This window comes from Nonomuraea sp. NPDC051941 (genome assembly GCF_044593615.1).
Genome location: NZ_JBIUCF010000027.1, coordinates 1 through 57,671, shown reverse-complemented (window position 1 = coordinate 57,671; position 57,671 = coordinate 1). Strand labels below are relative to the sequence as shown.

Here is a 57,671-nt window from a genome sequence, read left to right as displayed (position 1 = left end):
TCGACCGCCTTACCCAATTTGCAGAGTCGAATGGTAGGGAAATATACGAGGACGACACGTGGATCAGCGTTCACGACCCTCACCACGACATTCCGTTGCAGGGCTGGAAAATCCACATTTCCGCACGTCCCGGCACCCTCAACGGCACCCTTGACCGCGCGTTGCCGATCCTGGCCGGCACCGGCTGCGCCTTCAAGGTCGCCCGCTCCACCCACAGGCTCATGGAGCTCAACTCCGGCGACGTCGACCCGGGAGCCGTGGGCAAGGCCATGACGGTCTACCCGGAGCAGGACGCGGTGGTCGAACTGGGCCACGCCCTCGCCGACACCCTGTCCGGGCTGTCGGCCCCGCGCATCGTCAGCGATCGGCGGGTCCGCCCCGACGCTCCGGTGTACTACAGGTATGCCCCGTTCGCCCCGCAGTACCGCGTGGACGAGAACGGCGACTTCGAGCTGATCGTGATCGGGCCGGACGGCGAGCAACTGCCGGGCGCGGCCGGCCCCGAGTTCACCTGCCCGCCCTGGGCCACCGACCCGTTCCGTCCCACGGAGCCTGCCGGGGCCGGCCCGTCGGAGCCTGACGAACGGCCGTCGCCGGGAACGCTGGGAACGCTGGGAACACTGCCGCCCGCGCAGACAATTGGGCAGACAACCGGGCAGGCCGCCGACGGCGGCGGCGGGCGGCTCATCGGCGGCCGGTACCGCGTGACGTCCGGCGTCGTGCGTGGCCCGCGCGGAAACGTCTACCGCGCCACCGACGCCGCCGGGCGGCGGGTCGTGGTCAAGGAGGCCCGCGCGTACGTCGGGGAGAACGTCGAGGGCTGGGACCTGCGGATGTACCTCCGCAACGAGCTGCGCGTCCTGCAGGCGCTCACGGGCGTGGCAGGCGTTCCGGAGCCGATCGACCACTTCCGGCACGGCGAGGACGAGTTCCTCGTCATGACCGACGCGGGCAGCCGCGACCTCAACCGATTCGTCGCGGAGAACGGCCTGTTCACCGAGGAGCCCGCCACCGGCGAGCGCGACCTCGGCACACTCGCCGTCCGGCTGCTGGAGGTGATCGACGCGGTGCACGCGCACGGCGTCGTCATTCGCGACCTGTCGCCCAAGAACGTCGTGCTCGGCGAGGACGGCCGCTGCACCCTGATCGATTTCGGCAACAGCAGGTACGACGGGCTGCAGCTGCCCGGCTGGAGCCGCGGCTACAGCGTTCCCGACCAGCACACCGACCGTGCCTCCGTGCCCGCCGACGACTACTTCTCGCTGGGCGCCACCCTGTTCTTCGCGGCCACCGGGATGAACCCGATCATGATCGGCCCGGACCCGGTCCGCAACGTCGAGCGCACGCTCATGTGCCTGGCGGGGATGTTCCCGGACGTCACGACGGGCGTCCTCGGCCTGCTGCCCGGCCTGCTGAGCCTCGACCCCGCCGACCGCACCGCCGCCGCCGCCGAGCTCAGACCCGCCCACGGACCGGCTCCTGCCGACCGGCCGCGCCCCGTACCGGCCGTGACCGGCCTCGGCGACGGGCAGCCCGCCACCGAACAGCCGCAGGCGGGACGGTGGAAGCTGCCCTCCCCGCCCAGGCTCACCGGGGAACTGCTGTCCAAGGCGCTCGACCACACCGTGCGCGAGTGCGCGGCCTTCGCCGAGCAGCTGATGGCCGCGCCCGAGGACGCCCGCCGGGAGAGCCCGCCGGTGACCAACGTCTACGGCGGCAGTGCCGGAGTCGGCATGGAACTGCTGCACCACCCGGAGGCCAAGGCCGTGGCCGCCGACCTGGCCCGGTGGACGGCCCGCGTGATGCCGCCCGCCAAGCTCCCGCCCTCGCTGTACTTCGGCCGTACCGGCACCGCGCTGTTCCTGACCGCGGCCCGTCTGAGCGCCGCGCCGGATCTGGCGGCGCCGGCCCCCGTCACCATCGACGGCCCGCAGCGGGCCGACCAGGCACACGGCGTGGCAGGCATCGGCTCGGGCCATCTGGCCCTGGCCGCCATCGACCCCGGCGATGCCCGGCATCTGCGGATCGCCGCCGAGTGCGCCCGGCTGCTGATCGCCGGTGAGGTCACGCGGTCGCAGGACGCCGTGGCACCCGCCCAGCCCGGCTCCGGCGTGTCGGTCGACACGGCGTACGCCCACGGAGACGCGGGCTGCGCGGACTTCCTGCTCTCCTACCACGCGGCCACCGGCGACCGAGCGGCGGGCGAGGCGGCCCGGGAGCGGCTGGCGGCGCTGGCCGTCCAGGCCGAGGCGCTGATCGGCGAATTGCACGGCCCGGATGCCCGAGCCATGGGGGCCTCCTGGTGCCAGGGCATGTCGGGCATCACCGGCACGCTGGCCCGCGCGGCCCGCGCGTACGGCGAGGACCGCTACCTGGAGCTGGCCGAGCGGGGCGCGCGGGCGTGCCTGGTCGTCGCCCCGCAAGCCTGGGTGGTCTCTCAGTGCTGCGGCCTGGCCGGCATCGGCGAAGCGCTGATCGACCTGGCGATGGTCACGGGCGATGACGACTACTGGCGCCACGCCGAGGACATCGCCGAGCAGATGCTGGTACGGGCCGGCGGCGAGCCGGCGCAGCCGGTCTTCCCCGGCAACGACCTCGACAAGGCGGCCTACACCTGGAGCACCGGCACCGCGGGCGTCCTGTCGTTCCTGCGCCGCCTCGACCGCCGCTCGGGAACGCGGCTGTGGACGGCCGACTGGCAGCTGCCCGAATCGGACCGGGCAGCGCAGAACGGGAGAGAGAACTAGAGGACCGCGCCGGCCCCGCCAGATCAGCATTGCCGCGCTGGGGGCAGAGCGAGTGCCGCGGATCCCTCGAGGTAGGCGGAGTGGCGGCGACCGGCTTTCAGGAGTGCCCGATGATTCGATGTGGCCGGTACGGGGCCTCCAGGCGGGCCGCCTCCTCTTCGCTCAGGGACACCTCCACCGCCGCGATGGCATCGTCCAGATGACCCACCTTGCTCGCCCCGACGATCGGCGCGCTCACACCAGGTCTCCCGAGCAGCCATGCGAGCGCAAGCTGCGCCGGAGGCAGTCCTCGTTCGTCGGCGACCGCGCGCAACACGTCGACGACGTCGAAGTCCGCGTCCTCGTACATGCTGTCGGCCAGCGGGTCGCTGCCGGATCGGACCGTGCGCCGCCGGCCGTCGCGGTGGCGGCTCCCGGTGAGCAGTCCGCGTGCCAGCGGGCTCCATGGGATGGCGCCCACTCCCTGGTCCAGGCAGAGCGGGAGCATCTCTCGCTCCTCCTCCCGGTACACGAGGTTGTAGTGGTTCTGCATCGACGCGAATTTGGTCCAGCCGGCCGCCTGAGCGGTGTGCTGCGCCTTGGCGAACTGCCAGGCGTACATGCTGGAGGCGCCGATGTAACGCGCCTTGCCGGCCCGCACCACGTCGTGCAGGGCCTCCATGGTCTCCTCGATCGGCGTCTCGTCGTCCCAGCGGTGGATCTGGTACAGATCGACGTAGTCGGTTCCGAGCCTGGTCAGCGAGGCGTCGATGGCGGACAGCACGTGCTTGCGGGACAGCCCTCGGTCGTTCGGGCCCGGCCCTGTCGGGAAGTAGACCTTCGTGGCGAGAACGTAGTCGTCGCGGCGGGCGAAGAGCTTGCCGAGCAGCCGCCCGGTGATCTCCTCGCTCACGCCGTCGGAGTACATGTCGGCGGTGTCGAAGAACGTCACACCGGCCTCGACCGCGCGCCGCACGATCGGCTCGGCCGCGTCCTCGCGCAGCATCCACTCCCGAGAACCCGGATCGCCGTACGTCATCATGCCCAGGCAGATCCGGGAGACCTGCAGTCCTGACGAGCCCAGCTTCACGTATTGCATGTCGTCTTACCTTCCTGTGAGAGCGCGGTCTTCACCGGAGGCCGAAAGTTCCCGACGGAGCGGCGAACACGCAGGCGACCAGCATGGCGGCCGGCCGGCCCGTCGATGCCGGGCGGCATGACCCCTATCGTCGGCCAGCCCGTAATTTAGGAGAATGGCGAATCGAAAGATCAGACCCGAGCGGGCATACGAATCCAAGGGGATCGACGCCCTCGACCTTCGTATCCTCGCCGAGCTGCAGGTCGACGCCAGAGTGAGCTTCGCCGAGCTGGGCCGCCGGGTCGCCCTGTCGGCCCCCGCGGTGGCCGACAGGGTGCAGCGGCTGGAGGAGACCGGAGTGATCACCGGCTATCACGCCGAGGTCGACCCGCGGGCCCTGGGCTTTCCGGTCACCGTGATGGTTCGCATCCGCCCGGCGCTCCGGGAACTGCACCGCATCTCCAAGATCGCCCAGGAAGTTCCCCAGATCGTCGAGTGTTACCGGATGACGGGCGACGACTGCTTCTACTTCACGATGCACCTGCGGGCGGTCGACGAGCTCGAACCGATCCTCGACCTGTTCACCCCGTACGGTCACACGACCACGTCTCTCATCCACACCGCGCCCGTACCACGCCGCCCCCTGCCCCTGGAGTGATGCTCGGGCTCCCGAATCCAGTGGAGCGTTGATCGGCGACCGTCCTCACGGAAACGGTGACGAAACAGCTCCTGCTCTATTACTGGCCCCCATGACGTACCGAACTTCACTGGCGGCGCTGGCCCTGGCGCTGGCTGGGTTGGTGGCGCATCCTTCCGCGGCGAGCGCCACCTCGAACCCCGTGTCTTCCGTGCAGTGGAAATCCTGTCCGGCCTACTCCGATGAGGTGATCCGCGGCCTGGGCGTGGCGGAGGACAAGGTCGCGGCCTTCCGCTCCTTGATGAAGCGCCTGGAGTGCGGGACGGTCAGCGTCCCGCTGAACCACCGTGACCCCGGCGGGCGAAAGATCGACATCGCGGTGACCCGGCTGGCCGCCACGGACGAGGCCCACCGGCTCGGCGCCGTCGCCGTCCTGCCGGGCGGGCCGGGCAACAGCGGATACCTGGACCCGGTACTGCGGGCCGCGCTCAGGAACGAGGAGATGGCCGGGCTCAACGAGCGGTACGACATCATCGGCTTCGACCCGCGCGGCGTCGGGTACAGCACCAAGGTCGCCTGCCCCCTCTCACCGCAGGGCCCGCAGGAGCCCGGCGCGCTGACCAAGGAGACGGCCAGGAAGATCTACGACGCCCAGGTCGCCTCCAACGAGAAGTGCGGACGCTCCGACCCCGCCTTCCTCGGACAGCTCACCACCGAGAACGTGGCCAAGGACCTGGATCTGGTACGGACCGCGCTGGGCGAGCGCAGCCTCAACCTGCTCGGCTTCTCCTGGGGCACCTACCTGGGCATGGTGTACCGCAGCCTGTATCCCGGGCACACCGGCCGGGCCTTCCTGGACAGCGTGGCGCCGCCGTGGACCCGTATCGACGAGCACGCCAAGGGCGCCGCGGAGGCGGCCGAGCGTAACTTCGGGCGCATGGCCGCCTGGCTGGCCCGCCGCGACGGGACCTACGGTCTCGGTGCCACCGCTCGGCAGGTGCGCGAGGAGGTGGCGAAGCTGGTCCGCGCGTACGACAAGAGCCCCAAGACCTACACCGACCTGCAGCGGCCCGTCGACGGTTCGGCCGTCGCCGACCTGGCCAGGCGCAACTCGACCGAGTGGGTACGCGCGGGCAAGGCGCTGGCCGAGCTGCGGACGGCGACGGGCGCCACCGCCCCGGCCACCGTCAAGGAGCTGCTCGGCGCGCCGATGATGGGGCCGTCCGTTCCCGGCGCGCCCGAAACGCTGAACATGACCATGAACTTGGCCGTCGCGTGCAACGAGGACAGCAGCCGGGCCGGTTTCGACACCGCCTGGCGTGAGTACCAGCAGCTCGTGAAGCGCCATCCGGCGACCGGCCGGGCCTGGGGAGTGCCTGCCATGTGTCCCGGCTGGCCGCTGCCGGTGCAGCAGGCCACGTTGAAGCGGGGCAGCGGGTCGCTGGTGCTGGCGGGGCACCTGCACGAGTTCATGTCCGCCTACGACTGGACGCTGCAGACGCAGCGCGCCATCGGCGGCACCGTCTACACGGTCGCCGACGACGTGCACGTGTCAACCACGCGGGTGCCCAAGTGCGCCGCCGACGTGGTGCGGTACTTCGAGACGGGCCGGATCGGCAGAGGTTGCGAGGGCAGCCCGATCCCGAGCTGACCACCGCTCCCCCGGCCCGGCCGCAGCCGGTTTGCGGGGTGATCGGGCCGCTGCGCCTGCCGCCCTGCTCAGGGGGTCTCGCAGCGCTGGTGCTGACCCGAGCCTACGGTTTGCGGCCGGGCAGCAAACGCAGCGTGCAGGCGCGCTCGAATCGGGCGTCGATCGACGTCCACCGTTCGACCGCCTCTGCCAGCGCGTCGCGGTCGCCGTGCAGGATCCCGCGGGTACGGGCCAAGCAGGCGGCCGCCCAGTCGTTCTGTTCGGCGTACGGCATGGCGGCGGCGAGCCGTTCGGCCGCCGCCGGCAAGCCGGCGACGACCGCCAGCTCGGCTCCGGCGGAGCGCGCGTAGGCCTCGTACCAGCGCACGGCGAAGGGGGCGAACGCGCGCTCGACCAGTGCGGCGGCCTGATGGTAGGCGCGGGTGTGGACGGCGACCCTGGCGTCGACGAAGGCGGCGAAGGGGGCCAGGACCGGCGAGGAGGCCGCGTCCTCCATCCTGGCCATCTCCAGCGCGCGCGAGCGCCAGAGGTCGAACTCGCCGGTGCCTGCCAGCCCGTGGGCGAGCGCCGCGGCGGAGATCGCGGTCGACATCCAGGCGCTGCGCGGGCTGCCTGCCTGATGCCAGGCCTCCCACATGGCGGGCGCCTGCTGGAAGACCTCCGGGAAACGACCGCTCAGGGCGAGCGGTCGGATGGTCTTGGGGATGGACAGGTAAGGGTGTTCGCCGATGGGGTCCTCGCGCTGCGCGCGGTCGGCGACGGCGAGCGCGGCCGGCAGGTCGCCGACGCACAGCTCCGCCCGCGCGGCGGAGTGGAAGGTGTCGACGATCTCGGCCGCGGCGGACGGCTCGTGTGCCGGCAGGTGCTCGATGAGCGTGAGCCGCTCCCGGCAGATCCGCTGGACGGCGCGCATCCGGCCGGCCCGCGCGTACGCGCGCGTGAGCACGTCCAGCGCGCTCAGGAGGACGATGACGTCGCCGCACTCACGGGCGGCCTCGACGGCGGAACGGGCGAATTCGAGGCCGTCCTGGTCCCAGGCCCGCGCGATCGCCACCAGCGCCGCGGTGCGCGAATCGGCAGCGGCGGTGCCGACGGTCGCCTTGTCGATCAGCGCCGGCAGGTGTTCGGACATCGGGTCGCGGTCGTGCGCGCCTCTGTAGCGGTGGGTGACCACGAGGGCGGAGGAGAGCGTGGCGGCGCGCAGCCCGGCGGCTTCAGCCTGGTCGGTCTGGTCGGCGGGTTCAACCTGGTCGGCGGCGCGCATCAGCAGGCGGAAGGCCAGTGGACCGTCGGCGATCGAGACGGCCGTGGCGGCCGCGCTCAGGAGGTCCTGGTGACCGTCCGCGGCGTCGCGGGCCCGGTCGGCGGCGGCCAGGTAGTGGCCGATCGCCTCCCGATGGAAGCGCCGGGCGAACGTCAGATGCGCCAGCGACCTGGCCAGGCCATGAGCCTGCCGGTCCGGTACGGCGGGCGTGTCGGCAAGCGTGGCCCGCAGATCGTCGGTCACCAGGTCGAACTGCGGTGCCCAGTTGCCGTCGAGCCGTGATTCCAGCGTCGAGGCCGTGCCCGCGGCCCAGCGCAGACGGAGCTGGAGCGTCTCCTCGGTCTCGCCACTGTCCGCGAGCCGGTCGGCGGCGAAGGCTCTGATGGTCTCCAGCAGCCGCCACCGGCCACCGCCCACCACCCCGAGCAGGCTCTTGTCGGCCAGCCGGCCGATGACGTCGGCCGTCGCGCTGGGCGGCGTGTCCGGCATGAGCGCCGTGGCCGCCGCCAGGTCGAACCCGCCCGCGAACACCGCCAGGCGGCGCAGCAGCGCGCGTTCCTCCTCTTCCAGCAGGTCGTAGCTCCAGCCGATGACCGCGCGCAACGAGCGGTGCCGGGGCGGCCTGCCGCGCGCGCCCGACAGCAGCCGAAGCCGGTCCTGCAGCCCCACCCGCAGGGCGTCGATGCCCAGTACGGCGACCCGCGAGGCGGCCAGCTCGATCGCCAGCGGCAGCCCGTCGAGCCGGGCGCACACCTCGGCGATGACCGCGGGCTCCGCGGCGAACCCTGGATCGATCGCGCGTGCCCGGTCCAGGAACAGCGTCTCGGCCTCCCCCGCCAGCGGCGGCACCGTGATGACCCGCTCGCCGGGCAGGCCCGGCCGCTCCCTGCTCGCGATCAGTATCCCCGCCTGGGGGCAGTCCGAGCGCAGTCTCTCCACCAGGTCGCCGACCTCGTCCAGCAGGTGCTCGCAGTTGTCGAGGACCAGCAGCGACCGTCCCAGCGCGAGCCGTTCGGCGACCACGCTTTCCAGCGGCTGGGGAGGGCGCTCGGCCAGGCCCAGCGCGTCAGCCACGGTCCGCAGGACGAACCCCTCGCCGACCGGGGTCAGATCGATGAACGCCCCGCCGGCGGGGAACGACGCCGAGGCCGCCTGCGCCAGCACGGCGGCCAGCCGGGTCTTGCCGACACCGCCGGGCCCCACCAGGCAGACCGGCGCGGCGTCTGTCAACGCCGCCAGCGCCCCCTGCCGCTCCTGCCGGCGTCCGATAAAGGACGTGTGGCTGACCGGGATCCCCTCAACGTGCCCCGGCCTGGCCGAAGGGGACGGCTGATGCCCGCTCAGGGCCACCAGGGCCGCCCTGTTGGCCACGCCGTACTTGCGCAGCAGCGAGGAGACGTGACTTTCCACGGTACGGACCGAGATCTGCAGCCGGTGCGCGATCCGCGCGTTCGTCAGGTGCTCGGCCAAGCCCGCCAGCACCTCGGCCTCGCGGGGCGAGACCTCCCGCGGCTCGCCAGGGACCATACGGCCCATTGTGGCGTAGGTGCTTCTCAGCGGCGAATCAGTGTCGACTCCGTAGTAGTCGGGTGATCTTCACGGATGTCCTGGTACGGCCTGTCGGGTCAGAGTTGCCGGCAACAGCGGGAAGCCCCAGGAAACAGAGGGATGTCGATGAGGAAGATCGTTGCGGAGTTCGAGGACGACGGCGACCGGCTGACCTGCACGCTCCTGGCCTCGCACAGCTACCGGACCGGCACCGTCTCGGCCACGTACGCGGTGGCCGGATGACCCGCAGGCCCACATTTCGGCCGCCGGGCAGGCGGTCGGGCGCGATCCTGGACGGCATGGGCGCGTGAGCAGCAGCACCAGCACGACCGCGCGGCGCCCGGGAATCCCAGGGCGGCCGTGCCGCTGCCAGGTGGGTTTCCGGCGATGGCGGGCGGTATGCGAGTCAGATCGCGGATGTCGCGAGCGTTTTGATCGTGAAGTCGATGGCCGTGGCGAGCCGTTGGGGGTCATGTCCGGCGCGTTCGCGTACTCGCAGTCCGAGCACCGTCGTGAACAGCACCTCCACCGCGGCGTCGACGTCCAATGCGGCGGGCAGGTCGCCGTCGCGGATGCCGCGGCGCAGCAGCGACGCCAGGGTTTTCCGGGTGACGTCGAACGCGGCCTCGGTCCTTTGCCGGACCTCGGCGTCGGTGGTGCCGAGTTCGGCAGCCGTGTTGACCACGAAGCAACCGAGTCCGGCCTCGTGGCTGATCATCCAGATCAGCCACTCCCGCAGGACCTCGAGGCTGGGACCGGGGGCGGTGAGCTGCTCTTCGGCTTGGGTGGACTCGGTCGCCCGATAGTGGTCCAGCGTCCGCAAGAACAGCGTGTGCTTGTCGTCGAAGGTCCGATACAGGCTGCTCTGCTTGAGGCCGAGCTCGGAGCCCAGGTCGCGGACCGACGTGGCATGGTAGCCACGACGCCAGAACAGGCGGGTCGCCTTGGCGACCACGTCCTGCTCGTCGAACTCCCTCGGCCGTGCCATGGCCGCCACTCTACCAACGTTGTGGAGCGATCGCTCCCGTATTAGGGTGTGTCGTCGCATGGGAGCGATCGCTCCCAAATGAGAGAGGAGAGATACGACGTGACGGCAACGCACCCCACGACGACCGGGCGGGACCCGTCGGCGAGGAATCATTGGATCGCGGTGTCCGCCGTGGCTTTCGGCACATTTCTCCTGGTGACGGCCGAGCAGCTCCCCATCGGGCTGCTCACCCCCGTCGGATCGGCGCTGTCGGTGTCCGAGGGCGCGGCAGGGTTGATGGTCACCGTCCCCAGCATCGTCGCCGCCGTCGCGGCGCCGGTCGTGCCGGTGCTCGTCGGCAGGCTGGATCGCAGGCTCCTGCTCGTCGCCTTGATGGGGCTCATGACGCTCGCCAACCTGGCCTCCGCCCTGGCCCCGGACTATCCGCTCCTGATCGCCGCCCGCGTGCTGGTCGGGGTGGCGATCGGCGGGTTCTGGGCCATCGCCGGCGGTCTGGCCGTACGGCTCGTCGCGGCCTCGCACGTACCGCGGGCCACTGCGATCATCTTCGGTGGCGTCGGGGCCGCGAACGTGTTCGGCGTCCCCATCGGCACGATGATCGGCGGGCTGGCGAGCTGGCGGATCGCGTTCGGCGCGCTGAGCGCCCTCGCGCTCGCCGTGCTGGTCGCGTTGCTGGCCGTGCTGCCACCGTTGACCGCCGCTCAGCCCGTCGGCCTGCGGCGGCTGGCCGGTCAGTTCCGCAACCAGGGCGTCCGGGTCGGCATCCTGGCGACGTTCCTGATCGTGACCGGCCATTTTTCGGCCTACACGTTCATCGGTCCCGTGCTGCGGGACCTGTCCGGCATTGACGAGCAGCTCGTCGGGCCGCTGCTGTTCGGATTCGGCGTGGCGGGCATCGTGGGGAACTTCGTCGCGGGCGCCGTCGTGGCGAAACGGCTCCATCGCACGGTCCTCGTCATCGCCGTCACCCTGGGGGTGACCATGCTGCTCTTCCCCGTGGCAGGGCTCACCGGTGCGGGCGGGGTGACGCTGCTCGTCGTCTGGGGCCTGGTGTACGGCGGGGTCTCCACGAGCCTCCAGACGTGGATGATCAAGGTCGCGCCGCAGGCGGTCGAGGAGGCCTCCGCGCTGTGGGTGGCGGTGTTCAACCTCTCGATCGGTCTCGGCGCGCTGGCCGGCGGCGCGATCGTCGACGCCCTGCCGCTCCAGGGCATCCTGTGGCTGGCCGGCGTTCTCGTCCTGGTGGCCGGGCTGGCGGTGTGGGGCGCACGCCGGAACGAGAGCCTTGGGTGACCCGCGAAACGACGACGCCCGGTCGGCGACGATCAGCGTCGTCAGCCGGCCGGGCGCCTGGAGGAAGTGTTACTGCGGGGCGTCGAAGGTCCACTCGGCGCGGGCACCCGGGCCCACGGCGAGGGTCGAACGTCCGATCCGCTCCTCGTGCCGGGTCTCCACGGCGCGGTTGAGCGACATGGAGACCCGCTTCAGGCCCGCCTGCTCACGCGCGACGGAGTCGAGCTGGATGGTGGTGCCACCGCCGGTCGCGATGGCGCCGCCCCCGACGGTCGCGACGTCGAACCCGCCGGCTCGCAGCACCGGCAGCGCGATGGCCAGGTCCCGCGCGGTGACACCGATGCAGATGTAGGTGATGTCCCGCATCAGGCGGTCCTGGTAGGTGTCGGGCAGGTAGCGCTCCCGGCTGACGTCACCGGGGTAGCTCTCCGGCTCGGTCTGGCTGCGCGGGTCGGCGAAGTACTCGGGGAAGTACTCCATCGCCCACGGGTCGAAGGCTTCGTACTGGGCGGAGGTGGTGCGGATGGTGTCGAACCACGGGATCGGGACGCCATCGCCGAAGTCACGCGTCTGGCGGTATTCGGCCGGGTCGGAGACGCCCTGGGCCTTCAGCTGCGCGGTCACCTTGGCCAGGTCGCCGGCGCGCTCGGTCGAGACGGCCAGCCCGGCGGAGCCGAAGAGAGCGTCCTGGCCGGGCAGGTCGCCCTCGCTGAACAGCTCCATGTAGGTCTCGCGGCCCTTGAGGTAGCGGCCCTTCCAGGTCAGGCCGCCACCGGTCGTGGTCCGGACCTCGAAGTTGGCGAACTCGCGCAGGTAGGCGGAGTTCTCGACGGCGTCCGCCGTCTCGCGGTCCACCACGCTGTAGGCGTGGTTGTAGAACAGCAACTGCCCCTGGGATGACACGTGGGCTTCCTCGGCCTGGGCCGTCCCCACGCCCCCGGCGATCGCGACGGTGCAGGTCGCGGCCAGAGCAGTGATCATCCGTAATGTCCGGCGAATCAGCATGGAAGTGATCTTAAGGCGGAGATGATCACCTTCACTATCGTTTTGACAAGACCCGAACCGGATTTGTGGCGATCTTATAGTGGCTGTGTAGTGAGCCGTCCCGTCGTCCGCGCACCTGCGCGCGCGGGCCGCCCGCGCAGGTGCGCGCCGCCGATCCGTACCCGGCGTTTTCAGAACTCGATGAAGCCGTACAGCGCGAGATGGTTCGACTTCGTGCTGCTCACCGTGTGGTCGATGCTCGACGACCGCACGGTGCCCTTGACGAAGAGGTAGTCGATCTTCCTGGAACCGGAGGTCGTCTTCGCTCCGTAGCCGGTCATGCCGAAGCCGCCGAGGGTCGTGGCGGCGATGTTCGTACGATTCGCGTCGATCCCGATCACGCGGATCGTCGACGCGTTCATGAGGCTCGTGGCGTCCGCGCCGACGTGGATGCCGGAGTTCGCGATGCCCGTGTCGCCCGCGCCCGCGCAGGCGTTCGCGCCGTTCTGCTCCGGGAGGTGCATGGTCGCGGCGAAGACCGTCGTCCCGGTTTCCTTGATCGTGAACCTCGCCGCGATGGCGCTCGTGCGCTTCCATTTGTACTGGTTGGTGGTGCCGTCGTCGCTGTCCGGCGGCTTGTACAGCGTGCAACCGGCCCCGCCGGCGTACGAGGTCCCGGGCTTCAACCAGCCCGCGCTCCAGTACTTCGAGATGTCGCCCGCCGCGAGGCCCAGCGTTCGGGTGTTGTAGATGATCGCGTTGGTCTGCCGCTTCTTCAGGTCGCCGAGCGACTGCTGGCTGCACTTGTGCGTGCTGCCCCACTCCTCGGGGTTGTCCCAGGCCACGATCGCCTTGTACGTGCCCGCCGGATATCCGAACATGCCCCCGAGCTGGTCGGCGTAGGCCGTGGCCTGCCCGGTGCCGCGCACCTGCTGCACGATCAGGAGATCGGGGGCCTGTACGCCGGAGGTGCCCGTCTTGCCGTCGTCGTCGACCAGCATCGAGGCGAGGTGGTCCGGGCCCGAGACCCGCGTGCACGTGCCGTCGGCGTTGTTCCTCACCAGGTTCTCGATGTTGTTGTTGTAGACCCGTAAGACCCGATCCTCGGCGGCGGTGGGCGCCGCGTGCGCCGGTGCGATCGACGTCGTGGTGAGCGCGACGGCCGCCGCGAGTGCTAACGCGCCAGGCGCTCGATAATGGGATGACATTGTGGCAGATTAGCGATCATTCCGGGCGCTGCCCAGGTCGGCGAGCCCTCAGGCCGACGCCGTTCACAGGTCGGCGAAGAACACCCGCTCACGTGCCTGCTCCACCGCGACCAGCAGCGCGCCGCGCACCACGGGCCTGTCCAGGATCGCGCTCGCCTCCACCCGCGGCCTGGCCAGGCACATGCGCGCCACCGCCTGCTGGACGCGGCCGGCGAGTTCATCGCCTCCGGCGGAACCGACGTGGCTGCCCAGCACGACGAGTTCGGGATCGAGAACGGCACAGATGGACGCGACCCCCAACGCGATCCGCCGGGCCAGCTCATCGAGGAAGCCCGCCCCCGCCGCACTCCCCACCGCCCCCGCCACGCTGCGCTCGGCGTCCTCGGCCGCGATCCCGTGCCTCTCGGCGAGTTCCTGCACCGCCCGCCAGCCCACCAGGGACTGGAACGCGGCCCCCACCTCATGGCGGCTGCGGTCGAAGCCGCCGTCGCTCACGGCCGCCCCGGGGACGGGCATCCAGCCGAGCTCACCGGCCGCGCCCACGGTCCCCCGAAAGAGCTGATCGCCCACCATGACGGCCGAGCCAGGCCCACGTCCGATCCAGACCAGGACGAAGTTGCGTACGTCACTCGCGGCCCCCAGCGCCCGCTCCGCCATCGCGGCGAGATTGACGTCGTTGTCGATCGTGACGGGCAGCCGCAGCCTCCGGTGGAGGACTTCGCGCACGTCCCCGCACCACGCGGGCATGTCGTAGCAGAAGTGAACAAGGCTCGTACCAGGATCGATGACGGCGGGCAGACCGATCACGCACGCCCGCACCTGCGCCGGGTCGATCCGCGCGGTCCGGGTGAGGCGTTCCACGATCGCGTGCATCGCCTCGGCCGGATCCACGGCGGCCTCGGTCGGGACCGTCGTCTCGGCCAGCACCCGCCCCGTGATGTCGGCGAGCACGGCGGTCGTCGTGTCCAGGTAGACCTCGACCCCGATCACATGGCCACACGAGGGGTTGAGCCCGTAGAGGACGGCGTTGGGCCCGCGTCCGCCCTCCTGCACACCGGCCCTGACGACCACGCCGCGCTCCTCCAGGCGGGACAGGACGTGGTTGGCCGTCACCTTCGACAGCCCGGTCCTCTCGCTCACCTGCGCCCGGGTCAGCGCTCCCGACGAGCCGAGCAGCTCCAGCGCGGCTCGATCATTCAGCTCACGTAACAGACGCGGACGCCCGGGCTTTGCGTTCATGCGCTCCATACTGGCCGTTGTCGGTGGCGTCGGGCAGGATCGGCACACCGGATCACGGCGCGAAGGAGATCAAGGTGCCCATCACCGGCCACCCTTTCCTCAAGGGCATGTATGACGACGCCTACTACCCTCGCCGGCTCGTCGACAAGGGCAGGAACATCTTGCTGCGCCTGTGCGAGCGGATCGAGGCCGAGCGGCCGTCGGACCTCGCGGCGCTGTACGTCCTCACGCAGGCGGCGACGGACGAGTTCAACGAGCTGGCGGTCGAGTTCCTGGAGGCCGGCAGCCAGATGGAGACGGTGGCGCGCGAGGTGATCGCCGAGGACTTCTGGTTCGTGGCGACGGCCTCCGGGTTCGCGGACGCGGACATGGAGGAGCTGATCGCGACCCGCGACTGGTGACGTGACCGACGCGGCGGAGGGGGTTCAGGGGCTGTCCACATTGGCGCCGTACGGAGGTGATGAGTCCGCGCCAAGTCGTCGCCAAGGGAGGTCTAAGTCCGGGGGCGCACCCTGGTGGCATCCCCCGATCGAAGGAGCACCCCATGGCCCCCAACATGCTCGGATTCCGCATCACGCACCGCGCCATGCGCGGCGACGCGCGCCGCCTGGCCACGTTGATGAGCGGGCTCGCCGCCGGTGAGGAGCGGGCGGATCCGGCCCGGCTCGACGCCATCGCCACGTTCGCCACCAAGCTGTGCGCCGGCATCCACCATCACCACCAGGCCGAGGACAACGTGCTCTGGCCCGTCATCGTGCGCTCGGCCGGCGCCGAGGTGGACCTGAGCGACCTGAGCGACGACCACGCCGAGCTCGACCCGCTGCTGGAGGAGATCACCGCCGCCGCTGCCCGGCTCGGCACGGACCGGGCGGCGGCGGGCCGGATGGCCAAGGCCCTGACGACGCTCGCCGACCTCCTCGACGAGCACATCGAGGAGGAGGAGCGGCTGCTCTTCCCCGTCATCGCGAAATACGTGTCGGAGGCGGACTGGAAGTCGGTCGAGGACGAGGTGCGCAAAGGCGGGGACATCGGCTTCGACCTGCCGCGGATCGGCCAGTACGCGCGGCCGGAGGAGCTGGCCGAGCTGCGCAAACTGGCGGGGCCGGTGCTCGCGCTCCTGCTCAGGCTGCTCAACCGCGGTCACCGGCGCCGCCAGGCGCTGATCTTCGGCTACGGCAGGTGACCCCGCCTCTCACGGGCCTCCCGGGCCCAGTGGGGCGAGCCGACCAGTTCCGCGACCTCCTCCGCCCGCGCGTAGTGCGCGTCCGGATCCTGGCCCATCAGGCGCGCCAGGTCTCCGAGCAGCAGCGCGACGGGGCCTAGAGTGACGGACCCGCTGTGCATCCCGGCCAGCTCCCCGTCCCACCGCCGCAGGTTGTGGTAGCAGCGGACGGCCACCTCGACGTCCCCCAGCGCGACGGCGGTCTGCGCGCGCAGCCCCTCCCACAGCAGCCAGTAGTAGTCGAGCGACTGGGACGCCCCGGGCTGCCAGACCCGCCTGGCGGCCTCCGGCTCGCCCGCCGCCGCCAGCGCCGCCGCGTACAGCTCGGCCGTGCCGTCGTTGGGCACGTGCTCCCACAGGAAGGCGAGCTCGTCCAGCGAGTCGCGCACGTTGCCGCGGGCCAGCCGCACCACGAACCTGCCCAGTATCCCCAGCGCCTCGGCGTTCGCGCCGCCGCGCTCGGCCATCTGCCGGGAGACCCCGGTGTAGATGGCCTCCGCGGCGTCGAAGTCGCCCTCGACCAGCTTCCGCTGCGCGCCGAAGAGCGTCATGATCACCAGTGACAGGCCGAGCTGGCCGCTGGTGGAGACCGCCACGCCGCGGTCGGCGTGGCGCGCCGCGGCCGCCACGTCGTTGCGGCCCAACGCGGCCATGAGCAGCGCGCTGTGGCCCAGCGTGAGGTAGGCGACCAGCCGGTGGGTGCTCCCCAGCTCCAGCAGCTCGCCGCCGATGGCCTCCAGCTCGTCGCGCTGGTCCGGGGAGAGCACGGCGAAGTAGCGCGCGTTGAGTGCCAGGCAGAGCAGCTCGGGGCGGTCGAGCCGGCGCGCGAGCGCCACCGCCTCGGCTCCGGCGCCGTCCACCCGGACGTCGTCGTGCCCCTCCAGCGCGAAGACGAGCGCCGCCAGCAGCCGGCAGCGCGTCTCGTCGTCGGGTCCCGCGGCCAGCTCCGACCGCACCGCCGCGACGAAGTCCTCGTCGTAGCGGGAGTCCTGCTGGATTGTCCAGATCACGGGCGCGTCGTACGAGGTCAGCGCCCTGGCGACCGGCCTGCCTGCGACGCGCCCCGTGAGTGAGCGGGCCGTCTCGACGGCGGTGGTGCGGGCGGCCACGGCGCCGATGACGTCGCCCGCGTGCCCGAGCGCCGACACCAGCCCGCACAGCAGCTCCAGTCTGGTCTCGTCGTCCTCGGCGAACTCCAGCGCCGCCCGCCACAGCGCCGCCGCCTCCCGGTGCGCGTGCAGGCCGGACGCCTGTACGGCCGCCGCCCGCGCGTACCGCACCGCGCTCGGCGCCGCCGCCTCCAGCGCGTGATGGGCCAGCGCCGCCACGTCTCCGGGGCGGATCCGCTCCAGCGCCGTCACCACCCGCCCGTGCAGCCGGGTACGGCGGATCCTGGCGGTGTCCTCGTACAGCACCTGCCTGACCAGGACGTGCGTGAACCGCAGCCGGCCGGGGCCGGGCTCGGCCAGCAGCCCCGTCAGGACCCCGGCCTCCACCCCGTCGAAGACCGTGTCCTCGTCCCCGTCGTGCAGCGCGATCAGGACGTCCACGTCCGCGTCCCTGCCGATGACGGCGGCGTTGCGCAGCACGGTCTGGGCGCTGGCGGGCAGGCGGCTGATCCTGCGCCGGATGAGGTCGCGCACGCCGGGCGGTAGCGCCTCGGCGGCGGCGGGCCCCTCGGAGGCGAGCAGCCGGGCGATCTCGCAGACGAACAGGGGGTTGCCGAGCGTGCGTTCGGCGATCGTGCGCACGGTCGCCGGCCCCAGCTCGCGCTCGCAGTGGCGGGCGAGCAGCGCGGCGACGTCGGACTCGCCGAGTCCGGGCAGCTCCAGGTGCCTGCTCCCGGCGGCGAGGGCGGCCAGCGTGGCGGCCAGGTCGTCGGTCGCCTCGGCGGGCCGGTGGGTGGCCAGGACCAGCAGCTTGGCCGTGGGCTTGAGGTGGCGCAGGAGGTGCAGGGTCTCGCCGTCGGCGCGGTGCACGTCCTCCAGCACGACGACCAGCGGCGCGTTGGCCGCCAGGTAGTCGGCCACCGACCGGGCCAGCCGGAACTGGTTCTGGATCGCCACGCCGTCGTGCAGCAGGGGCGCCAGCCCGGCCGGGTCGTCCGGCGGGCGGGCGGCGGCGAGCCGGCGGACGACCTCGCTCCACGCCCACGCGGGCGGCGCGTCGCCGTCGATCTCCGGGCAGCGGCCGATGGCCACCCGCCATCCGCGCTCCCCCAGCTCCGCCGCGAACGCCTCGGCCAGCGCGCTCTTCCCCGCGCCCGGCTCGCCCCCGAGCCAGACCGTGCGCTGGGCGGCGTGCGCGGCCTCCTCCCGGAGGACGGCCAGCTCGCGCTCCCTGCCGACGAGCGCGGGCCCGGGAGCGGGCACCGGATCCTGCGCGGGTGCGGGCTCCGGGCTGGGTACGGGGTGCGCGTTCAGGGAGTCTGACTGGCGCAGGATGTCCTGTTCGAGGGCGCGTAACACCGGGCCGGGATCGACCCCCAACTCGTCGGCCAGCTGTTCCCTGGCCCGGCGCAGCACCGAGAGCGCCTCCGCCTGGCCGCCGGACCGGTAGTGGGCCAGGGCCAGCAGGCGGACGGCGTTCTCGCGCAGCGGATGCCGGTCGACGTGCCGGCGCAGCTCCGGGGCCGCCTCGGCGTGGCGGCCCAGCATGAGCGCGGCCTCGGCCCGGTACTCGACGGCGATCAGCCGCAGCTCGGCCAGCCTGGTCGCCTCCGGCACCGCCCATTCCTCGGGGAACTCCCCGTACGCGGACCCCGTCCAGAGCCCCAGCGCCTCGTCGAGCAGGTCGTACGCGGCCGCCGCCGCATCCTGCTGCAGCGCCTTCCCGGCGGCGTCGATCAGTCCGGGCAGCCGCCACGCGTCCACGTTCTCCTCGGCCAGGCGGAGCCGGTACCCGGGCGGGGCGCTCACGATCACCGTGGCCGGAGCGCGCGGCGGGCGGTCGGGCTCCAGCGCGCGGCGCAGGTTCGAGACGTAGACCTGGAGGGCGGCCAGCGCCTTGGGCGGCGGCTGGCCCTGCCAGAGGTCGTCGATGAACCGGTCGGCCGACACGACCTGGCCGCCCGCCGCCACCAGGCGCGCGAGCACGGCCCGCTGCCTGGCCGGGCCGAGGTCCACGTTGCGGCCGTGCAGACTGGCCTGGAGTGGTCCGAGGACCTGGATGTCGAGCATGGCACCCCCTGATCTACGAGTCCCCCACCCGACCCGGCGCGCTCGCGCACGACAGTGCGGGAACGGTCCACAGCCGCCAATCATGAGCTATCCACACATATTTGGGCAATCACCAACACTCCGTCATGACGTCCGCTCGGCCATCACCACCACCGACGCATTCCACCCGGCCGCGCTCACACCCATGCGCTGCCCCGCCCGCTCTAGGGCGTTTCTAAGGTTCGCCGACGGCTGGGTGAAGGTGGGCCGGGTTGGCTGGCGGCAGCCACCGGGCCGGAGAGGCCGGCCGGTCGGGAGAAGGAGACGCGACATGGACCGACGCAAGGCGGGCCTGGCCGCCGGCATGGTGCTGGTGCTGACGCTGGGCGGGTCGGGGGCGCTGGCGGCCTCGTCCCAGCGCGACCCCGCCGACGACCCGTGCGCCAAGATCGCAACGTGCACACCTGCCGGCGACCCGTGCGCCAAGGCGGCGGCGTGCACGCCTGCCGACATCGCGAAGGCCAAGGCGGCCAAGGCCGCGGAACTCGACGGCAAGTGCTCGCCTGACATGACGAAGCCCGATGTGAAGAAGCAGGACGTGAAGAAGCAGGAGCATCCCGTCGAGAACGGGATGCTGGCCAAGGCGCTGGCGGCCTCGCTGGGCGTCGGGCTCGACCGGGCGACCGCCGCCGAGGAGGAGCTGAACCTCCTCAGCCAGAAAGGCGGGATAAATCCGAAATCACCGGAGTTCGCCGCGATAGCCGAGCGCCTGGGCGTGTCGGCGGAGCGGCTGAACCAGGCGCTGGCCGACTTCAAGCGGTCCTTCGTACAGGGAGAGGACATCAGGCCGGACGCCGTCAAGACCCCGGGATCCTGACCGCCCGGCCGTCAGCAGGCGCTCAGGGGTGGGCGGTGGCGGGCACAGCGAGGAGAGTGGGATCATGCACGTCCTTGTGGCCGACGACGACGAGGCGGTGCGCCGTTCGCTGACGCGCGCGCTCGCCCGTGAGGGCTATCACGTGAGCACCGCCGCCGACGGCCTGCGCGCCCTGGAGGCGGCCGGGGGCGGGCGGCAGGACGCGGTGGTGCTGGACATCATGATGCCCGGCCTGGACGGGCTGGAGGTGTGCCGCCGCCTGCGCGCCGGTGGCGACCGCACGCCGATCCTGATGCTCACCGCCCGCGACCTGGTCGCCGACCGGGTCGCGGGGCTGGACGCCGGGGCCGACGACTACCTGGTCAAGCCGTTCGCGCTGGAGGAGCTGCGGGCCCGCCTGCGCGCGCTGCTGCGGCGCAGCGGCGCGGCCGAGGAGGTGCTGCGCTTCGCCGACCTGGAGCTGGACACCGCCGCCTGCCGGGCCGCCCGCGGCGCGCGGGTGCTCGACCTGACCAGGACCGAGTACACGCTGCTGAAGGTGTTCCTGCGCAACCCGAACCGGGTGCTGAGCCGCGGCGTGATCTTCGACGCGGTCTGGGGGTACGACTTCGGCCCGTCGTCCAACGCGCTGTGGGTCTACATCAGCTACCTGCGGGCCAAGCTGGAGGCCGGGGGCGAGCCGCGGCTGATCCAGACGGTGCGCGGGCTGGGGTACGTGCTGCGGGAGGAGCCGTGACGCTGCGGACCAGGGTCGCCCTGGCCGGGGCGGCCGTGGTGGCGGCGGCCCTGCTGATCGCCTCGCTGGTGGTCTATCCGGCGATGGCGAGCGGGCTGGGCGGCCAGCACGACGGCGAGCTGGTGCTGGCCGCCGGGCAGGCGCCCCAGCTGCTGGCCTCGTTCAAGGCCACCCGCGCGCCCCTGCCGGATTATCCGGTCTCCGTGGGCAACACGCTGCTGCAGTTCTTCCCGCCTCCCGTGAATCCGGGGCCGACCACCGGTTTCGTCCCGCTCTCCGACAGGGACACCGGGGTCGCGTGGGGCAAGTTCCCGCCGTACTTCCAGGAGGTGAGCTACGGCGGGGCGCGCTACCGCGTCTACACGGCTCCGCTGGGCCAAATCGATCAGGCGCTGGTACGCACCGCGTTCCCGCTCGACCGGGACGACGACACGCTGAACAGCCTGAAGCTCCTGCTGGGGGCGCTGATCCTGGGCGGCGCGCTGATCGCCGGGATGGGGGCGCGGCTGCTCGCCGGGCGCGTGCTGCGCCCCATCGGCCGCCTGACCGAGGTGGTCGAGCACGTCACCGCCACCCGTACGCTCACCGCGGGCGGGCTCGACGGCAGCGGGCGCGACGAGGTCGCCCGGCTGGCCCGCTCGTTCACCACGATGACCGGCGCGCTGAACGAGTCCCTGCTGGCCCAGCGGCGCCTGGTCGCCGACGCCTCGCACGAGTTGCGTACCCCGCTGACCAGCCTCATCACCAACCTCGAACTGCTGGGCGAGGGGCGCGGCACCGCCGACCCGCAGGCCCCGGCCCTGGTCCACGAGGCCCGCGCGCAGGCCGGCGAGCTGCGGGTGCTGGTCAACGACCTGGTGGAGCTGGCCAGGTACGGCGACGTCCAGATCCACACCGAGGACGTCCGCCTCGACCTGGTCGCGGAGCGCGTGATCGCCAGGGCGCGGGGCCGGGCGCCGCACGTCCGGCTGCGGGGCGAGCTGGCCGAGTGCCTGGTCCACGCCGATCCCGACGCCGTCGAACGCGCCGCCGCCAACCTGGTCGACAACGCGATCAAGTGGAGCCCGCCGGGCGGGGAGGTGCTGGTCGAGGTGACCGCGACCGGCGCGCTGTCGGTCGCCGACCAGGGGCCCGGCATCGCCGCCGAGGACCTGCCGTTCGTCTTCGACCGCTTCTACCGCGCCAAGGCGGCCCGCTCGCTGCCCGGCTCGGGGCTGGGGCTGGCCATCGTGCGCCAGATCGCCGAGGCACACGGCGGCGCGGTCCGCGCCGAGCCCCTCACCCGGGGCGTCCGCCTCGTCCTGTCCCTCCCCCTCGCCACCTGATCACCCGCCCGCCCTGAAGGAACGCCCGGCCATGGGCTCTAGCCGGGAGGCACGAGGTCGCCGAGGGAGAGGGCCAGCCAGAGCTGGAGCCGGTGCCCGGGGTCGGTGAGGGGACGGCCCGAGACGCGTTCGGCGACGGCCAGGCGGCGGCGCAGGGTGTTGCGGTGCACGCCCAGCCGCCGCGCGGCCGTCTCCAGGTTCGATCCCGCCTCCAGGTACGCGCGGAGCGAGTCGACCAGGTCGCCGCCGTGCCGCGCCTCGTACTCGCGCAGCGGTCGGAGCGCGGCGGCGGCGAAGCGGTGCGCGGCGTCGGGCACGAAGGCGTCCCTGAGCAGCGCGGACGCCTCGAGGTCGTCGACGTGGAGGTAGCCGTCGCCCCGGGCGGCCAGGGTGGCGGCGTGCCGTACCGCCGAGGGGAGCTCGTCCAGGCCGAGCGCCCGGCAGCCGCCGCCCGGCACGCCCAGCCGCGCGCACAGCTCCGTACCCCACCGGGGCGTTCGCTCCGGCAGCACGAACACCGTGCCCTCCGGCCGGGCGCACACGAGGGCCAGCTCCTCGACGTCCGCCGCCACCTCCTCCAGCGCCTCGATCGCCGCCTCCGGCGGGACCGGCACCGCCGTCACGACCACCTCGTACGGCGGCGCCGCGACCGGGCACAGCTCGCCGAGCTGGCGCGGCGACAGCCCGCCGTCGAGCACCGCGGCCAGCAGCGCGCCCCGCTGGGCCTGCGCCTTGGCCCGGCCGGCCGCACGCCGAGCAGCTCCATGGCGAGCAGGCAGGCGGCCTGGTTGGCCAGCATCCTGGCGTGCCACTCCAGCGGCGAGCCCGTGCACACCGCCAGCCAGCCGGTCGGCGGCCCGGAGAAGCCGAGGCTCTGCACCTGGACGGCCTGGATGCCGTCGTCCAGCACGCCCGCGCTCAGCCGGGCCGCGCCCCGCGCCATCTCCAGGGCCCGGGCGTGCCAGGGCTGCTCCCCCGCCGGCGTGGCCGCCCTGGGCTTGCCCTGCGGGTCCAGCAGCAGGGACTCGCCACCGGTGTGCTCGGCCAGGGCACGCAGGATGCCCGAGGTGCCCGACAGCAGCGCGGCCCGCGCCATGGCCTCCTGGGCGGCGACGACGCGCCGCTCCCCGCGTACGCGCTCGTCGGCGTGCCACCGGGCGACGGCCTCGGTCACCGCGATGAACGGGGTCAGGATCTCCAGCACCGGCAGCCCCTGGAGGTCGGCGGCGGCCAGCACCTCCTCCGGCACGGCCGTCACGGCCTCGCCGAGCGCGAAGGCGAGCCCGGCGCAGCCCGCCCCCGACAGCCGCTCGACGTACGCGTGCAGCCCGGTGGGGTCGCCCGGCAGGCCGAGCCCGATGGTCATCACCAGCTCGCCCCCGCGCAGCCACGGCACGGGGTCGGCCAGCTCGGACACGTGCGCCCAGCGGACCACGCGCGACAGGCCGGCGCGCCCGGCCAGCAGCCGCATGCGCATGCCGGGCAGGGTCATGGCCTGGGCGACGGTCAACGCCTGGCCGTACGCGACGGCCGCATTCTGGCCGTGGGGCGCGAGGAGGACGTCCTCGCCCAGGCGGGCCGGGGGGCCGAGGTCGTGCGGGCGGGCGGGCGCAGCGTGCTGCCCGGCTTCATCGACCCGCACAACCACCTGCTGTCCACCGCCGAGACGCTGGTGGCGGTGGACGCGCGCTACCCGGCCGTGGGCAGCGCCGCCGACCTGGTCGCCGCCGTCGCCGCCGAGGCAGCCAGGACCCCGGCGGGCCAGTGGATCAGGGCGTACGGGATGGACGACGCCAAGTACCCCGGCGGGCGGCGCGTTCGTACGCGACGAGGGCGGGCGGCTGACCGGCATGGTGCTGGACTCGGCGATGGAGCTGCTCCTGCCGGTGGCCGTGGACATCGGCTGCCACGGCCCGAACTTCCACGTCGATCTGCCCCTGGAGCAGCTGCGGTCGTGGCTGGAGCTGGCCGGGGAGACGTACCTGCGGGCCGGGGTGACGACCGTGTGCGACCCGCAGGTCTCGCGCCGCGAGCTGCTGGTCTACCGGTCCGCCTGGGAGGCGGGCACGCTGCCGGTGCGTACGGCGGTCATGCCGCTGTCGCACATGCTGGACGAGCTGTCCTCGATCGGCCCGGCGGGCCCGTTCGGCGACGACCGGCTGCGGTTCGGCGCGATGAAGTTCTACTGCGACGGCACGCTGCTGGGCGGCACGGCGATGTTCGACGAGCCGTACGGCGAGGGCTTCACCGGCTCGCTCTACCACCAGCCCGAGCAGCTCGTCGACCTCGTACGCCGGGCCGCGACGGCGGGCTGGCAGATCGGCATCCACACCCAGGGCGACCGGGCCATGGGCTACTCCGTCGAAGCGATCAAGGCCGCGGTGGCGGTGTCCGGCGACGACGCCCGGCCCAGGATCGAGCACTGCGGTCACCCGACGCCCGCCCAGGTCAGGGAGTTCGCCGCGCTCGGCGTGATCCCGGTCAACCAGCCCAACTTCCTGTACGACAGCGGCACCGACTTCGTGCGCCGGCTCGGCGAGCGGCGCGCGCACCGGCTGCAGCCGATCCGCGAGGAGCTGGACGCGGGGCTGCGCCCGGTGCTGTCCAGCGACTCGTTCGTCTCCTCGCTGCGGCCCATGGAGACGGTGTCGAACGCGGTGCGCCGCCGCACCAGGGAGGGCGGCCCGACCGGGGCTGAGCAGGCGATCACCCTGGAGGAGGCGCTGCGCGCGCACACGATCGACGCGGCGTACGCCCTGCGCATGGAGGACCGGATCGGGTCGCTCACGCCCGGCAAGCTCGCCGACGTGGTGGTCCTGGACGGCGACGTCCGGAGCCTGCCCGCGGACGCGCTGTCCGGCGTGGACGCGTGGCTGACCATGCTCGACGGGGACATCGCCTACCGCGCGTGACGACCCGCTCCCGCGAAGGGCATGTGCTCGCCCTCCACGTACGCAGGGAACGGCTGGTAGACGTTCACGCCCGGGTCCCCGCGGAACAGCAGTGCCGAGACGAACGGCTGCTCCTCGCTGGTGATCCGGGTCGAGGTCGGGATGTAGCGGATGGTCAGGCCGCAGCGGCGGTGCGGCGAGGTGTTGGCGTTGGAGGCGTGCAGGATGTTGGGGTGATGGACCTCCACGTCGCCCGCCGCCAGGACGAGGTCCACGGCCTGTGACTCGTCCACCGTCACCGCGCTCTCCGAGCCGAGCACGTTGTCGATGTCGTCGCGCTGCCGCAGCTCGTGCAGGTCCTGCCGGTGCGAGCCGGGGATCACGCGCAGGCAGCCGTTCTCCGTCGTGGCCTCGTCCACGGCCAGCCAGAGCGTGACGACGCGCATCGGCTCCAGCGGCCAGTACGCGCCGTCCTGGTGCCACAGGACCGGCTTGCCGGAGAAGGGCGGCTTGCTGATGTAGTGCGAGGCGAACAGCGCGATGTCGGAGCCGACGAAGAGCTCGGCGATGTCCAGCAGCCGGTCGTCGCCGACCAGCCGCACCCAGAAGGGGTCGCGGGCGACCAGTTCGGTGCCCAGGTCCTCGCCGTTCAGGTCGGGGTGCTTGGCCTGGAGCCAGGCGACGTGCTCGCTCGCCTCGGCGATCAGGTCGCGGTCGAGGACGTCACGGAAGATCGTGTAGCCGTCGCGGTCGTAGTCCTGAAGGGTCCGGTCGACTCTCACCATGCGCTCCTTGTGAGGGTGGGGCGTCACTCGGATTCTTCGGTCTTCGCGGGACGGGTTACTAGTAATCACCGCTCCACAAGTATTAATTTCCTGACATGCCGACCGTCCTGCGCTGGGTCGAGTTCGCGGCCGGTCTGCCGTACCACGCGGCCCTGGTGCCGGTGAAGGGCGGCCGCAGGGACCGGCCGGAGCCGCACTCCCACGCCGACTTCCACGAGCTGGTCTTCGTGACCGCGGGGGCGGGCGTGCAGCGGGTCGGCGAGGCGGAGCAGCCGCTGCGCGCCGGGGACGTGGTGCTGGTACGGCCGCACGACCGGCACGAGTTCGCCTCGGCCGACGGCATGCGCTTCGTCAACATCGCCTTCCCGAGCGAGCGCTGGCGGGCCTTCGCCGACCTGGCGGGGCTGGCGGGACCGGCGGACTGGGACCGCCGGGAGCTCCCGCTGTCGGCCCGCGCCGACCTGGACGGGCCGGTGGCGGCGGAGTTCGGCCGTCTGCTGGCCGCCTACTCCGGCGTGCCCCGCGTGCTCGACCTGGTCGGGCTGCTGACGGCGGTCGTCCCGCTGCTGGAGGGCGCCGACGGGACGGCCGTGGACCGGCGGCCCGGCTGGCTGGTCTCGGCCTGCGTCGCGATGCGGCGCGAGGAGAACCTGCGCGAGGGCCTGCCCCGGCTGCAGTCCCTCGCCGCCGTCAGCCCGGGGCATCTGGCCCGCTCGATGCGCAGGCACTACGGGTGCACGCCGATCGGGTTCGTGGTCGGGCGGCGGCTGGAGCACGCCGCCCTGCTGCTGACCACGACGACGGAGGGCATCGGCCGGATCGCCCAGCGCTGCGGCTTCTCCGGCCAGTCGTATTTCGGCCGGCTCTTCCAGGAGCGGTACGGCATGGCCCCGCGATGTTACCGGGAGGTTACGCGGCGAGCCGTCGTCCCTCTGGACAGCCAAGATATCAAGTGATTAGATGACTTAATCCCCCCAAGATCGAAGAGGAGGCCGGGCATGATCCGGTCACTTGGTGTCGCCGCCGTCATCTGTCTCGCTATCACCGCCTGCTCCTCCGGCGGATCCGCGCCCAAGCAGGCCGCCGGCAAGACGGAGCTGAAGCTCTACAACGACAAGGGCGCCTGGAGCAAATACTTCGACGAGATGGGCAGCCTGTCCAAGCAGCAGATCGGCCTGTCCATGAAGCCGGTCGGCTACACCGACGAGCCGACGTACCAGGCGTTCATCAAGGCGTCGTTCCGCACGGACGTGAAGCCCGACCTGTTCACCTGGACGACGGGCGGGCGGCTGGCCGAGATCGTCGCGCAGAAGCAGGTCTCCGACACGACCGCCATCTGGCAGGAGGCGATCAAGAACGGCGATCTGTCCGCCGACCTGGCCAAGTACTACACGGTGAGCGGCAAGCAGTACTGCGTGCCGCTGAACGCGGCGTACTGGGGCATGTTCTACAACAAGAGCGTCTTCGACAAGTATCAGCTCAAGCCGCCGGCGACGTGGGACGAGCTGGTCAAGGTCGCCGAGACGCTGAAGAAGAACGGCGTCAAGGCCTTCTACCACACCAGCGTGCTGTTCTCCTTCGTCTGGTTCGAGCAGCTCCTGGCCGGCACCGACCCCGACCTCTACGACCGCCTCTCGACGGGTCAGGCGAAGTACACCGACCCCGGCGTGGTCGACGTGATGAAGCGGTGGAAGTCGATGATCGACGCCGGTTACTTCAACAACCCCGGCGACAAGACCGACCCGGGCGACGTGCTCAAGACCGGCAAGGCCGCGATGGTGTCGTTCGGCACGTGGTTCAACACGAGCATGACGCAGCGCGACATGAAGGCGGGAGACGACTACGGCTTCTTCGTCATCCCGAACGTCAACCCCGCGCTGCCCAAGACCTCGATGATCTTCGAGAGCGGCCCGCTCTGCTCGCTGGCCAAGGCGCCCGACCCCGACGCGAGCACCAAATACCTCAAGTGGTGGGTGAGCTCGTCCGCCCAGGAGAAGTGGGCCACGGCCAGGGGCGACGTCTCGGCCAACCCCAAGGTCGCCATCGCCGACCAGGCCATCGCCGAGGTCAGCAAGGCAGCGGGCAGCGGCGACTACCGCCTGGTTAACCGCTACTTCGAGGCCACCCCGCCCCCGGTGCTCACCGCCGCGCTGGACGGCTTCGGCGCCTTCGTCGTCAAGCCGGACACCTACCAGAAGGTCCTGACGGACATCCAGGCCGCCGCCGACGAGTACTGGAGCACGCACCCGCAGGGCAACTGAGCGCCGGTCAGGGCAGGAAGCCGCGGTGGCGGGCGGCGATCACCGTCTCCATGCGGGTGTGCGTCCCCAGCTTGCGCATCGCGTTGCGCAGGTAGCTCTTGACCGTCTCGGCCCGGATCCCGAGCCTCTCCCCGGTCTCCGCGTTGCCGCAGCCCACGGCGACCAGGGCGAGGACGTCGAGCTCGCGCGGCGACAGCGGGCTCGGCCGCTCCGGGGTCCGGCCGTCCGGGCGGGCCAGCCGGTCGCACACGTCCTGGAGCCGGGCCCGGAGCCCGGCGTCGGCGACGTCCTGGGTGATGGCCCTGAGCTGGGCGTGCGCCTGGCGGACCGCCTCCCACTCGCCGGCGGACGGCGACTCGCGGGCGGCCCGGGTGATCGCCGCGGTCTCCATCTCGGCCAGCCGCCGCTCCACCTCCCGCCTGACGGCCAGTTCGAAGCCCACCCGCGCGGCGACCTGGGTCATGGCGTCCACCACGCGGTCGCTGATCGACAGGGGCTCGCGGATCCCGCCGTACAGGACGCCGGACACGCCGCCGTCCACCGTGACCGGCACCGCCGCGATGGCCCGCAGCCCTTCGGCGATCACGGGTTTGTCGTACTCGTGGCTGATGCGCGGGTCGGCGGCGTAGTCGTCGACGGTGCCGGGGCGCGCGGTGGTGATCACCCGGCCGCCGAGCCCGTTGCCCGCGCCGACGACCAGGCCGCGCAGCGCGCCGGTCAGGGTGCCGCTGAACTCCGTCAGCGTCACGCCGAGCGAGCGGGACCCCACCACGCCGCCGAACACCACCGGCAGGCCCGTCGCCCGGCGCAGCCGGCCGACGGCGGTCTGGAACGCCTCACGATCGATGGGCGCGTACGGTGCGGCCATGGGTCCAGCATGGACGAGGCCCATGGCGGAGAGCCACCCCCGAAAGGGGGTGGTGCCGGGCCGGGTCCGGGGGAATTCTCCGTTCATGGCTGACGCACTGCTCTCGTACGCCTCGGGCGGGTCCGAGGTCCCCCTGCTGGGCGAGACGATCGGCGAGAACTTCGAGCGCACCGTGGCGCGGTTCGGCGAGCGCGAGGCACTGGTGGACGTGGCGGCCGGACGCCGCTGGACCTACGCGCAGCTCGACGCCGCCGTGAACGAGGTGGCGCTCGGCCTGCTGACCCGCGGCATCGGCAAGGGCGACCGGGTCGGCATCTGGGCGCCCAACTGCGCCGAATGGGTGCTCGTCCAGTACGCCACCGCCAAGATCGGCGCGATCCTGGTGAACGTCAATCCCGCGTACCGGGCCCACGAGCTGGCCTACGTCGTCAAGCAGTCGAGCATGCGGCTGCTCGTCAGCGCGGTCACGCACAAGAGCAGCGACTACCGGGCGATGATCGACGAGATCGGGTTCGGGGACGCGGTGTTCATCGGCGAGCCCGGCTGGGACGAGCTGGTCGAGAGCGGCAGGCGCGCCGACCCGGCCCTGCTGGCGGAGCGGGCGGCGCGGCTGACGTTCGACGACCCGATCAACATCCAGTACACCTCGGGCACGACCGGCTTCCCCAAGGGCGCCACGCTGTCCCACCACAACATCCTCAACAACGGCTACTTCGTCGGCGAGCTGCTCGGCTACACCGAGGCCGACCGGGTGTGCCTGCCGGTGCCGCTCTACCACTGCTTCGGGATGGTCATGGGCAACCTCGGCGCGACCTCGCACGGCTCGTGCATTGTGCTGCCCTCGCCGGGGTTCGACCCGGAGGCGACGCTGCGCGCCGTGCAGGCCGAGGGGTGCACGTCCCTGTACGGGGTGCCGACGATGTTCATCGCCGAGCTGGCCCTGCTGACCGGGTCCGGAAATTTCGATCTTTCGACGCTCAGAACGGGCATCATGGCCGGATCCCCGTGCCCGGTCGAGGTCATGAAACGCGTCGTCAGCGAGATGAACATGACCGAGGTCGCCATCTGCTACGGCATGACCGAGACCTCACCCGTGTCCACGATGACCCGCCGCGAAGACGGCCTGGCCCGCCGCACCGAGACCGTCGGCCGCGTCATGCCGCACATCGAGGTCAAGGTCGTCGACCCGGAGACCCGGCTGGCGCTCCCCCGCGGCGTGCCGGGCGAGCTGTGCACCCGCGGCTACTCGGTCATGCTCGGCTACTGGGCCCAGCCCGACGCCACGGCCGAGGCCATCGACACCGCCCGCTGGATGCACACCGGCGACCTGGCCACCATGGACGCCGACGGCTACGTCAGCATCGTGGGCCGCATCAAGGACATGGTGATCCGCGGCGGCGAGAACATCTACCCGCGCGAGATCGAGGAGTTCCTCTACGGCCACCCGGACGTCGCCGACGTGCAGGTGATCGGGGTGCCCGACGAGAAGTACGGGGAGGAGCTGATGGCCTGGATCGTCATGCGGCCGGGCGTCGAGCCGCTGACGGCCGAGCGGGTCAGGGAGTTCTGCGCGGGCCGCCTGGCCCACTACAAGATCCCCCGGTACGTGCACGTGGTGGACGCGTTCCCCATGACGGTCACCGGCAAGATCCGCAAGGTGGAGATGCGCGAGCGGGCCGCCGGCATCCTCGGCCGTTCATGAACACGGACCGGCTCCGCGGTCAGGACGACCACGGAGCCGGCCCAGGATGCGCGTCGTCACGGCGAGCGACCCGTGAGCCTTCACGACCGGCCAGGACGGACGGTCACCGACGTCGGCGCGTGCGGCCCAGCGTGCGCAGCCGTAAAGGATGGGCCTGAAGATCGGCGCGCGGCCCAGCGTGCGCAGCCGTAAAGGATGGGGGTGTGCGGCGGCGCGCGTCAGTTCTGGTCGAGGAAACGCTGGGCCAGCGTGCGGCCCAGGGTGACGGCCTGGGTGTGGTTCTCGATGGTCTGGACCTTGGTGCCGGAGCCGGTGAAGACGATGTACGTGACGCCGCTGTCCGTGCCGCCGTTGCTCGGGTCGGGGTTGATGCCGAGGTCGGCCGCCGTCCGGTAGGACGCCTCGCCGATGATCCCGCTCGGCCCCGTGTCACCCATCACGGCGTACTCCACCTGCCCGTTGTAGACGATCGCCACCACGGTGCCGCAGCCGATGCCCTTCGTCCGGTAGTCCCAGATGGAGCTGGTGCTCGGCACCACCATGTACGCGAGCTGCGCCGCGTTGAGCGGCGAGTCCCCGCTGGTGTGGCAGGCCGTGTCGGGCTGGAAGCAGCAGTCGGTGTTCTCGTTGCACTGCGTCGTGCGCACCCCGTCGCAGTCGATGTCCATGTCGCCCTTCCAGAACACCGCCCCGGTCTTCTCGCACACCGCGACCGTCGCCGAGCTCACGTCGGAGTCCGTCTTGTACTTGCCGTTGGAGATCTGGCTGCACGCGGTCACCTTCGCGAGGAGCTGGTCGGCCGTCGGTCCGGTGCCGCCGCTGCCGGTCGTGCCGGTGGCCGCGGCGCTGTGCCCGGACTCGTTGCCCGCCGCGTCGATCGCGGTGACCGTGTACGTGTGCGTGGACCCGGCGGTGAGCCCGCCGATCGTGGCGCCGGCCGTCGGCGTGGTCGTGACCACGGTCGTCCCCTCGTAGACGCGGTAGCCGGTGACGGCCACGTTGTCGGCGGAGTCCGTCCAGGCCAGCGTGATGCTGGCGGCCGAGGTGCCGGTGACGCGGACGTCCGCGGGCACGGTCGGCGCCTGCCCGTCGGGCCCGCCGGAGCCGCTGACCGAGAGCCGGTCCACGTTGGGGCCGCCGTTGGCGGTGGTGCCGGTCGCGCGGACGGTGTTGACCCCGGCGTTCAGCGACACCGTCAGCGCGGCGTCCGCCCAGGTGTCCCAGCTGCCGGTGCCGGGGAAGTCGCGGGTCTGGACGGCGGCGCCGTTCACCGCGACGGTCATCGGCCGGTTGACGGTCGTGCCGTTGGCGTACCTCAGCGTGAGGGTGTGCGTGCCGGCCTCGGCCACGTTGACGGACCACTCGATGTAGCCGCCCACGGCGTTGACGTAGTCGACGAAGCCCGAGCCGGTGTAGCCGGTGTGGTTGGTCGCCACCGAGGCTTCCGAGAGCGTGGCGGCCTCGGCCTGGTACTCGGTCGCGGGCGCGTCGGCCATGGTGACCTCGAGGTAGTCGAGGTTGGGGTTGCCGCCCGAGGCCGTCGAGGTGACGCGGATCTTGTTGTCGCCCGCGGCGAGCGTGGCGGTCAGGGTGGAGGTGGCCCACGTGGTCCAGGCTCCGGTCGGGCCGAACGTGCGCCCGGCCGAGACGACCGTGCCGTTGACCGAGACGTCGGTGGTGCGTGACGTGGTGGTGCCGTTGGCGTAGCGGATGGCGAGCGTGGCGGTGCCGGCCGCGGGCGCGTTCACCGTCCACTCGGTGTACGGGCCCGCGGCGTTGTCGCTGTTGACGAAGCCGGTGCCGGAGAACCCGGCGTGGTTGGACTCGACGACGCCCTGGACGTTGGTGGCGTTCTCGGCCTCGTACCGCACGGTCGCGGCCCGGGCGGGCAACGCGACCAGACCCGTGACGGCCAGGCAGGCGACGGCCAGGATGACGAGGCGGCGTAAGCGTGGGGGGTGCACAGGCGTTCCTTCCGATCAGCGGACGTCTCAGGAGACGTCGAGGTAGTCGACGTTGGGTCCGCCGTTGGCGGTGGTGCCCGTCAGGCGGACGGTGTTGGCCCCGGCGTTCAGCGACACCGTGAGCGTGGCGTCCGCCCAGGTGTCCCAGTCGCCCGTGCCGGGGAAGTCGCGGGTCTGGACGGCGGCGCCGTTGACCGCGACGGTCATCGGCCGGTTCACCGAGGTGCCGTTGGCGTACCGGATGGTGACGGTGCGCGAGCCGGCCTCGGCGGCGTTCACGGTGAACTCGACGTACGAGCCGGTCACGTTGTCGGCGTTGACGAACCCGGTGCCGGAGAAGCCGGAGTGGTTCGACTCGGCGGCACCCTGGGAGATCGTCGCGTTCTCGGCCTCGTAACGGGTCGCGGCGGCGGCCGGCCGGGCGCGGATGAGGCGGGTCTCCCCGGGGCGCAGGGTGGCGCTGTAGGAGGTGGCGACGGTGCCCTCGGAGGCGCCCGACCACAGGTTCGTGACGGCGGCCGGGCCGGTGAAGCCGGCCTGCGCCCAGGTGACGCTCACCGTGGAGTTGCCCGACGTGCCGGTGTTGTAGAGCGCGACGATGTAGTCGCCGTTGGCCTCCCGCTTGCGCCACACCTGGTTGACGCCGCTGTTGACGACGCGCTGGGCGGCCACGCCGTCCTGGTTGACCGCGATGAGCCGGTCGTTCTTCAGCATCGCCAGGTCGACGGAAGTGAGCGCGGTCAGGTCGGTGCCGAGCAGCAGCGGGCTGGCGGCCATCGCCCAGTGCGTCATGTGCGAGCGGCGCTGGTCGGCGGTGAGCCCGACCTGGTCGCCGTTGCCGATCTGCAGCGAGTCGTAGTCGTTCCAGCCGCCCGGACCGGCGTACTGCTGCCAGGAGGCGGCCGAGTTGAACCGGCTGACGACGTGGGACCAGTCGGTGAGCGGGTAGCCGCTGCCGTTCGGGCCGGACCCGCAGTAGCACTCGACGTCGCCCTGGGTGCGCCAGCTGTTGGCCAGCCGCTTCCAGGTGGTGGCCTGGGCGATCGGCAGGTTGTTGGAGAGCGCGAAGTTGATCGGCCGGCCGGTCTGGCGCAGCGCCTTGTCCCACGCCTCCACGTCCGCGACCGTCGACGCGTCCGCGCCGTCGATCTTGAGGTAGTCCACGCCCCACGAGGCCATCTGGTCGGCCCACGAGTTGATGAACGCCTGCGCGCCCGGATGGGAGTACTTGAGCCGGTACATGTTCTTGCAGTTGTAGTTCTTGTGGGTCTGCGAGGTGTCCGCGATGTCCTGCGCGTGGTACGACGTGCCCTCGATCGGCTTGTTGGCCGTGACGGCGTTCTTCGCGATGCCCGGGGTGACGTAGAAGCCGAACTTCAGCCCCTTGGCGTGCACGTAGTCGGCCAGCGCCTTGATCCCGGACGGGAACTTGGCGGTGTCGACCGCCCAGCGGCCGTAGTCGTCGACGACGAAGCCGTTGGAGTCGCACTTCTGGTAGAAGTCGTCGAGGTTGACGTAGACGTAGCCCTTGTCGGCCAGCCCGCTGCTGACCAGCGCGTCCGCCTGGGCCTTCATCTTGGTCTCGTCGGGCCAGCGGCGGACGAAGCTCCAGCTGCTCCAGCCCATCGCGGGCCTGATCGACAGCCCGTTGTCCGAGGCGGCGGCCGGTGCCGCGGGCAGGGTCAGGCACGTGGCGGCCAGCACCAGTGCCGCGAATAACGCCCTCATGAGGCGCCTCCCGTCGTGACGTCGATGCAGTCGAGGTTCGGGTTGCCGCCGTCGGTCGTCGCGGTGACCCGCAGCGTGTTGGCCCCTGCGTTGAGCGGGACGGTGAACGTGTCGGTCGCCCAGGTGGTCCAGGCGCCGGTGCCGGGGTAGTCGCGGTTCTGGGCAGCGCCGCCGTTCACGGTGACGGCCGCCGGGCGGCTGGTCGTCGTCCCGTTGGCGTAGCGCAGCGCGATCGTGGCGGTTCCGGCCGCGGGCGCGTTGATCGTCCACTCGGTGGAGGAGCCGGTGACGTTGTCGCCGTTGACGAAGCCGGTGCCGGAGTAGCCCGCGTGGTTGGACTCGACGACGCCCTGCGAGATCGTCGCGTTCTCGGCCTCGTAGCGGGTTCCGGTGGAGCCGCCGCCGCCCGCGTACTGGCCGCCGACCCACGCCTCGTCCACCCGCCAGCGGGCGACGCCGTGGTGCCCGGTCTTGGAGAGCCGGACGTAGCGGGCGGTGACCCCGCTCAGGTCGATGAACTGGACGCCGCGGGCGTTCGGCACGGTCCCGGTCTTGACCGCGCTCCCCCAGGTCGAGCCGTCGTTGCTGACGTGCACCTGGTAGCCGGAGATCCGCGCCGACCCGGACGACGGGTAGACGGTGGAGTCCTCCCGCTGGTTGAACGCCAGATACTGGACGGGCTTGGCGGACCCCAGGTCGAACGTGAGCCGCGCGGGCTCGGCGGCGTCGCTGTCCCAGTAGGTCAGGTAGTTCCCATCACCCGCCGCCGCCGCGCCGTGGCCGCTGGTGGACGAGCTCGCCGAGAGCGTGACGCCGGTGTAGATGCCCTGACGGCCGCTGGTGACGACCTTGAAGACGGTGTCGTACTGATCCCAGCCGGAGATCCCGCTGAGCGTCAGCGTGCCGCCCGACTGCGTGAACGCGACCGGCGCGCCCGTGCGCAGGTTCGTCACCGAGCCGACCCGGTAGCCGTTGTCGCGCAGCGACAGCGTGCTGCCGGACGGCGGCGTGATCACGTGGATGTAGTGCCGGTTGGGGTCGTCCTTGGCGACGGTGGTCACGCCGTGCGCGCCGTTGTTCCAGAAGCCCGGCTTGAGCCCGCCGAACATGTAGCCGCCGCCTTCCGTGCCGCCGAGCGACTCCCAGATCTCCTCCAGGTACGTGTTCGCGAAGTTGTTGAAGCTGACCTGCTGGGCGGGGAACTTGCCGTTGACCATGGCGGTCTCTGCCATCAGCGCCTTGATCGACGACCCCGCGTTCGTGATGAGCCGGCCGAGCGTGAGCTTGCGGTCCACGGCCTGGTCGGAGCCGCCGTACCACCAGGGGCCGCCGGTGGGCAGCTTGAAGTCGGCCTCGATCAGCCGCGGCAGCGCCGTGTAGACCGCCTGCGGGTAGTCGTACGACGGCGTCATGCCGGTCTTCTGCTCGTTGCTGATCATGTCCATGATCGGCGTGTCTTCGTTGTTGTTCGAGATCGTCATGTCGGGGCGCTGCTGGTAGATCTTGGCGTAGAGGTCGTTGCGCTCCCAGTAGGCGTTGTCGTTGTCGATCCAGAACCCGGCGAGCTTGGGATAGCGCTGCATCTGCTCGAAGAACTGCAGGTAGCTGAACTCGCCGAACCCGTCGCGGGTGGTCAGGTCCACGTCGTGGCCGACGTAGCTGGAGAAGGCCGAGGAGTTGAGCCACGACCCCGACGACAGGCCCTCGTTGTGCCACTGCGGGTCGTCGGTCATGTAGTGGATGACCTTCAGGCCCTGCGCGTCGGCGGCGTCGATCAGCTCGCCGAGGAAGTCCCGCGTGGTGCGGCAGGAGCCCGGGATCGCCGACGGGTACGGCCGGGCGTAGCCGAGCCGGCTGTGGAAGGTGGCCAGCACGATGTACTGGGCGTGCAGCTTCTTGGCCTCGTTCACCCAGTAGGAGGCGCTCCAGCCGCCGTTGGTGACGTCGGCCTCCCACGCGCTGCAACTGGTGTGCTGCGGCGAGGTCCGCTCGCCCCAGTGCAGGAAGAGGCCGGCGATCGAGTTGCGCAGGAACGCCTGGCGCGGGTGTTGCAGGTCGGCCCGCGCCGGGAGGGCGGTGAGCAGGCCGAGCAGGAGCGCGAAGACGGCGAGCGTCGCCGTGCGTCTCATGGTGCTCTCCTAGGATCCGGGAGTGAACGCTGGGTCGCTGCTGATGGCGACGCGGTCGAGGCGGGCGCCGTCCTCGCGGTAGGCGAAGGTGATCGTGCGCGCTCCGGCCGCCAGGTCGTACGTGACGGGCAGCTTGGCCCAGTGCCAGGAGGTGCCGATCGGGATGTTGTTCCAGTTCGTCCACGAGCCGGTGCCCGAGCGCACCCAGAACGAGTCGTCGCCGTCGTTGGCGGCGATCACGCGGGCCCAGACGGCGAACGTGCCGTCGTGCTCGACCGTGAACGGGATCGTGGTCCAGCCGGTGGAGGGCGCGCTGGACTTGCTGTTGTTGCCGGCGGCGACGGTCACGTACGAGCCGCCGGACGCGGCCTGGTCGGCGGCCGTCTGCATGGGGGCGGTGACCGTGCCCGCCTCCGCCTCGGCGTACAGGCTGTCGGGGGTGCCGGGGACGGGCGTGGAGTTGGTGGCGCGCACGCGCAGCGCGCCGCCGGAGGTGTCGGCGCTGTCGCGCACGGCGTAGCCGCTGACGCCGCTGAACCCGACGTCGTAGGCGCTGCCGCTGCCGCGCTGCGCGACGACGCCGTTCACCTGCACGTCGGAGGCGTCGTCGGCGATCGCGTAGGGCCGGTTGTCGTTGTCGTCGAACCGGGTCTCGCCGTTGAGCGTGATGCCGGTGGCGTGCCTGATCCAGTAGCCGTACGAGGGGCGCGCGCCGTAGTCGCGCGGCGGGTAGGTGGTGAGGAACTCGCCGGGCACCCGGGTGGCCTCCGAGGCGGGGTGGCCGCCGGGGACGGTCAGGTCGACGTTCTGGAAGGTGATGCCGGGGCCGAGGTCCACGGACGGCGTGCCGGTCAGCGTGCTGGTGTAGTCGGAGGCGCCCACGGTGCCGGTGACGACGGGCGCGGTCAGGTTGGTCCCGGTCACGTTGGAGATCGTGATGTTCCGGATCCGTCCGGCGGGGGGCGAGCCGGGGCAGCGCTTCCGCTCACCGATCTTGAAGAAGAACGGCGACGTGGTCTTGGTGAGCGTCACGTTGTCGTAGTGGACGTCCTCGATGACCGCGCCGTCCATGGACACGATGCCGATGCCGGCCTTGCCCGCGCCCAGCACGGTGATGTTCTCGAACCGGAAGTCGCGGAAGCTCCCGCAGGTCTCCGACCCGAACTGGAGCGCGTTGTTCTCGTGTGAATAGACGGTGGTGTCGCGCACGCGGACGTTCTGGCTGGTGTAGGTGTGGCCGAGCGCGTAGTCGCTCTTGAACACCAGGGCGTCGTCACTGGCCTCGATGCGGCTGTCGGTGACGGTGACGTTCCAGCTGTTGATCAGGTTGATGCCGTCGCGCACGCCGCTGCTGGAGTTGATCGTCTTGAGGTTGTCGATCGTGACGTCGTGGCAGCCGTTGATCAGGGCGGCGAAGTGGCCGCCGCGCCGGAACGTGACGCCTTCGAGGCTGACGTTCGAGCACTCGGTGAGGGTCAGCGCCTTGTCGGCCTGGCCGGAGGATGGGTTGCCGGTGATGAGGTTGCCATCGCCGTCGATCGTGCCGGTGCCGGTGATGTGGAAGTCGGTGATGCCGCTGCCCCACATGAGCGAGTTGTGGAAGTGGCTGTGGCCGTAGTCCTGGTAGTCGTCGTTGGGGTTGGACTCGGCGGCGTCCATGCCGCTGCTCGCGGCCAGGAGGGTGGCGCCGGAGTCGAGCCTGAGCGTGATGTTGGACTTCAGGTGGATGGTGCGGGCCCGGTAGCGGCCGGAGGGAAAGACGACGGTTCCGCCGGGGGCCGCGCTGGCGGCGTTGATGGCGCGGTCGATGGCGTCGTCGTCGTTCGTCGAGCCGTTGCCGGTGGCGCCGTAGTCGCGCACGTTGAACTCGGCGAGCGCGTGCGCCGGGCTCACCGGGAGGGGGGCGGCTCCGAGCAGGGCGAGGGCGCATACCAGCAGGGCTCGGGCGAGCGGTTTCATGGCTGGAGCTCCACATAGTCGAGATTGGGCAGGCCGCCGGCGGTGGTGGCGGTGAGCCGGACGGCGTTGGTGCCGGGGACGAGGGGCACGGTGACGGAGGCGGACACCCAGGTGGTCCAGGCGCCGGTGCCGGGGGCGTTCACGGCGGATCCGGCGGCGGTGCCGTTGACGGTGACCGCGAACGGCCGGTTGGTGCTCGTGCCGTTGGCGTACCTGATCGTGAGGGACCTGCTGCCGGCCGCCGCCGCGCTCACCGCGAACTCGACGTAGGCGTCGGCCACGTTGTCGGTGTTGACGAAACCGGTGCCGGAGTAGCCGGCGTGGTTCGACTCGGCGGCGCCCTGGAAGATCACGGCGTCCTCGGCCTCGTACCGCGTCCCGGCCGGCGGCTGGGTGTTGGAGATGTCCTTGCCGTTGACGCTCACCCGGGACAGCACGAGGTTGTCGACGTTCGACGCGGTCGGCGTGGCCGTCGTGATCCCGGTGAACGTGCTGTTGGAGATCGTGACGTTCTTGATGTGGTCGGTCGGGCGGCCGTCCAGGTTGTATGCCTGCGCCGCACCGTCGATCGTGAGGCCGTCGGCGGTGAAGTTCTGCACGACCGGCGGCAGGGAGCCCGAGGTCTCGTAGTTGAGCGTGACGTACAGGGCGCTGCGCTCCAGGTCGTGGCCGGTGATGCGGCGCAGGTGCACGCCGTCCACGAAGCCGCCGCGGTTGAAGCTGGTCTTGACGTAGAGGGCGTACTTGACCGGGTAGCGGCCGGGGAAGTCGGGCGCGTTGCACTCGCAGTCCTCGGCGAAGACATCGCGGACCCCGCCGGACATCTCGCTGCCGATGGTCACGCCGCCCCACCGGCCGCTGAACTTGCAGTTCTGGATCACGATGTTCTGCGAGGGGCGGTTCACCCGGCGGCCGTCGCGGTCGCGGCCCGACTTGATGGGGACGCAGTCGTCGTTGGTGTCGAACTTGCAGCCGGTGATCAGCATGTCGGTGCAGGAGTCGGGGTCGCAGCCGTCACCCTGGGAGTTGGTGGAGTAGAAGGTGACGTTCCGGACGGTGACGTTGGTGCAGTAGACCGGGTGCAGGGTCCACATGGCCGGGTTGCGCAGGTTGACGCCTTCGACGAGCACCGCCGTGCAGCTGTAGAGGCCGATCATGTTGGGCCGCAGCTTGTGGCCGCTGCCGAACTGGCGCTGCGCCACCGGGTGGTCGTCCGCGCCCCAGGACCGGAGCTGGTCGCGGTCCGCGCCGCCGCTCCCCCACGACGACCAGTCACCGGCGGGCGCGTTGCCGTCGATCGTGCCCGTGCCCGTGATGGCGACGTTGGTCTGGCCGTTGGCGTAGATGAAGGGCGAGTAGTTGTAGCACTCGATGCCCTCCCAGCGGGTGAGCACCGTCGGCAGATAGGAGCCGGGATCCGTGCGGAACCTGATGGTGCCGTTCACCTGGAGGTTGACGTTCGACAGCAGGTGGATCTTGCCGGTGCGGAACGTTCCTGACGGCACCACCACGCGGCCGCCGCCCGCCGCGTTGCACGCGGCGATGGCGTCGCGGAACGCGGTCGTGCAGTCGGTGGAGTTGTCCGGCTTGGCGCCGTAATCGGTGATCGTGAACGTGCGGTCGGGGAAGGTCGGCGGGACCATCCTGGCGAGGATCTCGGGCACCCGGTCCCACGGCGACGCTGCCGTGGTGGCTGTGGGGACCGAGCCCGCCGCACCCGGGGCGACGGACTCGGCGTACGCGGGCCCGCCCGTGGTGCCGGTGCCGACGAGGAGGACGCCGCCCGCTTTGATCAGGTCGCGCCGGGAGATCGTCACTGGACCACCTCCAGGTAGTCGAGGTTCGGGCAGCCGCCCGCCGTGGCGGCGGTGAGGCGGACGGTGTTGGCCCCGGCGGCGAGGTCGGCCACCACGCTCCGGGACGCCCACGTGGTCCAGGCGCCGGTGCCGGGGAAGGACAGACCGGAGGCCACGACCCGGCCGTTGACGGCCAGGTCCGCGGGGCGGTCGGCGCCCGTGCCGTTGGCGTACCGGACGGTCAGCGTGGCGGGACCGGCCGCGGCGGCGGTGTGCCGCCACTCCACGTAGGCGCCCGCCGCGTTGTCGGTGTTGACGAACCCGGTGCCGGAGAACCCCGCGTGGTTCGACTCGACGACGCCCTGCGAGATCGTGGCGTTCTCCGCCTCCAGCCGGGCGGCGGCGGCCTGCACCTGCTTGTACGCGCGCATGTCGCGCAGCAGCAGGTAGCAGTTCTGCAGCGAGCCGGAGGTGTCGCCGAGCGAGCGGTAGATGCCCCACTTGGGGCGGACCCGGTCACCGAGGAAGGTGTCGCCGGTCCTGGTGGCGTCCACGAGCGTGGCGCCGCCGCTGCGCAGGACCCACCGCACCGAGCCCGAGCCGCCGTCGCCGATCTTGATCTCGTACTCGGCGTCGATCCACTTGTCGTGCAGCGGCTCGAGCTCGGTGCGCCCCACCAGGGTGTCGGACTCGAAGATCTTGTGCTCGATGGTCTGCACGCCGTTCACGCGGCGCAGCGAGGTGACGGTGATCGGGCTGGTGCCGGTGCCCGGCATCTTCGTCTGGCTGATGTGGGTGAAGGTCGTCGTCGCCTTCAGCGAGCTCGGGATGTACATCGAGTACGTGACCCGCCAGGTCTCCCCCGTCAGCCAGCGCAGGTAGCCGTCCGGGTTCCGGTTGCCGGTGACCTCCTGGCGCTGCCGGTCCGTCGACGTGTCACGGTCGGCGGTGTGCATGTTGAAGCGGAAGGCGTTGCCCTCGGCGTAGATGTGGGGCTGCCCGGCCGGATGCGAGTCGGCGCGGTCGTCCTCGATCGTCTCGAACGCGCCCAGCCCGACGGCGGCCGGGTCGGGCGCCCACATGAGCTTCCAGGCGGGGGCGACGGTCAAGGTGCCGGCCGAGGCCGGCCTGGCGGGCAGGGCGGGGGCGAGGAACGCGGCCCCCACCAGGGCCCCGAGCTGGCGACGGGTCACGCTCATTGGACCTCCAGGTAGTCGAGGTTGGGGCCGCCGTTCGCGGTGGTGGCGGTCGCCCTGACGGTGTTGGCGCCGGCGGCCAGCTGGGCGGAGACCGTCGTGGACTGCCAGGTGGTCCAGGCGCCCGTGCCGTTGAAGGGTTTGGCCGCCGCCACGACCGTGCCGTTGACCGCGATGTCCATCGCCCGGTTGGCCGTGGTGCCGTTGGCGTAGCGGAGGGTGAGCGTCGCCGTCCCCGCCGCGGCGGCGTTCACGGCGAACTCGACGTACGAGCCGGCCACGTTGTCGTAGTTGACGAACCCGGTGCCGGAGAAGCCGGCGTGGTTCGACTCGACCACGCCCTGCGCGATCGTCGCGTTCTCGGCCTCGTACCGGTTGCCCGGCGACGAGCCCCCGTACAGGACGCCGTTGATGCGGACGTCGCGCAGCACGACGTTGTCGGCGTTGGAGAGCTGCGGGGCGGGGGTGTCGATCTGGGTGAAGGTGCTGTTGGCGATCGTGACGTTCCGGATGTGGCTGGCGGCGGAGCCCGACAGCTTGATCGCGAACGGCGAGCCGGCGATGTTCAGGCCGTCCACGGTGATGTTCTGGATGACCGGGTTGACGATCGGGCCGTTGCCGGGGCCGGTCAGGCTGTAGTTCATGTCGATGTAGAAGCCGCCCCGGTCGCACGGGCCGCCCGTCAGGTTGCGGACGTGCACGCCGTCCACCGTCCCGCCGCGCCGGTTGTTGGTCTTCAGGTAGAGGGCGTAGAAGGAGTGGTAGCTGGAGCCGGCGAGGATGCGGTTGTTCTCGGCGAAGACGTTGCGGACGCCGCCGGACATCTCGCTGCCGACCGTGATCGCGCCCCAGCGGCCGTAGTAGGTGTTGTCGCGGATGACGATGTCGGTGGACGGCACGCCCACGCGGCGGCCGTCGGTGTCGCGGCCCGACTTGATGACGGTGCCGTCGTCGCCGGTGTCGAACGTGCATCCCTCGATGAGCACGTCGGAGGAGGATTCGGGGTCGACGCCGTCCACCATCGCGCCCCGGCTATAGATTTTGACCCGCCTGACCGTGATATTTCGGGATAAGACGGGGTGGATGGTCCACATCGCGGGGTTCCTGATGTCCAGGTCCTCGACGAGGATGTTCCGGCAGCCGTAGAACTGGATCATGTTCGGCTTGAGGAAGTGGCCGTCGCCGAACTGCCGCTGCTCCACCGGCACGCCGTCCACGGCCTGCTGCTGCAACCGGTCCCAGTCCGGGCCGCGCTGGTCGTCGAAGCCGAACCAGGGCCCGGCCGCCGCGTTCCCGTCGATCGTGCCGGTGCCGGTCAGGGCGATGTCGGTCTGGTTCCTGGCGTAGATGAAGGGCGAGTAGTTGAAGCACTCGATCCCCTGCCAGCGGGTGAACACCGTCGGCAGGTACGAGCCCGCGTCCGATCTGAACCGGATCGTGCCGCCCGCCTCGACGTGCAGCCGCACGCCGGACAGCAGGTGGATCTTGCCGGTGCGGAACTTGCCGGTGCCGGGCACGAGCACCGTACCGCCGCCCGCGGCGTTGCAGGCCGCGATGGCGGAGCGGAAGGCGGCCGTGCAGTCGGTGGAGTTGTCCGGCTTGGCACCGTAATCGGTGATCGGGAACGTGCGGTCGGGGAAGGTCGGCGGCACGATCCTGGCCAGGATCGCGGGCACCTGGTCCCACGGGGAGTCGAGCGGCTGGGCCGTGGCGGGCGCCGGCGGCAGCACGGCGCCCGCCTGCACGGGGACGAGCAGCGCTCCTTTGAGCACGGCCCTTCTGGAGGGATGCATCGGAGGCTCCGGGGGGTGGATCCGGCGACCGCGCGATGGCGCGGCCGCCGGCGATGAGGGGGGTGACTACTGGATGTTGGAGCGGCGGATGGTGTCGGCCGAGCCGTCGCCGTTGTTGTCGGAGTTGGTGGAGCCGAACCAGATGGCGTTGGCGCCGGGCACCTTCTCGACCGCGCGGAGCCTGCCGTACGTGCCGTTGAAGTACGAGTTGACCGTCGAGACGTTCTCGCCGTTCAGCACGATGCGCCACAGCCGCTGGCCGCGCAGCGCCGCCATGAACACCGTGTTGTTGACGATGGCGATGCCGCTCGGCGAGGCCTCGGAGACGCTCCAGGTGTACTTCGGGTTCGTCATGCCGGACGTGCTGCAGGTGCCCTCGCAGGTGGGCCAGCCGTAGTTCTTGCCCGGCTGGATGAGGTTGAGCTCGTCACGCGAGGAGTTGCCCAGCTCCGACTCCCACAGCCGGCCGGCCGAGTCCCAGGCCAGGCCCTGCGGGTTGCGGTGGCCGTAGCTGTAGACGCGGGTGCCGAACGGGTTGCCGGGCGCGGCGGCACCGGTCTTGGTGATGCGCAGGATCTTGCCGTTGAGCGAGTCGAGGTCGGGGGCGTTGCTCGACGACTGCGCGTCGCCGGTGGTGACGTACAGGTAGCCGTCGGGGCCGAACCTGATGCGCCCGCCGTTGTGGTACCGGTTCTTGTCGATGCCCTGGAGGATGGTGGCGTAGCCGCTGAGCGCGGTGCCGTTGAAGTTCATCTTCACGACCCGGTTGCCCTCGGAGGCGGTGTGCATGAAGAACACCTCCTGGTCGCTCGTGCCGTTCCAGGTGGGCGAGAAGTCCAGGCCCATCAGGCCGCCCTCGCCGTCGGTGGTCTGCGCGTTGGGCACGGTGCCGACCTGCGTCTTGGTGCCCGACGGGGTGATCTTGAAGACCTTGAACGTGTCGCGCTCGGTCACCAGCGCGTACGTGCCGTCGGGCGCCCAGGAGATGTCCCACGGCACGTCCCAGCCGCCGGCGATGCTGGTCGGCGTCTGCGGCACGGTGCCGCAGGTCCCGGTGGTGAACGACGCGGACGGCGCGCTCGGCGTGGAGAGCTGGTTGGCGCTGTCACGCGCGACCACGTGCACCTGGTACGTGTGCGCGCATTCGAGCGGCACACTGGCCGTCGTGGCCGGCGGGGTGCCGGTCACCGTGGCGAGCACGGCGTTGGTGGCGTTGTCACGCACGAGGTAGGCCCGCACGCCGTTGTCGTCGGTGGAGGCGCCCCAGGTCACGGTGGCGGAGGCGGACTGAACGCCGCTGACGGTGGGCTGCCCCGGCTGCGAGGGCGGATTGTCGGCGGGCGCGGGCAGCGTCTGGCAGTTCGCCTCGGGGCTGCTCAGCGACACGTTGCCGGAGGCGTCGCGGGCGAAGACCGAGAGCTGGTAGGAGAAGTTCGGGTTGAGCCCGGTCAGCCGGTACGGCGGCGCGGTCGCGGTCGCGATCTGCTGGCCCTGGTGGTAGATGTCGTAGGCCACCACGCCGATGTTGTCGGTGGACGGCGGCCAGTCCAGGGTCAGGGCGTTGTGCGTGATGTCGGAGCACGTCGGCTGGCCCGGCGAGGTCGGCTTCTCGGTGTCGCCGGGGCCGGTGACCCGCAGCCGGTCGAGGTTCGGGCCGCCGTTGTCCGTGGTGGCCGTGGCCCTGACCGTGTTGCCGCCCGCGTTGAGCGGCGCGTTCACGCTGATCTCCTGCCAGGTCGTCCAGGCGCCGGTGCCGGGGAAGGACCGGGCGGTGGCGACCGCGGTGCCGTTGACGGCGATGGTCATCGGCCGGTCGGTGGTGGTGCCGTTGGCGAAGCGGAAGGTCAGGCTCTGGGTGCCGGCGGCGGCCGCACTGACGGCGAACTCGACGTAGGAGCCGGTGACGTTGTCGTAGTTGACGAACCCGGAGCCGGTGAATCCGGCGTGGTTCGACTCGACGACGCCCTGCGAGATCGTCCCGGACTCGGCCTGGTAGTCGGTGAAGTTCGAGGACTGGACCTCGGCGTCGAGGTAGTCCCAGTTCGGGTTGCCGCCCGCGCCGGTGGCGGCGGCCCTGATCGTGTTCGTGCCCGCGGTGACCTGGGCGGTCAGCGTGATCGTGGCCCAGGTGGTCCAGGCGCCGGTGGCGGGGAAGGACCGGGCGGCGGCGACGGTCGTGCCGTTGACCGCGATGTCGCTGGGGCGGTCGGCGCCGGTGCCGTTGGCGTAGCGGAAGGCCAGCGTGGCCGTGCCCGCGGCGGGTGCGTTGATCGTCCATTGTGTGTAAGAGCCGGCGACGTTGTCCCCGTTGACGAAACCGGTGCCGGAGTAGCCGGCGTGGTTCGACTCGACGACGCCTTGGGAGATCGTCGCGTTCTCGGCTTCGTACCGGGTGGGCGCCGCGTCCGCCGGGAGGGCCGTGGCCATTCCCAGGGCGAGTAAGCAGGCGATGACGCAGGCCCGGGACTTGCTGAAGTTCATCGGGCGCTCCTGGCTGAGAGTGATGCCTGGTGTAAGAGAGGGGAGCTTTCCAAACGTTTGCCATAAACCGTCAGCCTCGTCAATAGTTGGAACGGTCCATTGCTTAGGAAAGTTTCCTAACTTTGTCGCATCGATACATCGGATGACATTGACCGGTAGACAGGGCACCACGCCGGGATGTATCCCTGAAGTGCGCAAGGAGATCGGAGCCATGGGCCTCCGATCGTGCAGGACCGCACCGGCGGCACGGCATCACAGCTCGTCAGACCCGGAGTGATACATGGGACGTCTTCGCGCAATCACCGCCACGGCACTCGGCGGCCTGTTATTTCTGCAACCGGTTGCCGTCAGCTCGGCCGCGGCGGCCACCCTCTACGAGGCCGAGAACGGGACGATCTCGCAGGGGGTCGTGGAGTCGAACCACGCCGGGTTCACCGGCTCGGGGTTCGTCAACCTCGACAACGTCACCGGCTCCTCCGTCGAATGGACCATCCAGGCGGCGGACCCCGGCCCGGTCACGCTCGCCCTCCGCTACGCCAACGGGACGGCCGCCGACCGCCCGATGACCGTCACCGCCGGTGGCACCGGCACCACCCTGTCCTTCCCCGGCACCGGCTCCTGGACCACCTGGCGGACCGTCACCGTACAGGTCACGCTGACAGCCGGCGCGAACGCGGTCAAGGCCACGGCCACCACGTCCAACGGCGGCCCGAACCTCGACTCGCTGAGCGTGGACCCCTCCTCGACGGGCACCGACTGGTCCCGGGCGATGGTCGACTCGACGATGGCCCGCTTCTCCCCCGGCACGCTCGGCGGCTGGAGCTACCCGCAGGGCCTCTACCTCTGGGGCCAGTACCTCGTCTACCAGCGCACGGGCGAGCCCCGCTACCTGCAGTACATCAAGGACTGGGCCGACCGGTTCGTGGACTCCTCCGGTGGCATCTCCCAGACCTTCGGCAACCTCGACAGCATGCAGGCCGGCAACGTCCTGCTCGCCCTCTACCGGGAGACCGGGCAGGCCCGCTACCGCACGGCCGCGGCCAAGATCAGGACCCGGCTGAACACGTACCCGCGTACCTCCGACGGCGGCTGGTGGCACTCCACCTCCACCTCCCGCGAGGGCCAGCTCTGGGGTGACGGCGTCTACATGGCCGACCCGTTCCTCGCCCGGTACGGCGCCTGGGTGGCGGCCGACTCCTTCACCAGCGCCGAGCCGGCCAAGCAGCTCGAGATCTACTGGAGCCACCTGCGCCGCACGTCGGGCCAGGCCGCCGGGCTGCTGTACCACGCCTACGACGAGCCGGGCGGCCCCACCGCGTCCTGGGTCAAACCCTCCCTGGGCAACACGAACGGGATCTCCTGGTGCCGGGCGATGGGCTGGTTCGGGATGGCCGTGACCGACATCCTCGAGCTGATCCCGGCCGACCATCCGCGCCGGGCGGCGCTCATCGGCATCCTGCGCGAGCTCGTGCCCGCGTACGCCCGCTGGCAGGACCCGGCCACGGGCCGCTGGTGGCAGGTGGTCACCGAGCCGTCGAACCCGTCGAACTGGACGGAGACGTCGTGCTCGGCGATGTACACGTACACGATCTCGCGGGCGGTCGAGCGCGGGTACGTGGACGCCTCCTACCGCGCGAACGCCGAACGCGGCTACCAGGGAGTGCTCGCCCAGGTGTCGCTCGGCTCCGACGGGCGGACCAACCTCGTGGGCGTCAGCGAGGGCACCAACGCCAGCGACTCGCTCGCCTACTACTTCGGGCGCGGCCGGCCGGTCAACGACTTCCACGGGCTGGGGGCGTTCCTCATCATGAACGAACAACTGAGCCGCTGAAGTGTGTATTTTGGTCACTTCCGTATCGCCTGCAACACGGAGAGAGACCGCGTGCGTTCCGCAAGACTCGTCCTCGGCGCCGCCCTCGCCGCCTGTGTCCTGCCCGTCGCCACCCCACCCGCGGCGGCCGCGCCGCTCGTCGCCGGGTCCGCGCTGCCCCCGGTCAGGGTGCAGCTCGCGGTGCCCGCCGCGGTCTCGGTGGGGATCAAGGGGCAGGCGCAGCGGACCAGCTACTACTGCGCCCCGGCGTCCAGCGCGATCGTGCTGCGCGCGTTCGGCGTCAAGCGCGGTCAGGACCAGCTGGCCGAGGAGATGAAGACGAGCGCCGAGGCCCGCTCGACCAAGCGGGAGAACACGCTGGCCGTGCTCAACGCGTACGTCAGGCCGGAGGGCTACCAGTTCCGGCTCACGTACGCGAAGGACGACCCCGCCGCGCTGATGGCGCAGGTCTCCCGGGCGGTCGGCGTGCTCGGGAAGCCCACGATCGTGGCGGTCCTCGGCAACCGGCTGCCCTGGAGCAGGAAGAAGCGCGACTTCGGCCACGCCATCGTCGCCTACGGCTACGACACCGCGAAGGGCACGATCACCGTCTGGGACCCGAACGCGCGCCGGGGCGCCACCGGCACCCACGTGATCCCCGCCAAGGACCTGGCCGCCGTCGTCTTCGACATCCCCGCCAGGGGGATCGGCGGGGTGTTCGAGCTGTCCAAGCCGCTCCCGCCGCGGTGACGGCCCGCGGTGACGGCCGCGCCCTAGGATGAGTCCCGTGGGGGTCGAGTTCGGGATCCTGGGCGAGGTCAGCGCGTGGGCGGACGGCCGGCCGATCAACCTCGGGCCCGCGCGGCAACGCTGCGTGCTGGCGGCCCTCCTCGTCGACGCCAACCATCCCGTCTCCCTCGACCAGCTGACCGACCGCGTCTGGGGCGACGCCCCGCCGCAACGGGCCGCGGGCACGCTGCACAGCTACCTGTCCCGCCTGCGTTCCATCCTGTCCCCCTCCGACGGCATCCACCGCAGCGCCGCCGGCTACCTCCTGCGGGTGCGGGAAGAGGCGGTGGACCTCCACCGCTTCCGCGCGCTGCTGGCCCGGGCGCGGGCGAGCGACGACCGGGAGGCCGCCCGGCTGTACGGGGTCGCGCTGGGCCTGTGGCGCGGGGAGCCGTTCGCCGACCTGGACACCCCGTGGCTGGCGGCCCTGCGCCACACGCTCCAGACCGAACGCCTGTCCGCCCGGCTCGACCACCACGACGTCCAGCTCCGGCTGGGCCGGCACGCCGAGCTGCTGCCCGAGCTGGCCGTACTGGCCGATCGCCACCCGCTCGACGAGCGCCTCGTCGGGCAGCTCATCCTCGCCCTCTACCGCAACGGCCGCCAGGCCGAGGCGCTCGACCGCTACGAGCGGACCCGCCGCCGGCTGGCCGACGAGCTGGGCGCTGATCCCGGCCCCGACCTGCGGCGGCTGCACCTGCGGATGCTCACCGCCGAGACCACGCTCACCCCGCGCCCCGTACCGGTGCCCCGCCAGCTCCCGCCGCCGCCGTCGTTCGCGGGGCGCTCGCGCGAGCTGGCCGCCCTCGACCGGATCATGGCCGCGTCCGGGAACACGGTGGTGATCTCCGCCATCGGCGGCACGGGCGGCGTCGGCAAGACCTGGCTCGCCCTGCACTGGGCGCACGGCAACCGGCCCCGCTTCCCCGACGGCCAGCTGTACGTGAACCTGCGCGGCTTCGACCCCTCCGACGCGCCCATGCCGCCCGAGACGGCGGTGCGCGGCTTCCTCGACGCCCTGGGCGTGGACGCCGCCGCGGTGCCCGTCGGCCTGGAGGCGCAGGCCGCGCTCTACCGCAGCCTGGTGGCGGGCAAGCGGATGCTGATCGTGCTCGACAACGTCCGCGACACCGACCAGGTGACCCCGCTGCTGCCCGGCAGCCCGTCCTGCGCGGTGCTGGTCACCAGCCGCCGTCAGCTGCCCGGCCTCATCACCGGCCACGGCGCCCGGCCCATCCCGCTCGACGCCTTCGACCCGGAGGAGGCCCGCCAGGCGATCACCGGCCTGCTGGGTGAGGAGCGGGTGCGGGCCGAGCCGGACGCGGTGGCCGACCTGCTCGACCGCTGCGGCGGGCTGCCGCTGGCGCTGGGCATCGTCGCGGCCCGCGCCCGCATGCATCCCGGCTTCCCGCTGGCCGTGCTCGCCGGGCAGCTGCGCGAGGACTCCTCCCGGCTCGACCTCCTGGACGCCGGGGAGCAGACGGCCAGCCTCCGCGCGGTCTTCTCCTGGTCCTACCGGGCGCTCACACCGTCGGCCGCGCGCCTGTTCAGGCTGCTGGGGAGCGCGTTCGGCCCGGATCTCGGCGGCGCGGCGGCGGCCAGCCTGGCCGGGCTCACGGGTGGTGAGGTGCGGGCGCTGCTCGGGGAGCTCGTACGGGCGCACCTCGTCACCGAGAACGTCGCCGACCGGTTCACCATGCACGACCTCCTACGCGCCTACGCCGCCGAACAGGACCTCCCCACCTCCCCCGCCGACCCCGCCATCTACGGCCCCAGCTCCTCCTCCTCCGATCAGCGTCGGGCCGCGACGTGCCGCCTGCTCGACCACTACCTGCACACGGCCCACGCCGCGGCCCTGATCATCAACCGCAGCCGGCAGCCGCTGGCCCTGGACGAGCCCCAGCCGGGGACGTCCCCGGAGAACCCGGCGGACCACGACCAGGCGATGGAGTGGTTCGCCATCGAGCACCCCACGCTCATGGCCGCCGTCCGGCACGCCGCCGACACCGGCCTCGGCACCCGCGCGTGGCAGATCGGCTGGACGCTCAGCGACTACCTGGACCGCCAGGGGCGCTGGCTCGACCTGCTCGCCGCCCACAGCGCCGCGCTCGCCGTCGCCCGGCGGCAGGCGGACCGGTTCGGCGAGGCCCAGTCCCACGCCGGGGCGAGCCGCGCCCTCATCCGGCTCGGCCGGCTCGACGACGCGCGGGCCTACCTGGAGCGGGCGATCGCCCTGTTCACCGAGCTGGGCGACCGTGACGGCCGAACCCGTGCGCATCTGGGCCTCGGCTTCATCCACCAGAAGCAGGACCGGCCCCGCGCCGCCCTCGAACAGTTCCATCAGGCCCTCGCGCTCCACCGCGAGGCGGGCAACGAGGCGGGCGCGGCCTTGTTCCTCAACTCGATCGGCTACCAGCTCGTCCTGCTCGGCGAGTACGAGGAGGCCATCCCGTACTGCCAGGAGGCCCTGGACCTGCACGCGAAGCTGAGTTACCGGCACGGCCAGGCCAGCGCGGGCGACAGCCTCGCCTACGCCTACCACCACCTCGGCCGCTTCGCCGAGGCCGCTGAGCTCTACCGGCGTTCCATCGGCCTGTTCCAGGAGGTCGGCGACCGCTGGCACGAGGCCGACACCACGGTCCACCTCGGCGAGATGTACGACACCGCCGGCGACCGCGCCGCCGCCCTCGACACGTTCCGCCGCGCGCTGGAGCTGCTGGAGCAGCTCAACCACCCGGACGCCGACCGCCTGCGCGCACGGCTGGCCGAGTAACCCTTAGACGTTACTCGAAATGGAAAAGGCGGTTACACAGCGCGCTGTTAGCTTGGCCGGGCATCGCCATCCATACGGAGGGAAACAGCTTCATGGCTCTATCGTTCGGCCGCATGACCCGCCCTGTCGGCCTCGGGCTCGCCGTGGCACTCGGCGCCACGCTGTCCTTCGGGATCGCCACGCAGGCGTCCGCCACGACGGCGTCGTCGGCGCAGAGCGTCGCCGAGCAGCGGGTGAAGGTCTACGAGCTGGTGACGAAGGACGGCGGCTTCTTCTACACCAGCAACGAGGCGGAGAAGGAAAGCGCGATCACCAAGCACGGCTGGTCGCTGACCCAGACCCCGATGTACTACATCTCGCGCGCCCCCTTCGCCCGCGGCAAGCCGCTCTACCGGCTGCGCTGGGAGAGCAAGGCCTCCTACATCGTCACCGGCTCCGTCACGGAGCGGGAGTCGCTCGTGAACTCGGGCAAGTTCCGCTACGAGGGCATCCTCGGGTACGCGCCCGCCGCGGCCTCCGCCGGTGAGACGGTGAAGATCTTCCGCCTGTCGAACAACAACAAGTGGCGCCTCGCCATCGAATCGCACACCCAGAAGATCCTGGCCAACGAGCCGGGCTGGACGCTCGACGGCCCGCTGTTCAACCAGTTCACCAAGGCCGGCTGAGCAGCAGTTCGCTGAACGGGGGCGCGCCGGATCACGAGCGCCCTCGTTCCCCTTGGGGGATTCAGCGGAGGCACAGCTCCAGGAGCGCCCCCGCCCGGGGTGTGCGGTCGATCCACACCTCGCGGCCCCGGCGCTCACGGGCGATGAGCCGCGCCGCGACCAGCCGGTCACAGTGGAACGTCAGGCTGCTGGGCGGGATGTTCATGCCGCCGGCCAGCGTGGTCATGGTCATGGGCCGGTCGAGCGTGCGCAGCAGCTCCGCCCGTACGGGTCCCACCAGCTCCGAGAGGTCGTCGCCGTCCGTACGCCACAGCCTCCCGGCCGCGGGAACCGGATACGCGACCCACACGGTCTCCGGGTCGTCCAGCCCGACGATCAGCGCGTCCTTGCCCGCCAGCATCGGCACGAGCACCAGCGACCGGTCCCCCAGCTCGTGGACACCGGCCGCGACCCCCTCGATGACCAGGCCGTTCTCGTCGCGGACGAGCCGCCCGGCGAGCGAGCCGAGCAGCGCGTCCGCGCCGCCGCGCACGCTCGCGACGCCCACCCGCGCGATCTCCCTGTCAAGGAGCGGGCGCGCCCTGCTCCACAGCGGCTCGGCGACGGCCCACACGTCGGCGAGCGCGCCCGCGTACCCGCGCAGCCAGCGGTCTGGCCGGTCGGCGGCGGCCCGCCAGTGCGCGGGCAGCGGCCCGAACGCCTGCTCCAGATCCTTGAGCAGGAGGTCGGGCGGCATGTCATGCAAGCGATCGATCTGCTCCTGGACGGATACGTCACCGACGGGGACACACGGCACGACGCTGTCCGGCACCACCGCATGGCCGGGTGCGCCCAGCGGCCGCACCGCTTCCTTCGACCGCCAGCCGGACCGTGCCTGAACCGCCCTTCGCCAAGACTGGGGCAGACCGCGATAACGGCCCGCGAGCGCATCCGTGATCATGGCGAGCACGGTCAAACTCGGGGAGAGCGACACCGAAATTCGCGGCGTCGCGGATATTCGTATTTCCGTCCGTTCCCGCGCGCTGAATATGTCCGACCGCCAATCACTCGTCCCGTACGTTCCACTGTGCCGGGCCGGTCTTGCACGGATCGTGTGGGTTCCATGAATCCCCTGCTCACCTCGGGCGTGCCGGGCGCGAGGCCCCGGCCGGAAAGAAGTAAGTGCTGATGTCTAGGCGAAAGGCGGGCGCCCGGATATGGTGCGATACGGGCAAGCCATAACAGTGCATCGTCTCCGGACTCCGATCGGTGGGCACCGCATGCCGGATCTGACGTTCGCCATTCAGAGATTGCCGGGCGTGAGCGTGATCTCGGTGGCCGGTGAGGTCGACGTCGCGACCGCCGGCCAGCTCGATCGTCATATCCGCGGCAGCAGGCGGCAGCCCGGCGAGCACGTGGTGATCGATCTCAGCGAAGCGCAGTTCCTGGGCAGCGCGGGCCTGCGCGTCCTGCTCAACACCCACGCCTTCGCCCGCCAGCACGGCGGCAGCCTGCACCTGGCCGCCCCCGATCCGAAGCTGGCCCGGATCATGGAACTCACGTGGGCGCACACCGTCCTGCACGTGCACACCACGGTGGAAGAGGCCGTCCTCGCCGCCCTGGGCGGCACGACCCACGAATCACTCGGCCCCGTCGACGCCGGCGACCCTTGTTGAGCTGCGCGCTTCTCTCATCGGAGGGAGCCGCTCACCGGGCGTCGGCCCGCACGGTGGTCTGAGGGAGCCCACTCACCGAGCATCGACCTCGAACCCACAGCCCCCGGCCACCGCGCCGCTCCGAACCCACAACCGCCAGTCGCCGCACCGTCGGTCAACTGACCGCGCAGGCGGGGCAGCGATGTTCCAGAGCGACGCGCCAGTGGACCCACGGCCCACAGCCCACGGCTCAGGAAGGCATCAGCCCATCCGGTCCGGAGGGCGTCCGCGTGGAAGCGCACGTGTCAGGTGCGGCGCGTACCAACCGGGCGGACCCTGGCCGGTGTGCGCAACCAAGCGCGCGGGCCGCGAGCACGCCCACCGCGCCGTCCCCGGCCCTCCCTCCGCGGTCAGTTGACCGACGGCGCGGCGAGCGGCACCCGCCCCTCGTACGGGTCGATGCGGTTGAGCGCGCCCCTGGCGATGTCCGCCACATCGGAGTCCTCGAACTCCTCGGTCAGCGGAATGCCCAGGCGCTCGAACAGCTGACGCGTCTCGTCCACGGTCGGCCGGGCGCTCAGCTGCGGCGCCTTCGCCACATCCAGCAGTTTGGTCTGGTCGAGGCTGTTGTGCAGCTCGATGGACCACGGGTTGTAATGCGGGCTGTTCTGCGGAATGGCGAGGCCGGGAAACTCGGGACCGCGCTGGGTGATCACCAGATTGTGCTTGGTGAGGTCACAGCGGAACAGCGAGATCGTCCGGGACAGGCCGATCCGCAACTCCAGCACCTGGCTGTTGTGCTGCCGATACCAGCAGGCGGCCAGGATCGTCGAATAGACGTCCTTGCGCGTGCCCAGAGACGTCCACCCTTTCTCCTCGGCGCCGTCGTCGGCGAGACTGAGGTGCAGCTGGGTGTACTCCGCGCACAGAGGTTCGTCCGTCGGATCGATTAATTCCAGCAGGAAACGCAGTTTGCTGCGCTTCCTCTTGGCCCGCTCAACGCATTCGGGCAGCGTCACCGCCCGGATAAACGTGCCCGTGCCCCCTTTGAACAGCCACATATCGCTGCCCGCCCGCGCCTCCTCAAGAAGCCGGGTGATGGCCGCCCCGTTGAGCGACTTGACCGAATCGCCGCTGGCCAGCAATCGCCACATTCCGTCGGTCGTACGCGCGACAGTATCAAGCTGGTCGGCCACCCGGGCCTGCCTGTTCCTGTCCCTGATCCAGACGAACGCGAGCAGGGCCAGCACCGGCAGAATCAGCTGGTCCGATTGTCCGTCTTTGAGTACATCGAGCAGATCGAGCACACTGACGGCAGCGGCGACGAGCAGCACGATGCCGAGATCCACGTTGGAGACTGCGGCACGGAGCCGCGCCTTGACGTTCGCCATGTCTGTCGTTTAGCGATCCGGACGCTCCCCGTCAAGCCTTGATCACACTACGGGTACGCCTACGGCGACCTGGGGCTTCCGATTACGCCCGCGCCATTCTCCATCACCACCCAAATCGACTCTTCGACACAAGGTTTCCCCATGCGGCAACCCACCCTGAATCCCGGCCGAGCGAATTACCGGAATATTCGCTCAGCCGGAGCCCGTTTCGACGGCCACTTTCTGGCCTTCGACGACATGTCAACCAGCACAGCGGCGACGTGGCGCAGTCACCGAGCCCTCAGGGCGAGGCGACGAGGACGCGAGCCGATCCGTCCGGATCCCGACTCCGCGCCCCGTCGCGCACGGCCTTCGACAGAGGTCCGGCGTACTCGCAACGAGAGGACGCCGACGGTCGCGGTTCCAGGTACGCAATGACAGGGCGATGAACGCCGCTCCAACATTGACAGGCGGACTTGTGGCTGCATGACCGTTCATGTCAGTAGTCGCCCGACGCCTCCATGCGAGCTCAGCAAACCTGGCCATATATGGACTAATGCGGACAATGACACGGTCGAGGTGCCCGCCCTCCTCGCCCCTGACCGGCACCTGTGGCCGGCCGAGGACGGCGGCAGAAGGGCCCACCCCTCATGCACCGCGACCGCGTGTTACCCGCCGCCCTGACCATTGCCTGCGCCGCCACTCTCACCCTCACCGCCACCGCCCAACCCGCCGCCGCGATCCCCCCGAACATCCCCTCCGCCGGCACCGCCGCCGCCCGCCTCGCCGAGCTCACGGTGGCGGCCGAATCTCACAGCAGCACGTACGACCGCGACCTGTTCCCGCACTGGATCACGATCAGCGGCTCCTGCAACACCCGCGAGGAAGTGCTCAAGCGCGACGGCACCAACGTCGTGACCAACTCCTCCTGCGCCGCCACCTCCGGCTCCTGGTACAGCCCGTACGACGGCGCGACCTGGACCGCCGCCTCCGACGTGGACATCGACCACATGGTCCCGCTCGCCGAAGCCTGGGCCTCGGGCGCCTGGGCGTGGACCACCTCCCGCCGCCAGCAGTTCGCCAACGACCTGGGCGGGCCCCAGCTGTGGGCCGTCACGGACAACGTCAACCAGTCCAAGTCGGACCAGGACCCGGCGGAGTGGCAGCCGCCCCGCACCGCCGAACGCTGCCGGTACGCCCGCGCCTGGATCCAGGTGAAGTGGTACTGGGGGCTGAGCACCGACAGCACGGAGAAGGCGGCACTGGGCAGCATGCTCACCTCCTGCTGACCCCCATCCCCGTTGCCCGAGCCCTCCGCCTCACGGACCTCTCTCGTGCCCGCCCTTGTGACTGGCACGCGGGAGGTCCGTCGTCGGCGACCGGGGGCGATGGGCTCGCGTGATTCGGGACAAATGGCTCGGGAAGCAATGAGCCGGGAGCCAGCGACCCGGGCAGCGGGCAGGCGCTCAGGTGGACGGGCGCTCGGGTGGGGGCGGGCGCTCGAGTGGGGCGGTGGCGCGGGAGTGGGATGGGCGGGCGCGGAGTAGGCGGGCGCGAGATGGGCGGCTGTCGGGGTGGGCACCATGGGCGTGGGCACCATGGGCGTGGGCACCATGGGCGTGGGCACCATGGGCGTGAGCACCGTGCGGCCGATGGTCGCGCGAGCGGGTGACCGTGCGAGCCGATGACCGCGCAGGCCGGTGACCGTGCGAGCCGGTGAGCGCGCAGGCGGGGCGGTAGGTTGGGGGGCATGCCGCGTGACACCCTGACCCGGGACCAGATCGTCCGGGCCGCCGTCTCGGTGCTGGACGCCGAGGGTGTGGACGGGCTGAACATGCGGCGTCTGGGCACCCAGCTAGGCGCGGCGGCCACGGCCATGTACTGGCACGTCAAGAGCAAGGACGAGCTGGTCGTGCTGGCCGCCGACCACGTGTGGGACGAGATCGAGCTGCCCGACCCCGACGAGGTCGGCTGGCGGGCGGCCGCGGCGGCGCTGGCCGCCGGTGCGCACGGCATGCTGGGCCGGCACTTCTGGATGCTCCCGGCCATGAGCACCCACCTCCTCCACGGCCCCAACAAGGCCCGCTACGACGACCGCTGCCTGGCCGTCTACGAGGCCGCCGGGTTCAGCGGGCCGGACGTGGACCAGGCGGCGGCGACCGTGCTCATGTTCGTCATCGGCGCCGCGCAGGGCGAGGCGGCCGAGCTGGCGTGGCGGGCCCGACTCCGCAGGGCGGGGGCGGACGAGGAGCAGCAGCTGCGCGCCACCGTCGCGCGCATCAGCGAGATCGCCGAGCAGTTCCCCCGGTTGCGGGCCCGTGCCACGCCGTCGGTGGAGGCCGCCCCTTCCCTGCCGGACGAGGACTCGTTCGAGTTCGGGCTGCGTACGATCCTCGACGGGCTGGACGCGCGGCTGGCTAATGGAAGTACGCGCTCGCGGCCGGAGTCGCCAGCAGGACGATGACGGCCGCCGAACCCGCGGCCGTCAGCACGAACCGGAGCACGATCAGCGGTCGCAGGATCGCGGGGAACGCCTCCTGCGCCGCGCGCACCACCGCTCTCCCGTCGAGCTCCCGCACGCCCGGCTCCTTGGACTTCTTGAAGGCCGCCTCGACGTAGCGGGCCGCGAAGACCTGACTGCCGGTGACGAACGCGCCCGCGGTCATGAGGAGCGCGGCGGCGATCCACGACAGGACCCGGCCCACCCCGCTGCCCGCGAGGCCGAGTGAGGCCAGCGTCGCCAGGGCGGCGCAGATGGCGAGGGGGAACAGCAGCTCCACGACGCTCTCGGCGAACTTGATCCCGTGCCGGGCGAGCACCCCCGCAGGCAGGCCCTGCCGGGTCACGACCGCCTCGGCCGCGCGCTGGGCCCGCTCCCCGTGCGTGTGGACGAGGACGGGCAGGACGAGGAACAGCACCGCGAGCGCGTACTGCAGCGTGGACGCGATGACGACGGAAACCGGCATGGGACCCTCCCGGGACGACGACTTGCACAATGTTCAAGTCCGACGATAGGAAGGACTTGAACATTGTGCAAGTCACGAGAGAGTCAGCGGTAGGCGGTGGCCTGGAGGGTGTAGAGGTCGGCGTAGAGGCCGTTGAGGGACATCAGGGTGTGGTGGTCGCCCTGTTCGGTGATCTTG

41 protein-coding genes and 1 pseudogene (1 of these 42 running past the window's edge) are annotated in these 57,671 nt (G+C 71.3%); 20 read left to right on the top strand and 22 right to left on the bottom strand.

All coding sequences use genetic code 11. From position 1 onward, the window contains the following. Window positions 1-2,747, top strand: partial view of a class IV lanthionine synthetase LanL gene (gene lanL / locus ACIHFD_RS37580; RefSeq protein WP_397371033.1) — the 3' portion only. The gene continues 67 nt to the left of window position 1, outside the view; the window shows 2,747 of its 2,814 coding nt (coding positions 68-2,814); its start codon lies beyond the left edge, outside the window; the stop codon is at window positions 2,745-2,747. 97 nt (window positions 2,748-2,844) lie between these two features. Here lanL and ACIHFD_RS37575 read toward each other — a convergent pair whose 3' ends face one another. Next, window positions 2,845-3,825 carry an aldo/keto reductase gene (locus tag ACIHFD_RS37575; RefSeq protein ID WP_355210397.1) on the bottom strand — a complete coding sequence of 327 codons (981 nt, stop codon included), beginning with the start codon at window positions 3,823-3,825 and terminating at the stop codon, window positions 2,845-2,847. 154 nt (window positions 3,826-3,979) lie between these two features. On the opposite strand from ACIHFD_RS37575, the gene ACIHFD_RS37570 reads away from it, so the two are divergent. Next, the gene (locus tag ACIHFD_RS37570; protein WP_397371032.1) at window positions 3,980-4,462 is read left to right on the top strand and encodes an Lrp/AsnC family transcriptional regulator; all 483 of its coding nucleotides are present in this window, start codon (window positions 3,980-3,982) and stop codon (window positions 4,460-4,462) included. Window positions 4,463-4,553: 91 nt separating this feature from the next. Further along, window positions 4,554-6,092: an alpha/beta fold hydrolase gene (locus tag ACIHFD_RS37565; RefSeq protein ID WP_397371031.1), complete on the top strand. Its 1,539-nt coding sequence runs from the start codon at window positions 4,554-4,556 to the stop codon at window positions 6,090-6,092. Window positions 6,093-6,195: 103 nt separating this feature from the next. Here ACIHFD_RS37565 and ACIHFD_RS37560 read toward each other — a convergent pair whose 3' ends face one another. Beyond that, window positions 6,196-8,883 (bottom strand): ATP-binding protein, encoded by a 2,688-nt coding sequence (locus ACIHFD_RS37560; protein WP_397371030.1) that lies wholly within the window; start codon window positions 8,881-8,883, stop codon window positions 6,196-6,198. A gap of 427 nt (window positions 8,884-9,310) precedes the next feature. Then, complete coding sequence (locus ACIHFD_RS37555; protein WP_397371029.1) at window positions 9,311-9,892, bottom strand: TetR/AcrR family transcriptional regulator; 582 nt, start codon at window positions 9,890-9,892, stop codon at window positions 9,311-9,313. Window positions 9,893-9,991: 99 nt separating this feature from the next. Here ACIHFD_RS37555 and ACIHFD_RS37550 point away from each other — a divergent pair, with 99 nt between their 5' ends. Continuing rightward, window positions 9,992-11,185, top strand: a complete 1,194-nt coding sequence (locus ACIHFD_RS37550; RefSeq protein ID WP_397371028.1) for an MFS transporter — start codon at window positions 9,992-9,994, stop codon at window positions 11,183-11,185. 69 nt (window positions 11,186-11,254) lie between these two features. Here the strand turns inward: ACIHFD_RS37550 and ACIHFD_RS37545 are convergent, their stop codons facing one another. The 3 genes from ACIHFD_RS37545 to ACIHFD_RS37535 form a co-directional block, all read right to left on the bottom strand. Beyond that, window positions 11,255-12,190 (bottom strand): DUF5829 family protein, encoded by a 936-nt coding sequence (locus ACIHFD_RS37545; RefSeq protein ID WP_397371027.1) that lies wholly within the window; start codon window positions 12,188-12,190, stop codon window positions 11,255-11,257. Between the two features lie 170 nt (window positions 12,191-12,360). Beyond that, window positions 12,361-13,377 (bottom strand): hypothetical protein, encoded by a 1,017-nt coding sequence (locus ACIHFD_RS37540; protein WP_397371026.1) that lies wholly within the window; start codon window positions 13,375-13,377, stop codon window positions 12,361-12,363. Between the two features lie 63 nt (window positions 13,378-13,440). Beyond that, complete coding sequence (locus tag ACIHFD_RS37535) at window positions 13,441-14,616, bottom strand: ROK family protein (protein WP_397371025.1); 1,176 nt, start codon at window positions 14,614-14,616, stop codon at window positions 13,441-13,443. Window positions 14,617-14,690: 74 nt separating this feature from the next. Between ACIHFD_RS37535 and ACIHFD_RS37530 the strand changes: the two genes are divergently transcribed. Together ACIHFD_RS37530 and ACIHFD_RS37525 are read left to right on the top strand one after the other, a co-directional pair. Next, on the top strand, window positions 14,691-15,017 hold the full coding sequence (locus ACIHFD_RS37530; RefSeq protein ID WP_397371024.1) for a DUF5713 family protein: 327 nt from the start codon (window positions 14,691-14,693) through the stop codon (window positions 15,015-15,017). A gap of 143 nt (window positions 15,018-15,160) precedes the next feature. Then, window positions 15,161-15,799, top strand: a complete 639-nt coding sequence (locus ACIHFD_RS37525) for a hemerythrin domain-containing protein (protein ID WP_397371023.1) — start codon at window positions 15,161-15,163, stop codon at window positions 15,797-15,799. Here the strand turns inward: ACIHFD_RS37525 and ACIHFD_RS37520 are convergent. Further along, complete coding sequence (locus ACIHFD_RS37520; RefSeq protein ID WP_397371022.1) at window positions 15,787-19,017, bottom strand: BTAD domain-containing putative transcriptional regulator; 3,231 nt, start codon at window positions 19,015-19,017, stop codon at window positions 15,787-15,789. The two genes, ACIHFD_RS37525 and ACIHFD_RS37520, sit on opposite strands and share 13 nt — an antisense overlap. 310 nt (window positions 19,018-19,327) lie before the next feature. Between ACIHFD_RS37520 and ACIHFD_RS37515 the strand changes: the two genes are divergently transcribed. The 3 genes from ACIHFD_RS37515 to ACIHFD_RS37505 all read left to right on the top strand — a co-directional run bounded on the left by ACIHFD_RS37515 (window position 19,328) and on the right by ACIHFD_RS37505 (window position 21,934). Next, entirely contained in the window at window positions 19,328-19,873 is a 546-nt protein-coding gene (locus ACIHFD_RS37515) for a hypothetical protein (RefSeq protein ID WP_397371021.1), read from the top strand. A 64-nt stretch (window positions 19,874-19,937) separates the two neighbouring features. Then, window positions 19,938-20,609 carry a response regulator transcription factor gene (locus ACIHFD_RS37510; protein WP_192791537.1) on the top strand — a complete coding sequence of 224 codons (672 nt, stop codon included), beginning with the start codon at window positions 19,938-19,940 and terminating at the stop codon, window positions 20,607-20,609. Next, a complete protein-coding gene (locus ACIHFD_RS37505) occupies window positions 20,606-21,934 on the top strand; it encodes a sensor histidine kinase (RefSeq protein WP_397371020.1) in 1,329 nt (442 codons plus the stop codon). Before ACIHFD_RS37510 ends, ACIHFD_RS37505 begins: the two co-directional genes overlap by 4 nt. A 38-nt stretch (window positions 21,935-21,972) precedes the next feature. Here ACIHFD_RS37505 and ACIHFD_RS37500 read toward each other — a convergent pair whose 3' ends face one another. Together ACIHFD_RS37500 and ACIHFD_RS37495 are read right to left on the bottom strand one after the other, a co-directional pair. Then, window positions 21,973-22,632 carry a PucR family transcriptional regulator gene (locus ACIHFD_RS37500; protein ID WP_397371019.1) on the bottom strand — a complete coding sequence of 220 codons (660 nt, stop codon included), beginning with the start codon at window positions 22,630-22,632 and terminating at the stop codon, window positions 21,973-21,975. Further along, a complete protein-coding gene (locus tag ACIHFD_RS37495; RefSeq protein ID WP_397371018.1) occupies window positions 22,554-23,576 on the bottom strand; it encodes a PucR family transcriptional regulator ligand-binding domain-containing protein in 1,023 nt (340 codons plus the stop codon). The genes ACIHFD_RS37500 and ACIHFD_RS37495 overlap by 79 nt, the downstream gene beginning before the upstream one ends. On the opposite strand from ACIHFD_RS37495, the pseudogene ACIHFD_RS37490 reads away from it, so the two are divergent. Continuing rightward, window positions 23,478-24,846: pseudogene (locus ACIHFD_RS37490) on the top strand (amidohydrolase). The gene ACIHFD_RS37495 and the pseudogene ACIHFD_RS37490 sit on opposite strands and share 99 nt — an antisense overlap. On the opposite strand, the gene ACIHFD_RS37485 reads toward ACIHFD_RS37490, so the two are convergent. Beyond that, window positions 24,834-25,610 (bottom strand): phytanoyl-CoA dioxygenase family protein, encoded by a 777-nt coding sequence (locus ACIHFD_RS37485; RefSeq protein ID WP_397371017.1) that lies wholly within the window; start codon window positions 25,608-25,610, stop codon window positions 24,834-24,836. The pseudogene ACIHFD_RS37490 and the gene ACIHFD_RS37485 overlap by 13 nt on opposite strands. Window positions 25,611-25,705: 95 nt before the next feature. On the opposite strand from ACIHFD_RS37485, the gene ACIHFD_RS37480 reads away from it, so the two are divergent. Both ACIHFD_RS37480 and ACIHFD_RS37475 read left to right on the top strand, forming a co-directional pair. Continuing rightward, entirely contained in the window at window positions 25,706-26,566 is an 861-nt protein-coding gene (locus tag ACIHFD_RS37480; RefSeq protein ID WP_397371016.1) for an AraC family transcriptional regulator, read from the top strand. Between the two features lie 42 nt (window positions 26,567-26,608). Beyond that, window positions 26,609-27,871, top strand: a complete 1,263-nt coding sequence (locus ACIHFD_RS37475) for an ABC transporter substrate-binding protein (protein ID WP_355210338.1) — start codon at window positions 26,609-26,611, stop codon at window positions 27,869-27,871. 7 nt (window positions 27,872-27,878) lie between these two features. Here ACIHFD_RS37475 and ACIHFD_RS37470 read toward each other — a convergent pair whose 3' ends face one another. Continuing rightward, window positions 27,879-28,739, bottom strand: a complete 861-nt coding sequence (locus tag ACIHFD_RS37470; protein ID WP_397371015.1) for a LuxR C-terminal-related transcriptional regulator — start codon at window positions 28,737-28,739, stop codon at window positions 27,879-27,881. Window positions 28,740-28,824: 85 nt separating this feature from the next. Here ACIHFD_RS37470 and ACIHFD_RS37465 point away from each other — a divergent pair, with 85 nt between their 5' ends. Next, entirely contained in the window at window positions 28,825-30,441 is a 1,617-nt protein-coding gene (locus tag ACIHFD_RS37465) for an AMP-binding protein (RefSeq protein ID WP_397371014.1), read from the top strand. 218 nt (window positions 30,442-30,659) lie between these two features. Here ACIHFD_RS37465 and ACIHFD_RS37460 read toward each other — a convergent pair whose 3' ends face one another. The 8 genes from ACIHFD_RS37460 to ACIHFD_RS37425 all read right to left on the bottom strand — a co-directional run bounded on the left by ACIHFD_RS37460 (window position 30,660) and on the right by ACIHFD_RS37425 (window position 45,433). Then, window positions 30,660-32,405, bottom strand: a complete 1,746-nt coding sequence (locus ACIHFD_RS37460; RefSeq protein ID WP_397371013.1) for a CBM35 domain-containing protein — start codon at window positions 32,403-32,405, stop codon at window positions 30,660-30,662. Between the two features lie 27 nt (window positions 32,406-32,432). Next, the gene (locus tag ACIHFD_RS37455; protein ID WP_397371012.1) at window positions 32,433-34,133 is read right to left on the bottom strand and encodes a CBM35 domain-containing protein; all 1,701 of its coding nucleotides are present in this window, start codon (window positions 34,131-34,133) and stop codon (window positions 32,433-32,435) included. Further along, a complete protein-coding gene (locus ACIHFD_RS37450) occupies window positions 34,130-36,262 on the bottom strand; it encodes a discoidin domain-containing protein (RefSeq protein ID WP_397371011.1) in 2,133 nt (710 codons plus the stop codon). The genes ACIHFD_RS37455 and ACIHFD_RS37450 overlap by 4 nt, the downstream gene beginning before the upstream one ends. A 9-nt stretch (window positions 36,263-36,271) precedes the next feature. Continuing rightward, window positions 36,272-38,221, bottom strand: a complete 1,950-nt coding sequence (locus tag ACIHFD_RS37445; protein ID WP_397371010.1) for a glycoside hydrolase family 28 protein — start codon at window positions 38,219-38,221, stop codon at window positions 36,272-36,274. After that, the gene (locus tag ACIHFD_RS37440) at window positions 38,218-40,038 is read right to left on the bottom strand and encodes a glycosyl hydrolase family 28 protein (protein ID WP_397371009.1); all 1,821 of its coding nucleotides are present in this window, start codon (window positions 40,036-40,038) and stop codon (window positions 38,218-38,220) included. Before ACIHFD_RS37440 ends, ACIHFD_RS37445 begins: the two co-directional genes overlap by 4 nt. Next, on the bottom strand, window positions 40,035-41,216 hold the full coding sequence (locus tag ACIHFD_RS37435) for a CBM35 domain-containing protein (RefSeq protein ID WP_397371008.1): 1,182 nt from the start codon (window positions 41,214-41,216) through the stop codon (window positions 40,035-40,037). Before ACIHFD_RS37435 ends, ACIHFD_RS37440 begins: the two co-directional genes overlap by 4 nt. After that, window positions 41,213-43,006 carry a glycosyl hydrolase family 28 protein gene (locus ACIHFD_RS37430; RefSeq protein WP_397371007.1) on the bottom strand — a complete coding sequence of 598 codons (1,794 nt, stop codon included), beginning with the start codon at window positions 43,004-43,006 and terminating at the stop codon, window positions 41,213-41,215. Before ACIHFD_RS37430 ends, ACIHFD_RS37435 begins: the two co-directional genes overlap by 4 nt. 66 nt (window positions 43,007-43,072) lie before the next feature. Beyond that, a complete protein-coding gene (locus ACIHFD_RS37425; RefSeq protein ID WP_397371006.1) occupies window positions 43,073-45,433 on the bottom strand; it encodes a PQQ-dependent sugar dehydrogenase in 2,361 nt (786 codons plus the stop codon). A gap of 334 nt (window positions 45,434-45,767) precedes the next feature. Here ACIHFD_RS37425 and ACIHFD_RS37420 point away from each other — a divergent pair, with 334 nt between their 5' ends. The 4 genes from ACIHFD_RS37420 (at window position 45,768) to ACIHFD_RS37405 (ending at window position 51,524) form a co-directional block, all read left to right on the top strand. Further along, window positions 45,768-47,318 carry a glycoside hydrolase family 88 protein gene (locus ACIHFD_RS37420; RefSeq protein WP_397371005.1) on the top strand — a complete coding sequence of 517 codons (1,551 nt, stop codon included), beginning with the start codon at window positions 45,768-45,770 and terminating at the stop codon, window positions 47,316-47,318. 51 nt (window positions 47,319-47,369) lie between these two features. Beyond that, window positions 47,370-48,047 (top strand): C39 family peptidase, encoded by a 678-nt coding sequence (locus ACIHFD_RS37415; protein ID WP_397371004.1) that lies wholly within the window; start codon window positions 47,370-47,372, stop codon window positions 48,045-48,047. Window positions 48,048-48,084: 37 nt separating this feature from the next. Continuing rightward, the gene (locus tag ACIHFD_RS37410; RefSeq protein WP_397371002.1) at window positions 48,085-50,859 is read left to right on the top strand and encodes a BTAD domain-containing putative transcriptional regulator; all 2,775 of its coding nucleotides are present in this window, start codon (window positions 48,085-48,087) and stop codon (window positions 50,857-50,859) included. 113 nt (window positions 50,860-50,972) lie between these two features. Next, window positions 50,973-51,524 (top strand): hypothetical protein, encoded by a 552-nt coding sequence (locus ACIHFD_RS37405; protein ID WP_397371001.1) that lies wholly within the window; start codon window positions 50,973-50,975, stop codon window positions 51,522-51,524. A 61-nt stretch (window positions 51,525-51,585) separates the two neighbouring features. Here ACIHFD_RS37405 and ACIHFD_RS37400 read toward each other — a convergent pair whose 3' ends face one another. After that, window positions 51,586-52,260: an ArsR/SmtB family transcription factor gene (locus ACIHFD_RS37400; protein WP_397371000.1), complete on the bottom strand. Its 675-nt coding sequence runs from the start codon at window positions 52,258-52,260 to the stop codon at window positions 51,586-51,588. 460 nt (window positions 52,261-52,720) lie between these two features. Between ACIHFD_RS37400 and ACIHFD_RS37395 the strand changes: the two genes are divergently transcribed. After that, entirely contained in the window at window positions 52,721-53,179 is a 459-nt protein-coding gene (locus tag ACIHFD_RS37395) for an STAS domain-containing protein (protein ID WP_355210299.1), read from the top strand. Window positions 53,180-53,568: 389 nt separating this feature from the next. On the opposite strand, the gene ACIHFD_RS37390 is transcribed toward ACIHFD_RS37395, so the two are convergent. Then, window positions 53,569-54,549, bottom strand: a complete 981-nt coding sequence (locus ACIHFD_RS37390) for a hypothetical protein (protein WP_397370999.1) — start codon at window positions 54,547-54,549, stop codon at window positions 53,569-53,571. Window positions 54,550-55,178: 629 nt separating this feature from the next. On the opposite strand from ACIHFD_RS37390, the gene ACIHFD_RS37385 reads away from it, so the two are divergent. After that, window positions 55,179-55,817 carry an HNH endonuclease family protein gene (locus ACIHFD_RS37385; protein WP_350742553.1) on the top strand — a complete coding sequence of 213 codons (639 nt, stop codon included), beginning with the start codon at window positions 55,179-55,181 and terminating at the stop codon, window positions 55,815-55,817. Window positions 55,818-56,278: 461 nt separating this feature from the next. Beyond that, a complete protein-coding gene (locus tag ACIHFD_RS37380; RefSeq protein WP_397370998.1) occupies window positions 56,279-56,992 on the top strand; it encodes a TetR/AcrR family transcriptional regulator in 714 nt (237 codons plus the stop codon). Here the strand turns inward: ACIHFD_RS37380 and ACIHFD_RS37375 are convergent. Beyond that, entirely contained in the window at window positions 56,946-57,494 is a 549-nt protein-coding gene (locus ACIHFD_RS37375) for a hypothetical protein (protein WP_397370997.1), read from the bottom strand. The two genes, ACIHFD_RS37380 and ACIHFD_RS37375, sit on opposite strands and share 47 nt — an antisense overlap. Window positions 57,495-57,671: the final 177 nt, after the last annotated feature.

What these genes read in the sequence shown, in the direction of transcription:
- ACIHFD_RS37575 (WP_355210397.1), bottom strand. Translation starts at nt 3,825, where the DNA reads ATGCAATACGTGAAGCTGGGCTCGTCAGGACTGCAGGTCTCCCGGATC.
- ACIHFD_RS37570 (WP_397371032.1), top strand. Translation starts at nt 3,980, where the DNA reads ATGGCGAATCGAAAGATCAGACCCGAGCGGGCATACGAATCCAAGGGG.
- ACIHFD_RS37565 (WP_397371031.1), top strand. Translation starts at nt 4,554, where the DNA reads ATGACGTACCGAACTTCACTGGCGGCGCTGGCCCTGGCGCTGGCTGGG.
- ACIHFD_RS37560 (WP_397371030.1), bottom strand. Translation starts at nt 8,883, where the DNA reads ATGGTCCCTGGCGAGCCGCGGGAGGTCTCGCCCCGCGAGGCCGAGGTG.
- ACIHFD_RS37555 (WP_397371029.1), bottom strand. Translation starts at nt 9,892, where the DNA reads ATGGCACGGCCGAGGGAGTTCGACGAGCAGGACGTGGTCGCCAAGGCG.
- ACIHFD_RS37545 (WP_397371027.1), bottom strand. Translation starts at nt 12,190, where the DNA reads ATGCTGATTCGCCGGACATTACGGATGATCACTGCTCTGGCCGCGACC.
- ACIHFD_RS37540 (WP_397371026.1), bottom strand. Translation starts at nt 13,377, where the DNA reads ATGTCATCCCATTATCGAGCGCCTGGCGCGTTAGCACTCGCGGCGGCC.
- ACIHFD_RS37535 (WP_397371025.1), bottom strand. Translation starts at nt 14,616, where the DNA reads ATGAACGCAAAGCCCGGGCGTCCGCGTCTGTTACGTGAGCTGAATGAT.
- ACIHFD_RS37525 (WP_397371023.1), top strand. Translation starts at nt 15,161, where the DNA reads ATGGCCCCCAACATGCTCGGATTCCGCATCACGCACCGCGCCATGCGC.
- ACIHFD_RS37520 (WP_397371022.1), bottom strand. Translation starts at nt 19,017, where the DNA reads ATGCTCGACATCCAGGTCCTCGGACCACTCCAGGCCAGTCTGCACGGC.
- ACIHFD_RS37515 (WP_397371021.1), top strand. Translation starts at nt 19,328, where the DNA reads ATGGACCGACGCAAGGCGGGCCTGGCCGCCGGCATGGTGCTGGTGCTG.
- ACIHFD_RS37510 (WP_192791537.1), top strand. Translation starts at nt 19,938, where the DNA reads ATGCACGTCCTTGTGGCCGACGACGACGAGGCGGTGCGCCGTTCGCTG.
- ACIHFD_RS37485 (WP_397371017.1), bottom strand. Translation starts at nt 25,610, where the DNA reads ATGGTGAGAGTCGACCGGACCCTTCAGGACTACGACCGCGACGGCTAC.
- ACIHFD_RS37480 (WP_397371016.1), top strand. Translation starts at nt 25,706, where the DNA reads ATGCCGACCGTCCTGCGCTGGGTCGAGTTCGCGGCCGGTCTGCCGTAC.
- ACIHFD_RS37475 (WP_355210338.1), top strand. Translation starts at nt 26,609, where the DNA reads ATGATCCGGTCACTTGGTGTCGCCGCCGTCATCTGTCTCGCTATCACC.
- ACIHFD_RS37470 (WP_397371015.1), bottom strand. Translation starts at nt 28,739, where the DNA reads ATGGCCGCACCGTACGCGCCCATCGATCGTGAGGCGTTCCAGACCGCC.
- ACIHFD_RS37465 (WP_397371014.1), top strand. Translation starts at nt 28,825, where the DNA reads ATGGCTGACGCACTGCTCTCGTACGCCTCGGGCGGGTCCGAGGTCCCC.
- ACIHFD_RS37455 (WP_397371012.1), bottom strand. Translation starts at nt 34,133, where the DNA reads ATGAGGGCGTTATTCGCGGCACTGGTGCTGGCCGCCACGTGCCTGACC.
- ACIHFD_RS37450 (WP_397371011.1), bottom strand. Translation starts at nt 36,262, where the DNA reads ATGAGACGCACGGCGACGCTCGCCGTCTTCGCGCTCCTGCTCGGCCTG.
- ACIHFD_RS37445 (WP_397371010.1), bottom strand. Translation starts at nt 38,221, where the DNA reads ATGAAACCGCTCGCCCGAGCCCTGCTGGTATGCGCCCTCGCCCTGCTC.
- ACIHFD_RS37435 (WP_397371008.1), bottom strand. Translation starts at nt 41,216, where the DNA reads ATGAGCGTGACCCGTCGCCAGCTCGGGGCCCTGGTGGGGGCCGCGTTC.
- ACIHFD_RS37430 (WP_397371007.1), bottom strand. Translation starts at nt 43,006, where the DNA reads ATGCATCCCTCCAGAAGGGCCGTGCTCAAAGGAGCGCTGCTCGTCCCC.
- ACIHFD_RS37425 (WP_397371006.1), bottom strand. Translation starts at nt 45,433, where the DNA reads ATGGCCACGGCCCTCCCGGCGGACGCGGCGCCCACCCGGTACGAAGCC.
- ACIHFD_RS37420 (WP_397371005.1), top strand. Translation starts at nt 45,768, where the DNA reads ATGGGACGTCTTCGCGCAATCACCGCCACGGCACTCGGCGGCCTGTTA.
- ACIHFD_RS37405 (WP_397371001.1), top strand. Translation starts at nt 50,973, where the DNA reads ATGACCCGCCCTGTCGGCCTCGGGCTCGCCGTGGCACTCGGCGCCACG.
- ACIHFD_RS37400 (WP_397371000.1), bottom strand. Translation starts at nt 52,260, where the DNA reads ATGCCGCCCGACCTCCTGCTCAAGGATCTGGAGCAGGCGTTCGGGCCG.
- ACIHFD_RS37395 (WP_355210299.1), top strand. Translation starts at nt 52,721, where the DNA reads ATGGTGCGATACGGGCAAGCCATAACAGTGCATCGTCTCCGGACTCCG.
- ACIHFD_RS37390 (WP_397370999.1), bottom strand. Translation starts at nt 54,549, where the DNA reads ATGGCGAACGTCAAGGCGCGGCTCCGTGCCGCAGTCTCCAACGTGGAT.
- ACIHFD_RS37385 (WP_350742553.1), top strand. Translation starts at nt 55,179, where the DNA reads ATGCACCGCGACCGCGTGTTACCCGCCGCCCTGACCATTGCCTGCGCC.
- ACIHFD_RS37380 (WP_397370998.1), top strand. Translation starts at nt 56,279, where the DNA reads ATGCCGCGTGACACCCTGACCCGGGACCAGATCGTCCGGGCCGCCGTC.
- ACIHFD_RS37375 (WP_397370997.1), bottom strand. Translation starts at nt 57,494, where the DNA reads ATGCCGGTTTCCGTCGTCATCGCGTCCACGCTGCAGTACGCGCTCGCG.